At 62.1% G+C, this 57671-nt stretch carries 47 protein-coding genes and 3 pseudogenes (1 of these 50 running past the window's edge); 32 read left to right on the top strand and 18 right to left on the bottom strand.

Annotated elements, in window-relative coordinates:
• Nucleotides 1-1743, bottom strand: partial view of an AMP-binding protein gene (locus tag OPU71_RS18305; protein WP_267729507.1) — the 5' portion only. Its footprint begins 1035 nt before the window's first position; the window shows 1743 of its 2778 coding nt (coding positions 1-1743); the start codon lies at nucleotides 1741-1743; its stop codon lies off the left edge, out of view.
• A gap of 286 nt (nucleotides 1744-2029) precedes the next feature.
• Between OPU71_RS18305 and OPU71_RS18300 the strand changes: the two genes are divergently transcribed.
• Entirely contained in the window at nucleotides 2030-2686 is a 657-nt protein-coding gene (locus OPU71_RS18300) for a hypothetical protein (RefSeq protein WP_267729506.1), read from the top strand.
• A gap of 23 nt (nucleotides 2687-2709) precedes the next feature.
• On the opposite strand, the gene OPU71_RS18295 is transcribed toward OPU71_RS18300, so the two are convergent.
• Nucleotides 2710-3795 carry an Lrp/AsnC family transcriptional regulator gene (locus OPU71_RS18295; RefSeq protein WP_267729505.1) on the bottom strand — a complete coding sequence of 362 codons (1086 nt, stop codon included), beginning with the start codon at nucleotides 3793-3795 and terminating at the stop codon, nucleotides 2710-2712.
• 398 nt (nucleotides 3796-4193) lie between these two features.
• Between OPU71_RS18295 and OPU71_RS18290 the strand changes: the two genes are divergently transcribed.
• The 5 genes from OPU71_RS18290 (at nucleotide 4194) to OPU71_RS18270 (ending at nucleotide 7988) form a co-directional block, all read left to right on the top strand.
• On the top strand, nucleotides 4194-4343 hold the full coding sequence (locus OPU71_RS18290; protein WP_267729504.1) for a hypothetical protein: 150 nt from the start codon (nucleotides 4194-4196) through the stop codon (nucleotides 4341-4343).
• Nucleotides 4340-5422 carry a hypothetical protein gene (locus tag OPU71_RS18285; protein WP_267729503.1) on the top strand — a complete coding sequence of 361 codons (1083 nt, stop codon included), beginning with the start codon at nucleotides 4340-4342 and terminating at the stop codon, nucleotides 5420-5422. Before OPU71_RS18290 ends, OPU71_RS18285 begins: the two co-directional genes overlap by 4 nt.
• 43 nt (nucleotides 5423-5465) lie before the next feature.
• Entirely contained in the window at nucleotides 5466-5756 is a 291-nt protein-coding gene (locus tag OPU71_RS18280) for a hypothetical protein (RefSeq protein ID WP_267729502.1), read from the top strand.
• A gap of 54 nt (nucleotides 5757-5810) precedes the next feature.
• Complete coding sequence (cysK, locus tag OPU71_RS18275; protein ID WP_267729501.1) at nucleotides 5811-6743, top strand: cysteine synthase A; 933 nt, start codon at nucleotides 5811-5813, stop codon at nucleotides 6741-6743.
• Nucleotides 6744-6851: 108 nt separating this feature from the next.
• A complete protein-coding gene (locus OPU71_RS18270) occupies nucleotides 6852-7988 on the top strand; it encodes a MalY/PatB family protein (protein ID WP_267729500.1) in 1137 nt (378 codons plus the stop codon).
• A gap of 536 nt (nucleotides 7989-8524) precedes the next feature.
• Here OPU71_RS18270 and OPU71_RS18265 read toward each other — a convergent pair.
• From OPU71_RS18265 to OPU71_RS18255, 3 genes are all read right to left on the bottom strand, one after another.
• Nucleotides 8525-9388 carry a GNAT family N-acetyltransferase gene (locus OPU71_RS18265; RefSeq protein WP_267729499.1) on the bottom strand — a complete coding sequence of 288 codons (864 nt, stop codon included), beginning with the start codon at nucleotides 9386-9388 and terminating at the stop codon, nucleotides 8525-8527.
• A gap of 266 nt (nucleotides 9389-9654) precedes the next feature.
• Nucleotides 9655-9864, bottom strand: a complete 210-nt coding sequence (locus OPU71_RS18260) for an MAPEG family protein (RefSeq protein WP_267729498.1) — start codon at nucleotides 9862-9864, stop codon at nucleotides 9655-9657.
• On the bottom strand, nucleotides 9827-10039 hold the full coding sequence (locus OPU71_RS18255) for a hypothetical protein (protein WP_267729515.1): 213 nt from the start codon (nucleotides 10037-10039) through the stop codon (nucleotides 9827-9829). The genes OPU71_RS18260 and OPU71_RS18255 overlap by 38 nt, the downstream gene beginning before the upstream one ends.
• Nucleotides 10040-10140: 101 nt before the next feature.
• Here OPU71_RS18255 and OPU71_RS18250 point away from each other — a divergent pair, with 101 nt between their 5' ends.
• From OPU71_RS18250 to OPU71_RS18240, 3 genes are all read left to right on the top strand, one after another.
• Entirely contained in the window at nucleotides 10141-11331 is a 1191-nt protein-coding gene (locus OPU71_RS18250) for a class I SAM-dependent rRNA methyltransferase (RefSeq protein WP_267729497.1), read from the top strand.
• A 359-nt stretch (nucleotides 11332-11690) separates the two neighbouring features.
• Nucleotides 11691-13859, top strand: a complete 2169-nt coding sequence (locus tag OPU71_RS18245; protein WP_267729496.1) for a primosomal protein N' — start codon at nucleotides 11691-11693, stop codon at nucleotides 13857-13859.
• Complete coding sequence (locus tag OPU71_RS18240) at nucleotides 13831-14403, top strand: thermonuclease family protein (protein WP_267729495.1); 573 nt, start codon at nucleotides 13831-13833, stop codon at nucleotides 14401-14403. Before OPU71_RS18245 ends, OPU71_RS18240 begins: the two co-directional genes overlap by 29 nt.
• Nucleotides 14404-14501: 98 nt before the next feature.
• Here the strand turns inward: OPU71_RS18240 and OPU71_RS18235 are convergent, their stop codons facing one another.
• Both OPU71_RS18235 and OPU71_RS18230 read right to left on the bottom strand, forming a co-directional pair.
• On the bottom strand, nucleotides 14502-15533 hold the full coding sequence (locus OPU71_RS18235; RefSeq protein ID WP_267729494.1) for a threonine aldolase family protein: 1032 nt from the start codon (nucleotides 15531-15533) through the stop codon (nucleotides 14502-14504).
• A 148-nt stretch (nucleotides 15534-15681) separates the two neighbouring features.
• Nucleotides 15682-16659: a DMT family transporter gene (locus tag OPU71_RS18230; protein WP_267729493.1), complete on the bottom strand. Its 978-nt coding sequence runs from the start codon at nucleotides 16657-16659 to the stop codon at nucleotides 15682-15684.
• Between the two features lie 75 nt (nucleotides 16660-16734).
• Between OPU71_RS18230 and OPU71_RS18225 the strand changes: the two genes are divergently transcribed.
• Complete coding sequence (locus tag OPU71_RS18225; protein ID WP_267729492.1) at nucleotides 16735-17643, top strand: LysR family transcriptional regulator; 909 nt, start codon at nucleotides 16735-16737, stop codon at nucleotides 17641-17643.
• 5 nt (nucleotides 17644-17648) lie between these two features.
• Here the strand turns inward: OPU71_RS18225 and OPU71_RS18220 are convergent, their stop codons facing one another.
• Nucleotides 17649-18659, bottom strand: a complete 1011-nt coding sequence (locus OPU71_RS18220; protein WP_267729491.1) for an AraC family transcriptional regulator — start codon at nucleotides 18657-18659, stop codon at nucleotides 17649-17651.
• Nucleotides 18660-18959: 300 nt separating this feature from the next.
• Entirely contained in the window at nucleotides 18960-19505 is a 546-nt protein-coding gene (locus OPU71_RS18215) for an outer membrane beta-barrel protein (protein WP_267729490.1), read from the bottom strand.
• A gap of 358 nt (nucleotides 19506-19863) precedes the next feature.
• Between OPU71_RS18215 and OPU71_RS18210 the strand changes: the two genes are divergently transcribed.
• From OPU71_RS18210 to OPU71_RS18145, 15 genes are all read left to right on the top strand, one after another.
• A complete protein-coding gene (locus OPU71_RS18210) occupies nucleotides 19864-20556 on the top strand; it encodes a TnsA endonuclease N-terminal domain-containing protein (RefSeq protein WP_267729489.1) in 693 nt (230 codons plus the stop codon).
• Nucleotides 20553-22463 (top strand): helix-turn-helix domain-containing protein, encoded by a 1911-nt coding sequence (locus tag OPU71_RS18205; protein ID WP_267729488.1) that lies wholly within the window; start codon nucleotides 20553-20555, stop codon nucleotides 22461-22463. The genes OPU71_RS18210 and OPU71_RS18205 overlap by 4 nt, the downstream gene beginning before the upstream one ends.
• Nucleotides 22450-23361, top strand: a complete 912-nt coding sequence (locus tag OPU71_RS18200; protein WP_267729487.1) for a TniB family NTP-binding protein — start codon at nucleotides 22450-22452, stop codon at nucleotides 23359-23361. The genes OPU71_RS18205 and OPU71_RS18200 overlap by 14 nt, the downstream gene beginning before the upstream one ends.
• Nucleotides 23306-24379: a TniQ family protein gene (locus OPU71_RS21395; protein ID WP_420712400.1), complete on the top strand. Its 1074-nt coding sequence runs from the start codon at nucleotides 23306-23308 to the stop codon at nucleotides 24377-24379. Before OPU71_RS18200 ends, OPU71_RS21395 begins: the two co-directional genes overlap by 56 nt.
• Before the next feature lie 825 nt (nucleotides 24380-25204).
• Nucleotides 25205-26434 carry a glycosyltransferase gene (locus tag OPU71_RS18195; protein WP_267729486.1) on the top strand — a complete coding sequence of 410 codons (1230 nt, stop codon included), beginning with the start codon at nucleotides 25205-25207 and terminating at the stop codon, nucleotides 26432-26434.
• A 164-nt stretch (nucleotides 26435-26598) separates the two neighbouring features.
• A complete protein-coding gene (locus OPU71_RS18190) occupies nucleotides 26599-28788 on the top strand; it encodes a peptidase domain-containing ABC transporter (RefSeq protein WP_267729485.1) in 2190 nt (729 codons plus the stop codon).
• Complete coding sequence (locus OPU71_RS18185) at nucleotides 28785-29228, top strand: DUF2846 domain-containing protein (RefSeq protein ID WP_267729484.1); 444 nt, start codon at nucleotides 28785-28787, stop codon at nucleotides 29226-29228. Before OPU71_RS18190 ends, OPU71_RS18185 begins: the two co-directional genes overlap by 4 nt.
• Before the next feature lie 6 nt (nucleotides 29229-29234).
• Nucleotides 29235-29756, top strand: coding sequence for a GNAT family N-acetyltransferase (locus tag OPU71_RS18180; protein WP_267729483.1), 522 nt, complete (start codon nucleotides 29235-29237; stop codon nucleotides 29754-29756).
• Nucleotides 29728-31011, top strand: coding sequence for a hypothetical protein (locus OPU71_RS18175; RefSeq protein ID WP_267729482.1), 1284 nt, complete (start codon nucleotides 29728-29730; stop codon nucleotides 31009-31011). Before OPU71_RS18180 ends, OPU71_RS18175 begins: the two co-directional genes overlap by 29 nt.
• A gap of 471 nt (nucleotides 31012-31482) precedes the next feature.
• Entirely contained in the window at nucleotides 31483-31680 is a 198-nt protein-coding gene (locus OPU71_RS18170) for a hypothetical protein (protein WP_267729481.1), read from the top strand.
• Nucleotides 31677-32153, top strand: coding sequence for a hypothetical protein (locus OPU71_RS18165; protein ID WP_267729480.1), 477 nt, complete (start codon nucleotides 31677-31679; stop codon nucleotides 32151-32153). Before OPU71_RS18170 ends, OPU71_RS18165 begins: the two co-directional genes overlap by 4 nt.
• A 172-nt stretch (nucleotides 32154-32325) precedes the next feature.
• Nucleotides 32326-42006: a beta strand repeat-containing protein gene (locus tag OPU71_RS18160; protein WP_267729479.1), complete on the top strand. Its 9681-nt coding sequence runs from the start codon at nucleotides 32326-32328 to the stop codon at nucleotides 42004-42006.
• 21 nt (nucleotides 42007-42027) lie between these two features.
• A complete protein-coding gene (locus OPU71_RS18155; RefSeq protein ID WP_267729478.1) occupies nucleotides 42028-42495 on the top strand; it encodes a toxin-activating lysine-acyltransferase in 468 nt (155 codons plus the stop codon).
• Complete coding sequence (locus OPU71_RS18150) at nucleotides 42488-43849, top strand: HlyD family type I secretion periplasmic adaptor subunit (RefSeq protein ID WP_267729477.1); 1362 nt, start codon at nucleotides 42488-42490, stop codon at nucleotides 43847-43849. The genes OPU71_RS18155 and OPU71_RS18150 overlap by 8 nt, the downstream gene beginning before the upstream one ends.
• A complete protein-coding gene (locus tag OPU71_RS18145) occupies nucleotides 43839-45308 on the top strand; it encodes a glycosyltransferase family 32 protein (protein WP_267729476.1) in 1470 nt (489 codons plus the stop codon). Before OPU71_RS18150 ends, OPU71_RS18145 begins: the two co-directional genes overlap by 11 nt.
• Before the next feature lie 331 nt (nucleotides 45309-45639).
• Here the strand turns inward: OPU71_RS18145 and OPU71_RS18140 are convergent, their stop codons facing one another.
• Together OPU71_RS18140 and OPU71_RS18135 are read right to left on the bottom strand one after the other, a co-directional pair.
• Entirely contained in the window at nucleotides 45640-46068 is a 429-nt protein-coding gene (locus OPU71_RS18140) for a thermonuclease family protein (protein WP_267729475.1), read from the bottom strand.
• On the bottom strand, nucleotides 46065-46721 hold the full coding sequence (locus OPU71_RS18135; protein ID WP_267729474.1) for an SOS response-associated peptidase: 657 nt from the start codon (nucleotides 46719-46721) through the stop codon (nucleotides 46065-46067). The genes OPU71_RS18140 and OPU71_RS18135 overlap by 4 nt, the downstream gene beginning before the upstream one ends.
• Before the next feature lie 59 nt (nucleotides 46722-46780).
• Between OPU71_RS18135 and OPU71_RS18130 the strand changes: the two genes are divergently transcribed.
• Nucleotides 46781-47149: a hypothetical protein gene (locus OPU71_RS18130; RefSeq protein ID WP_267729473.1), complete on the top strand. Its 369-nt coding sequence runs from the start codon at nucleotides 46781-46783 to the stop codon at nucleotides 47147-47149.
• A gap of 102 nt (nucleotides 47150-47251) precedes the next feature.
• On the opposite strand, the gene OPU71_RS18125 is transcribed toward OPU71_RS18130, so the two are convergent.
• Entirely contained in the window at nucleotides 47252-47710 is a 459-nt protein-coding gene (locus tag OPU71_RS18125) for a hypothetical protein (protein ID WP_267729472.1), read from the bottom strand.
• A gap of 397 nt (nucleotides 47711-48107) precedes the next feature.
• A complete protein-coding gene (locus OPU71_RS18120; RefSeq protein WP_267729471.1) occupies nucleotides 48108-48338 on the bottom strand; it encodes a hypothetical protein in 231 nt (76 codons plus the stop codon).
• 865 nt (nucleotides 48339-49203) lie between these two features.
• Between OPU71_RS18120 and OPU71_RS18115 the strand changes: the two genes are divergently transcribed.
• Complete coding sequence (locus tag OPU71_RS18115; RefSeq protein WP_267729470.1) at nucleotides 49204-49554, top strand: H-NS histone family protein; 351 nt, start codon at nucleotides 49204-49206, stop codon at nucleotides 49552-49554.
• Between the two features lie 18 nt (nucleotides 49555-49572).
• On the opposite strand, the gene OPU71_RS18110 is transcribed toward OPU71_RS18115, so the two are convergent.
• On the bottom strand, nucleotides 49573-49884 hold the full coding sequence (locus OPU71_RS18110) for a helix-turn-helix transcriptional regulator (RefSeq protein WP_267729469.1): 312 nt from the start codon (nucleotides 49882-49884) through the stop codon (nucleotides 49573-49575).
• 115 nt (nucleotides 49885-49999) lie between these two features.
• Between OPU71_RS18110 and OPU71_RS18105 the strand changes: the two genes are divergently transcribed.
• The 4 genes from OPU71_RS18105 (at nucleotide 50000) to OPU71_RS18090 (ending at nucleotide 52820) form a co-directional block, all read left to right on the top strand.
• Complete coding sequence (locus tag OPU71_RS18105) at nucleotides 50000-50461, top strand: hypothetical protein (protein WP_267729468.1); 462 nt, start codon at nucleotides 50000-50002, stop codon at nucleotides 50459-50461.
• A gap of 62 nt (nucleotides 50462-50523) precedes the next feature.
• A complete protein-coding gene (locus OPU71_RS18100; protein WP_267729467.1) occupies nucleotides 50524-51729 on the top strand; it encodes a Fic family protein in 1206 nt (401 codons plus the stop codon).
• A gap of 30 nt (nucleotides 51730-51759) precedes the next feature.
• Nucleotides 51760-52230: a hypothetical protein gene (locus tag OPU71_RS18095; protein WP_267729466.1), complete on the top strand. Its 471-nt coding sequence runs from the start codon at nucleotides 51760-51762 to the stop codon at nucleotides 52228-52230.
• Between the two features lie 98 nt (nucleotides 52231-52328).
• A complete protein-coding gene (locus OPU71_RS18090) occupies nucleotides 52329-52820 on the top strand; it encodes an HAD domain-containing protein (protein WP_267729465.1) in 492 nt (163 codons plus the stop codon).
• Between the two features lie 165 nt (nucleotides 52821-52985).
• Here OPU71_RS18090 and tnpC (OPU71_RS18085) read toward each other — a convergent pair.
• The 3 genes and pseudogenes from tnpC (OPU71_RS18085) to OPU71_RS18075 form a co-directional block, all read right to left on the bottom strand.
• Nucleotides 52986-54095 (bottom strand): annotated as a pseudogene (tnpC, locus tag OPU71_RS18085) (IS66 family transposase); the annotation flags it as partial.
• A 76-nt stretch (nucleotides 54096-54171) separates the two neighbouring features.
• Nucleotides 54172-54426: an IS66 family insertion sequence element accessory protein TnpB gene (tnpB, locus tag OPU71_RS18080; RefSeq protein ID WP_267729464.1), complete on the bottom strand. Its 255-nt coding sequence runs from the start codon at nucleotides 54424-54426 to the stop codon at nucleotides 54172-54174.
• A gap of 59 nt (nucleotides 54427-54485) precedes the next feature.
• Nucleotides 54486-54722 (bottom strand): annotated as a pseudogene (locus OPU71_RS18075) (transposase domain-containing protein); the annotation flags it as partial.
• Nucleotides 54723-55156: 434 nt separating this feature from the next.
• Here OPU71_RS18075 and ltrA point away from each other — a divergent pair.
• Nucleotides 55157-56554 (top strand): group II intron reverse transcriptase/maturase, encoded by a 1398-nt coding sequence (gene ltrA / locus OPU71_RS18070; RefSeq protein WP_267729463.1) that lies wholly within the window; start codon nucleotides 55157-55159, stop codon nucleotides 56552-56554.
• Between the two features lie 160 nt (nucleotides 56555-56714).
• On the opposite strand, the pseudogene tnpC (OPU71_RS18065) reads toward ltrA, so the two are convergent.
• Nucleotides 56715-57671 (bottom strand): annotated as a pseudogene (gene tnpC / locus OPU71_RS18065) (IS66 family transposase); the annotation flags it as partial.

Here is a 57671-nt window from a genome sequence, read left to right as displayed (position 1 = left end):
AAACACCGCCACACAACCGCGCCGTATGCCGGGCAGCGCGCCGACGGCCTCTTCCAGATCGTAGGGGTAGAGGTTGCGGCCGGCGCGGATGATCATGTCCTTGATGCGGCCGGTGAGGTGGATTTCGCCGTCGGCCAGGTAGGCCATGTCGCCGGTTTCGAGCCAGCCGTCGCGGATCAGGTGCGCGCTTGCGTCCGGGTTGCGGTAGTACGCGGCGGTGGCCGAAGGGCCGCGAAACTGCAGCCGCCCGGCGTGGCGCTCGGGCAATTCGTCGCCGGCGCGGTCGATCACCCTTACCTCGTGCCCCGGCAGGGGGCGCCCGCAGGCGGGAATCTCCAGCGCCGGCTCGCCGGGTGCGGCCGGCACGGCGGTTTCGTCGCGCGCGAGCAGATCGGCACGGACGCGGTCGATGCGCGGGCCGCGGCCGGGAGGCGGAAAGGCGAGTCCGACCGAGCATTCGGCCAGGCCATACACCGGTGTCAGCGCTTCGCGGCGAAAGCCGGCCGGGGCAAAGCGGGTGGCAAACGCGGCCAGCGTGGTCGGGCTGACCGGCTCGGCGCCGTTGAAGGCCAGCCGCCAGTGCGACAGATCGAGCTGAGCCAGCGCCGCATCCGGCACCTTGCGTACGCACAGTTCATAGGCAAAGTTGGGCGCTGCCGAGAGGGTGCCGCGGTGCTGCGAGATCGCCTCAAGCCAGCGCAGCGGCTGCGCCAGGAAGGAGAGCGGCGACATCAGCACCAGCGGGAAGCCGTGGTACAGCGCCCCCAGCCAGGCGCCGATCAAGCCCATGTCGTGATACAGCGGCAGCCAGGACACGAACACGTCGTTCGCATCGACACGGCAGGCTTGCCCCATCGCGCGCAGGTTGGCGAGCAGGTTGGCATGGCTGAGCGCCACGCCCTTGGGGTCGCCAGTGCTGCCGGAGGTGTACTGCAGCATTGCCAGGGCCTCGCCCGCCGGGTGGTGGGCGCTGGTGGCGCTGCCGGCCAGGTCTTCCGGCGCCAGCACGCGGACGATGCTGGGCGCGGCGGCGCACAGTTGCAGCGCCACCGCTCGCGCCTGCGGCACCGTGATCAGCAGGCTGGCCTGCGCATTGGCAAGGATCTTCGCGTGCCGCCGCACATGCTCGCCAATCTGAGCCAGCCGTGCCGGCGGGTAGATCGGCACCGGCACAGCGCCCGCCAGCAAGACGCCGAAGTAGCCGACGAGGTAATCGAAGCCGGTGGGCAGCATCAGCGCCACGGTTTGCTGCGGCCGCACGCCCAGCGCAAGCAGCGCGGCCGCTGCCTGTGCCGCGCCTTGCCATAGCGCGCCATACGTCATGCGCCGGGCCTCGCCGTCTTCAGCCAGCCACAGCACATGAAGCCGGGCCGCATCGCGTGTGGCGCGCCAGGCCAGCACATCCACCAGGCTTTGCGCTGCCACCGGGGTGCCGGTGTCGCGCGTGCCGCCGAGCGCCTCGGGTGCCGCAGGCGCTTGCGGCAGCGGCGCGCCGGCAAAGCGCAGCAGTTCGCGCAGGGTGTCGGCTTCGGCAATCGCGCGCTCGGGGAAACTGCAAGCGAGCGCACTGCCAAGGCGGCTGATCAGCTCGACACGCGCAAGGCTGTCCAGATCGAGGTCGCGGCCAAACGCGCTGTCCAGCTCCGGCAGCGCGGTGCGGGCCGGGTGGGTTTCCTGCAGCAGCCTGGTGGTGATGTCGAGCGCCCGCGCAACGGTGGCGTCGCGTGCCTCGTGGCCGTCCATTGCGGTCTCCTTGCCGCGGGAGCGCCTTCCGCAAAGGAACAATGGCGCCTCCCCTTCAGCATAGACAGGGGGACGCTGCCTTGCGGAAGATGCGGCCGCCCGGTGGCGCGCTTCCGGTGCCAGCAGGCTTTACGGCGCGGCAGCGGGCGGCAACAATCCTGTTGCGCGCGATGAACGTGTTTGCCCCGTTTCCTTGGCGCGATCCGGGCCCGCTGGTGTGGCGGGCGCCGGGCAGGCCCGGGGTGACCCGGCGTTCAACCCGAAGCAGGCGCAGGAGCCGATACGGATGCTATTTCTGAACAGCAATGACTACGGATTCGATAGCCAGACCCTGGGCTTTCCGAGTGTGATGGGCTGCCAGGCGCTGGTGCTCCTCACCTCACACGGGCTTTACGGCCTGCATGATCTGAAGGCGGGCACCGCTGAGGCTGCGCGGCACAAGATCGAGTTCTTTGCCGACTGGGTCAAGGGCGCGCTCGCCGCGAAAGGCGGCGGTGACAAGCTGCGCCTGTACGGCGTGATCAACCATACCCAGCAGTACACCAACAATACGTTCGGCAACGGCGAGTGGGACGCCATGCTGCTCCATCTTGCCGGGGCGCTGGAATTTGATGGCCCGATCAGCAAGTACCGGGTCAGCAAGCACATTGATCGCGATGGCTCGATCTATATCCGCTTCGACAATGCACACGATGGCAACTGCGTGATCCGGTACAAGCGCTGGTCAAAAATGGAATCGAACGACAGCCATGTGTTCGCCGCACCCGCGGACTACGGATTCCTGCGCGGACACCGGGAGCTCAACGCCGCCGGCACCGACGTGACGACGCACTTCACGTCGCAGATGCCCGGCATCCTGACGAACAGCGTCAATCGCCGCGGGCAGGCTGGTGAAGGCGTGCTTCATGCCGTCAGCGCAAGGAAGATCGTTGCGGTGCGTTAGCGCCCCGTGCGGGCAAGCCCGGTTCAGCGCGCTTCGGCGTAGCGCGCGCCGTGCTGTTTGTAACGGCGCGTCGAGAACAGCACCGCCGAGGGGGCCGCGGCAAGGCCGGCTTCGGCGATGACGCGCTCGCGGATCGCCTGCACGGCGTCGCGCTCGCGGCCATGGATCATGCAGTACAGGTTGTAAGGCCAGCGATCGGAGACGCGCGCGCGGCGATAGCAGCGATTGATGCCCGGCAGTTCGGCAATGCGGTGGCCGATGCCGGCGGCCTGCGCGTCCGGTACATCCCACACGCACATTGCGTTGGCGCGCATGCCCGGTTCATGGTGATGCATGACCACGCCGATGCGGCGGATCGCGCCGATCTCGAGCCAGTGGCGCAATTGCTCGATGACTTCGAGCTCGTGCATGTCGGCGCGCATGCCGATCCGCGCAAACGGGCGCGGCACCAGCGGCAGGCCCTGTTCGAGCGCACCGACCAGGCGCCACTGCCGGCTGTCGAGGCTGACGCGGGCGCGGTCAAGATCCACCGAGCGCGAGGCGCGCGATTCGGGCCCGCGCAGGTCGAAGCCCCGATCAAGGTGGTAGCCCTCAAGCATCGGCAGGTCGAGCGGGACCGAGCCGGTGGCCTCTTCGATCCGTTGCAGCGCCGCGCCGATCTGGCGCCGCTCGGCCGCGGTGAGGACGAACCACAGGTTGTACTCGTGGTCGCGCGCGTAGTTATGGTTGACCTCGGGCATCAGGGATATGTAGCCCGCCACCGACTCCACCCGCTCGGGCGCGACGCTGATTGCGCAGAGGGTGGATGCGCCGAAAGCGGCGGGCGTCAGCACCGGCCCGATGCGCGCCAGACTGCCTTCGCGCTGCAAGCGGCGAAACGCGTTGAGCACCTCGCGGGTGCTGCGGCCGTAGGCTTCGGCAATGCGGGTGAAGGGCTCGGCGTCGAGCGGCAAGTCGCGCTGCCAGCGGTTGAGCAGCTCGAATTCGAAGGCTTCATCGCGCGGGCGCTCGCCCGACTGGCCACCGAGCAGCGCAAGGATGTCGACCGGGCTGCCGGACGAGGGCACTGACTGGGGTGGCAAGCGGCCGGTGAGCGGAATGGGTTTCATCACTTATCTGCGTTCGCCGCACTGGTGGTCATCTGGAAGCCGGGCGTTGCGGCAATCGCAGCGCGGGCGGGCCCGTCAGACCGTTTGTTATTGATGCGCCTGCCGCCACGGCGTGGTGCCATCCGGCGTGCGCGGGCGCCGAGCCGGATGCCGAAAATGCCGTGTGACTGCAGGTCAATGAGGCGCACTTTGCCGCCATCGGTGGCGGCGAAGTTGACCCATGTCTGCTTTCGCGCAGGTCGCGCACCGCGCGCCGCACCGGTCTTGATGCAAACCCCTGCGGGGGCGATTCCGTTGCGGTTACTGCGCAGGCAGCCCGCCGCCGGCGGCGCTGGCGGCGGCCGCGCGGCGCATCCTGGCGGCCGTGGGGGCTATCATCTGCTGCAAGGAGACCCGCGATGCCCCCAACCCTCGTGCCTGACCGATCAATGATTCTGGATGCGCGCCGGGTCCGCTTTCCCGTTTTTGAATGCCGCGTCACGCTGAGCTTCGATTCGCCCTGGCAGCCCGATCGCATGAGCCCCGCCGCGCGGGCCGCAATGCAATGAGCGCCGCACGCTGGTTGCCGGTGGGCGGTGTGGTGCTGGCGCTGATCGCCGCCTTGTGGGCGGGCCTCTTGCGCCTGGGCCTGCTCTTGCCCAGCCCCGCCGGGCAGTTGCCGCTGATGCATGGCGCCTTGTTCGGCTGCGGCTTCTTCGGCACGGTGATTTCGCTTGAGCGCGCCATCGCCTACGGGCGCGAGGCGGGCTTCGCGGTGCCGCTGGCCAGCGCCACGGGCACAGTGATCGCGCTGGCCGGCGCCTGGGAACTGGCGCTGTTCATCTGGGCGGGGGCGGGGATCGGCCTGGTGGTGATCGCCTTCCTGCAGGCACGCGAGATTCGCGAACCCTACGCCGACATTCTTACGCTCGCGGCGAGCTTCCTGCCGCTGGCGGCGGTGCGGGTGATCGGCGGCCATGCGGCGCCGGCGGCGCTGGCCTGGATCGCCTTTCTGGTGCTGACGATCGCCGCCGAGCGGCTGGAGCTTTCGCGGGTGATGCCGCGGCCGCGCTGGGCGATTGCGCTACCGCCGGTGCTGGCTTTGGCGCTTGCCGTGGCGGCGTGGCTGGCCGTGAGTCACCCGCTGGTGGCGCAGCGAGGCATGGCACTGGCGCTGATCGGCTGGGTGCTGTGGCTGCTGCGCTTTGATGTGATCCGGGTCACCTTGCGGCGGCCCGGCCAGCCCCGCTTCACCGCGGTGTGCCTGCTGGGCGGCTATCTGTGGCTGGCTGCGGGGGCACTCGTGCTGGCCTGGTCGCCGACCCCGCTGGGGCCGGGCGATGCCGCTTACGACGCGGCGCTGCACGCGGTGTTCGTCGGCTTTGTCATGTCGATGCTCTTCGGCCATGCCCCGATCATCCTGCCGGCGATCACCGGCTGGCGCCCACGGGTGCGGCCGCAGCTCTACCTCGCGCTGGCCTTGCTGCACGCATCCCTGCTGGTCCGGCTGGGCGGCGATGCGCTGGGCGAGGCCGCGCTGCGGCAGATTGGCGGGGGGCTGCATGCACTGGCGCTGGTGGCCTATGGCGTCTTACTCGCGCAGGGCGGTGGCAAGCGGATTGCTCTCTCGCGGCCGCCCAGGCCCTGAGCGGCCGCGGCCTGCCGGCCGTGGGCGTTTGCACGGCCGGCAGGTGGTTTCCGCTCAAGTTGCGGCGGTTCGCGCCGAGCTGCTGGATGGGGCGTTCAAACAGGCGAATGCGGAACTGGGTCACCACCTTGGCGACCGCGTGCTGCAGGTGAGTTGCGAGCGCTTGCGCAGCGTCATCGGCGTTGCAATCCACCCCGACGCTGCTGGCAGCGCAGAGGCGCTGACCCGGCTGGCCGACCGCCGCATCGATGTCGTCAAGCGCGCCAGGGCGTCTGAGCAAAACCCATATACATATGCCCTCGCGGCGGTTTCGGGGCGGCGACCAAGCGCCTAGAATCCGCCGTCTGCCCAAACGGCGCTAATACCCCACCTAACGGAGAGGCTTCATATGCGTATTGCCAACGACGTTACCCAACTGATCGGCCGCACGCCGCTGGTGCGCCTGAACCGACTGACCGAGGGCGCCGGCGCCACCGTCGCCGCCAAGCTCGAATTTTTCAACCCGGCCCACAGCGTTAAGGACCGGATTGCGATCTCGATGATCGAAGCGGCCGAACGCGACGGCAAGATCAAGCCGGACACCATCATTCTTGAACCGACTTCGGGCAACACCGGCATTGGCCTGGCCATGGTCTGCGCCGCGCGCGGCTACAAGCTGACGATCGTGATGCCCGAAACCATGAGCCGTGAGCGTCGCCTGCTGCTCAAGGCCTACGGTGCCGAGCTGATCCTGACCCCGGGGCCGGAAGGCATGCCCGGCGCGATCAAGCGCGCCGAGGAGATGGCCGCCGCTGACGCGCGCTACCTGATCCCGCAGCAGTTCGAAAACCCCGCCAACCCGGCCGTCCACCGCAGCACCACCGCCGAGGAAATCTGGGCGGATACCGACGGGCAGGTGGACATCTTTGTTGCCGGCATTGGCACCGGCGGCACCATCACCGGCGTGGGCGAAGTGCTCAAGGCGCGCAAGCCCGGCGTGCAGATCGTGGCGGTGGAGCCTGACGCAAGCCCGGTCTTGTCCGGCGGTGCGCGTGGCCCGCACCCGATCCAGGGGATTGGCGCCGGCTTCGTTCCGGGAATCCTGAACACCTCGGTTTACGACGAGATCATCCGCGTCAAGAACCCGGACGCCTTCAGCTACGCACGCCGGGCCGCAACCGAAGAGGGCCTGCTGGTCGGCATATCGTCGGGCGCGGCACTGTGTGCTGCGATCGAACTGGCAAAGCGGCCGGAAAACGCCGGCAAGTTGATCGTGGTGGTCATCCCCTCGTTCGGCGAGCGTTACCTTTCCACCGCCTTGTACGAGCATCTGGCCGTTTGATGCCGGGCGCCCGGATGGCGCTTCGCTCGACGACAAACGCGACGCCGGTCGCGTTTGTCGTTTTCACACTCAGTCGGCATGCTGAACCCGCACGGAGACCACGCCGCCATGTTTGATTTCGATACGCCACTCGCGCTCGCCAACCGTTCGCATTCGATGAAGTGGGCGCGCTATGCCGGGCGCGATGTGTTGCCGATGTGGGTCGCGGACATGGACTTCGCTGCGCCGCCAGCCGTTACCGCGGCCTTGCACGAAGCCGTCTCGTTCGGGCTCTTCACCTACAGCGTGTCGCCCGACTCGCTCACCGAAGCCGTGCTGGATCACCTTGCCCGCTCTTATCGCTGGCAGGTGGAGCCTGACTGGCTGGTGTGGCTGCCGGGTCTGGTGTGCGGCATCAACCTTGCCGTCCGCGCCGCGACTGAGCCGGGCGATGGCGTGTTTGCCGCCACGCCGGTGTATCCGCCCTTCCTGTCTGCGCCGGGTCTGGCGGAGCGGCGGCTCGAGCGGGCTGATCTGGTGCGCGGCGCCACGCGCTGGGAGTGGGACTTCGATGCCGTCAATGCGGCACTGGCGCGCAGCCGCCTGTGGCTGCTATGTCACCCGCACAATCCGGTTGGTCGAGCATGGGACGCCGACGAACTGGCACGGATCGCCGATCTGGTGGTGCGGCATGATGTGCTGGTCTGCTCCGACGAGATCCACTGCGGCCTTGTGCTGGATCCGGCAAAGCGCCACGTCCCGCTGGCCGCACTCAACCCGGACATTGCTCGGCGCAGCATCACGCTGATGGCGCCGTCCAAAACCTTCAACATCCCCGGCCTCGGCGCGGCATTTGCGGTGATCCCGGACGCTGGCCTGCGCCGCCGCTTTGCGCGGGTGATGGCGGGCATCGTGCCGCATGTGAACATGCTGGGCCTGATCGCGATGGAGGCGGCATTTCGCGAGGGCGAGCCATGGCGCCTGGCCCTGATCGATTACCTCGCGCAGAACGCGCGCCAGGTGGCGCAAACCATCGCAGCCCTGCCGGGGGTGAAGATGACGCCGGTGGAGGCCACCTACCTTGCCTGGATCGACTGCCGTGAGCATGGCCTTGCGCATCCGGCGCCGCACTTCGAGGCGGCTGGCCTGGGCCTGTCGGATGGGCGGGACTTCGGCGCCCCCGGCTTCGTGCGGCTCAACTTCGGCTGCCCGCGCAGCACGCTGGACGAAGGCCTCGCCCGCTTCGCGCGGGCCTTGTCGGCCTGACGCACCGCACGGCGGCGCAAAAACACAACGGGCCGAAACCCCTGGGGGGTCCGGCCCGCAATTTCGGTCAGCGTTGCCGCTTACCCGTCGCCGTTGTCTCTGACGGCGTCATTCTTATGGTTTATCTCCATCCTCTGGCTCGATTCTCGGACTGGCGCGATCGCTAGCGGAACCTGCATCGTATTGTTCTTCGCCTTGTTGCCTGCCTGACGAAGTGCGCGGAGTGTAACCACAAGTCATGCCAGGGTCGACCACTGCCCAATCAGCAAATAGCGTCAAGTGTGGCGTTTGTTGCAATTGAGTCATAAACGGCTGCGGCAGTCGTGCTTGCGGTAAGCCGACGGCGAACTTGATGACCGGCTCGCCTCTTCGATGTCGCCCTTGATCTGTTCGGTCATCCGGGCCCCGCTGGCAGCCAGGTGAGGATGCCCTGTCTGTGCCGGATCTCGCCAGGCCTGCACACTGCGTCCAGCGTGACGGTACCCGCCAGTGGCAGCGCCTTATTTCTCGGCATCGGCGGCGAGCAGAGGGGCGCCTCAGGCTTGTCGCAGACGCCTTGCGAGATCTGGCACGCGGATGATGAAGCGCACTTGTCCGGTGCCATCCGCCTCGCGAGCGAAGCCGAGTTTCTCGTGCATCTTTATCGCAAGCTCGTGACCGGGTAACACGACGCTATGCAAGGTGTCCGCGCCATGCGAGATCAGGTGGGCGAGGGTGCGGGTCAGCAGGCGGCGGTGCAGGCCGGTGCTGCGGTACCAAGGGTGGATGTTGATGGCGAGGATTTCCCAGCAGTGCTCGGCCCTTGGGCGCAGCAGCACGTAGCCGGCGAGGCGCTGCTGCAGGTGTTCAGCGATGACGCGGCCGCCGCAGGCCAGCGCAGCAGCGTGGTGTTCACGCTGAATGTCCTGCGAGAACTGGCCGTGCTGCGCGGCAATCAGATCACCCAGCGTGAGCTGATCGAGCCGCGCCATTTCGTCGAGCAGATGCGCTTCATGGCTGCGCCCGCTTTCGCCCAGCGGCTGCAGGCCGTGGCGGAGGCGTTGCAGTGTCAGCTGCAGCACCCGCGCATCGTTGCTGGCGCGGTGGCGCTCGATGTGCAGCTCCGCCTCGACCTGCGCCTTGGTGTCGTGCCAGCGGTTGGCCTGCTCTTCGCTCAGCAGGGTGCGCAGGCTATCGAGCCGGAATGCCGGCACCCGCTCGGCGGCGTCGAACAGCAGCGCGATCCAGCTGTAGTCGTTGGCCCAGCCGTCGGAATACACCACTTTGCCGGCCAGTTCCCGGTTCAGGGCTTCGGCGATCTGTTGGGGTGAGCGGCCGTGCTGCAGCAGGCTGTGGCGTGAAATGTGGTGCACCGCCTCGGCCGATGCATCCCAGTGCGTCCACTCCGGCTCCGGGCGCACCAGACTGCAGAACGCGCGGTTCTCGGGCAGGGCGACGCCGATCTCGATCGGATAGCTGCGCGGGCCAAAGCCCGAGGCTTCGACATCGATGACGATGGGTGCCGCATCACCGGCGGCGTTCTGTTTTGCGCTCAGGGCGTCTGCTCCTCTGGAACCCGCAGGCGCACGCGCGTGGCGTGTGGCCGAGTTAGACCGGCCCGGCTGTGCCGATCATGCAAGCGATTCTGGGGCGGCTGCCCGCCGCAATGCAAGCGCGGCACGGCGCATCAGACGGCTGCCCACATCAAGCGCACGCAGGCGCTGATGCCGATAAGCCAGACCGGGCTGCGCAGGGTCGCCAGATCGGCGAAATAGCAGCCCGGGTAGGCAAAGCGCGCGACAACGAAGCGCACTACGCACGGGTTGATCAGTGCTGCGGGAACTCGGCGAGGTGGGCCATCAGTACCGCAGCCGCGAAGATCGGGAAGGCTTCCCAACTGTTCTGCTGGCCAAGTTGGCGCGCTGCGCCCAGCCGTTGAGGCGCGATAGCGTTTCGCGCGGCGCATGCTTGTTGTGCCCCACGCTGCTGCGGGCCGCGCCGAACGTGGCCAGGCCCACGCAAAGATAGGGTTGGAGCCCGGCGATGATCACGCGCTGAAAGCTGATCTTCATGCCCGACTTCGCACAAGGGGGGCGCAGCGTAATCGCTTTCCATCCGCCGGAAAGTCGCGGCGGGCGTGCGAAAATCGCGTTTTGCCTGCAGGAATGCCGCCATGGCCCAACTCATTCTCAACCCCGGCCGCGAACGCTCGGTGATGCGTCGCCACCCATGGGTGTTTGCCGGCTCGGTCGCCACGCTGAGCGGCCGTGCTCGCCCGGGCGATACGGTGGAAGTGGTGTCCGATCGCGGCGTCGTACTCGGTCGTGCGGCCTTTTCGCCCGAATCGCAGATCCGCGCGCGGATGTGGACTTTTGACGCCGATACCCCGATCGACCACGCTTTCTTCAAGCGCCGCATCGCGGCCTCGGTGGCGCGCCGCAACGCGCACCCGATGCTGGCCGGCCAGGACGGTGTGCGCCTGATCCACGGCGAATCCGACGGCCTGCCCGGCGTGATTGCCGACCGCTATCGCGACACCATGGTGCTGCAACTGACCAGCGCCGGCGCCGACCGCTGGCGCGACGCCATCGTTGCCGGCCTGCTGCAGGCCACCGGCTGTGCCAACATCTACGAGCGCTCGGATTCCGAGGTGCGTGGCCTCGAAGGCCTCGGCCCGGTGGTCGGGGTGCTTGCCGGCCAGGCGCCCGACCCGGATCTGGCGATTGAAGAGCACGGCGTGCTGCTGGGTGTGGATGCGGTGGCGGGGCACAAAACCGGCTTCTACCTCGATCAACGCGAGAACCGGCGCCTCACCCGCGATCTGGCCAAGGGCCGCAGCGTGCTCAACTGCTTCTGCTACACCGGCGGCTTTTCGCTTCAGGCGCTGGCAGGTGGGGCGAGCGAGGTGCTTTCGATTGATTCGTCCGGCCATGCGCTCGCCAGCGCGCGCCGTAACCTTGAACGCAATCCGCAACTCGACGCGAGCCGGGCGACCTGGCTGGAGGCCGATGTCTTCGAAGCCCTGCGCAAGCTGCGTACCGAAGGCCGCCGCTTCGACCTCATCATTCTCGATCCGCCCAAGTTTGCGCCCAGCGCCGCGCACGCCAAGCGGGCTTCACGCGCGTACAAGGACATCAACCTGCTCGGTTTCCGCCTGCTCAACCCCGGCGGCATCCTGATGAGCTACTCGTGTTCCGGCGGCATCGGGCAGGAGCTGTTCCAGAGCATCATCGCCAACGCAGCCTGCGACGCCGAGCGCGACGCCCAGATCATCCATCGCCTGTCTGCTGCGCCAGATCATCCGATTGGCCTCGCCTTCCCCGAGGGGGAATACCTGAAAGGGCTGGTTTCCCATGCGGCGTAAGGCATTGGCGGCCATCTCGCCGGCTTGCGAAAAATACTTGCGCGGCGCTTGACTTATTCACACCGAGCCGCTCTCACGCCAAAAAACGCTGCCGCGTGGTGCTTGACAATGCGCTTTATACGTAAGTGCTTGTTTTGCAACGATTTGACAAACTCGAAATGTTGCGACGCAGGATTGCAGTTGAACAAAAATGGTGCATCGGCGGCGCATTTCACCGCAATCACCCACAAAGTTATCCACAGGCTATCAAAACGCCCTTTGTTACAAGGGGGTTAAACGGAATTGTGTGTGTGCAATCTGATGTTTGATTCGTAAGTGTCTGGATTGAAAGTGAAAAGTTGTCTGATCGAAGCGGTCGTTTGAATTGCGTGGTCCGGCTTGCCTTGCCGGTGCCATTGCCTCGCAGCTTTGACTATCTGGCGCCGGTGGATATCTCTGCCGCCGACATCGGCCGCCTCGCGCGTGTGCCCTTCGGCAAGGGCGAAAAGATCGGCGTGATCCTCGCCTTGCCCGAGCTGGCGGCGGTCGACCCGGCCAAGCTCAAGCCACTCGGTCCAATCCTTCGAGAAGTGCCGGCACTGCCGGCCGACTGGCTGGCGATGGTGCAGTTCGCCGCGCGCTACTACCACCACCCGCTTGGCGAAGCGGTTGCGGTGGCGCTGCCGCCTGGCCTGCGCGGCGCCGAGCTGATGGACGATCGCAGCGCCGACCCCTGGCTGATCCTCACCGACGCCGGCCGCGACGCGATCGCCCAGGCCGGCCGCGCCTCGCGTCTGCGCGCCGTTGCGGAACACCTGGCGCAGGGCGAAGCGCAGCGCTCGGCACTGGTGGCCCAGTTCGGCAGCCCGGCGCTGCGCGAGGCACGCCAGCGCGGCTGGGTCACCGAGGCCCATACCCGCCGCGAAGCGGATCTGAGTGCGGCCCCGACGCTGAACGATGAACAGCACAGCGCAGTGGAGGCGGTGTGGGCGCAAGCCGGCCGTTTCAGCCCCTTCCTTCTGCATGGCATCACCGGCAGCGGCAAGACCGAGGTCTACCTGCGCCTGATCGAACGCGCCCTCGCGGCCGGCCAGCAAGCCTTGCTGCTGGTGCCCGAAATCGGCCTCACGCCGCAGCTCGAAGCCCGCGTGGCAGCGCGATTCCCGCGTGCCAAGCGGGTGGCGCTGCACAGCGGCGCGACGGATGGCGCGCGCTGCCGCGGCTTTCTCGCGGCGCTCGATGGCTCGGCCGACATCATCATCGGCACCCGGCTTTCGGTGTTCAGCCCGCTGCCGCGCCTGGGCCTGATCCTGATCGACGAAGAGCACGACGCCTCGTACAAGCAGCAGGACGGCCTGCGTTATTCGGCGCGTGATCTGGCGGTGTGGCGCGCGCAACAGGCGGCGGTGCCGGTGGTGCTCGGTTCGGCCACGCCTTCGCTCGAAACCTGGCAGGCCGCGCAGAACGGCCGCTACCGCTTGCTGCGCCTTGAGCGCCGCGCCGCAGCGGCCGCGCCGCCGGTGGTGCGGCTGGTGGATACGCGCCGCATCAAGCTCAAGGACGGCCTCTCGCCGCCGCTTGAAAACGCAATTGCCGCGCGGCTCGAACGCGGCGAGCAGAGCCTCGTCTTCCTCAACCGCCGTGGCTATGCGCCGGTGCTCGCCTGCCCCGCCTGCAACTGGGTCAGCGATTGCGATCACTGCTCGGCCCACCGAGTGTTCCACCTTTCCGAACGCATCTTGCGCTGCCACCACTGCGGCACCGAAGCGCCGGTGCCGCGTGCCTGCCCGCAGTGCGGTAACCAGGATCTGCACGGCTTCGGCCGCGGCACGCAGCGGGTCGAGGAATACCTCGCCGCGCGTTTTCCGCAGGCGCGCATCCTGCGGGCCGACCGCGACAGCATCAAGACCCCGGCGCACTGGGCGGCGCTGCGCCACGCGATCGAGGCGGGCGAGGCGAACATCCTGGTCGGCACCCAGATGCTGGCGAAGGGGCACGACTTCCCCAAGCTCACGCTGGTTGGCGTGATCGGCGCGGATGCTTCGTTGTTTGCGGCTGACTACCGCGCGCCCGAACGCCTGTTTCAGCAGTTGATGCAGGTGGGCGGCCGCGCCGGCCGGGCCGGGCTGGCGGGCGAAGTCTTCATCCAGACTGAATTCCCCGAGCACCCGCTGTTCGACGCGCTACGTCGGCAAGACTTCGACGGCTTCGCCAACTCGCAGCTCGAAGAGCGCGCGCAAGCCCACTTCCCGCCCTGCGGCGCGCAAGCGGTGCTGCGGGCCGAAGCGCCAGAAGTGGCGCAGGCGCTCGAATTCCTTTCCCACGCGCGCGCAGCGGCCGACCCGTTTGCCGATGCGGTGCGCCTGTACGACGCCGTGCCGATGCGCCTGGTGCGCCGCGCGCGGCTGGAACGCGCGCAACTTGTGATCGAAGCCGATACCCGCGGCGCGCTGCAGAACCTCCTCGCGCAGTGGGTGCCGCTGCTGCACACCCTGAAGGCGCCGCGCACCGTGCGCTGGCATGTCGATGTTGATCCGATCGATATCTAGGCGGCGGGGCTTCGCCCTGCTGCTGGCGTTTCTCGGCGCGCTGGCCTGCGCCAATGCCGATGCGCGCGGTGGCCGTTTCAAGGGCGAAATCCGCTCGGTGGATGACGGTGACTCGCTGCGTGTACGCGACCGCAGCGGCAACATCCGCCAGGTGCGCCTTGCCTTCATCGATGCCCCCGAGCACGACCAGCCCTGGGGCGCCGAAGCGCGTGAAAACCTCAAACGCCTTGTGGTGGGCGGCGCGGTCACGGTGGACTGGCGCGAGCGCGACCGCTACGGCCGCTACGTCGGCGTGGCCTGGGTCAGCTCCCCCGACATGCCCTGCCTCGGTCGCGCCGACTGCCCCCACAACCTCGACCTCGGCCACGCCCAGGTCGCCAGCGGCTTCGCCTGGCGCTACCGTGCCTACGCCAAGCACCAGGACCCGCAAGCCCAGGGCCAGTACGAGTTCTCCGAACAAGAAGCCCGCCGCCGTCGCATCGGCCTCTGGCGCGACCCCTCACCGATCCCACCCTGGGTCTGGCGGAGTGGGTGGCGGGGGTAGCAGCGCGGGCGCCCGCTGTTGTCTGCCTTAGCAATGGCTGCGGAATGCGCCTGCCGTGCGTTCAGTGCATCACACCGGTTTGCCTTGGATGTCAGGCCTCAACCCAGACACGCCCTCACATCCGCCACCAGCGCATCCACCTGTTCCGGCTGCGTTGCCCATGAGCAGACGAAGCGGGCGCCGCCGGCGCCGATGAAGCTGTAGAAGGCCCAGCCTTTGTCCTTGAGTGCGTCGGCGGCGTGCTGCGGCATGCTGACGAACACGGCGTTCGATTGCACCGGGAAGAGCGGGGCGATGCCGGGCAGGCGGGCGAGCGCATTACCGAGGCGCCGCGCCATCGCGTTGGCGTGGGCGGCGCGTTTGAGCCAGGCGCCTTCGTTGAGCATGCCGGCCCAGGGCGCGGCGAGGAAGCGCATCTTCGAGGCGAGCTGGCCCGCCTGCTTGCAGCGGTAGGCGAAGTCGCGGGCGAGATCGTGGTCGAAGAACACCACCGCCTCGCCGATCGGCATGCCCATCTTGGTGCCGCCAAAGGAGAGCACATCGACGCCGGCGCGCCAGGTGATGTCGGCCGGGCTGACTTCAAGGCTGGCCACGGCGTTGGCAAAGCGCGCGCCGTCCATGTGCAGCGAGAGGTTCATTTCCTTGCAGGCGGCGCCGATTGCGCGCACTTCGTCGAGCGAATACACGGTGCCGACTTCGGTGGATTGCGTGATCGTCACCGCGCGCGGCTTGGGGTAGTGGATGTCGGTACGCGCGGCGACCAGCTTTTCGATGCCGCGGGCGTCGAGCTTGCCGTCGGCGCCGCCGGCGAGCAGCAGTTTGGTGCCGTTGGAGAAAAACTCCGGCCCGCCGCATTCGTCGGTTTCGACGTGGGCGAGCTTGTGGCAGACGATGCTGTGGTAGCTCTGACACAGCGAGGCGAGCGCGAGCGAGTTGGCCGCGGTGCCGTTGAAGACGAAGAAGACTTCGCAGTCCGTTTCGAAAGTGGCGCGGATCGCGTCGCAGGCGCGGCGCGTCCATTCGTCGTTGCCGTAGGAAGCGAGCGTGCCGCTGTTGGCGGCAATCAGGGCCTCCATCGCCTCGGGGCAGATCCCGGCGGTGTTGTCGCTGGCGAATTCGGTGTGTTGCATGGCGGGGTGTCCGCGTAATTGAAAAGGTGAGCGGCGAGTCTAGCACCGGCCCTGCGGCCTCACTTTGTCTGGCGCGGCCAAAAAAAACGCGACGGGTTAGCGTCGCGCCGAACTCAAGGTACGAGACCTGAGGGAGGAAACATCGGTACTAGACCCTGAGGCGTTTGAGCGGCGCCAAAGGTGCAGGTTTGGGGGCGGCCGGCTTGCTGGCGAAGGACACGCCCAGCACCACCAGCACGGTGCCGGCGAGCTGCGCCGCCGACAGGGGTTCGTCAAGAAACACGGCGCCAAGGCAGATCGTGATGATCGGGCCGACACTGCCGAGCATGGCGGTGCGGGTGGCGCCCAGCTCACGGATCGCGGCGCTGAGCATGAATACCGGCAAAACCGTGGAGAACACTGCCATCGCTGCCGCGAGCGCCAGCACCGGCATCGGTTGCACCAAATCCTGAAGCGGGCTGGTGGCGCCAAAGTGCGCGAAGGTCGCCACGGTGGAAACGCACATCGCCAGCGCGGTGAAGCGGCGGCTGCCCAGGCGCAGGACCATCTCGCCGCATCCGGTGAGGTAGAGCGCGTAGCAGACCGCCGAACCGAACACCAAGGCGCCGCCCAGCACCACGGCGGTGAGGTCGCCGCGCAACTGCAGATCGTGCGCGAAGGCCAGCGCGATACCGAGCCAAGTGAGGCCGAGCGCGGCGAAGTCGCGCGCCGAGAAGCTGCGGTTGAACACGAACACCGCGATCAGCAAGGTGAGCGTGGGGTAGGTAAATAGGATCAGGCGTTCGAGGCCGGCCGAGATGTACTGCAAGCCCATGAAATCGAGCAGCGAGGCACCGTAGTAGCCCAGCAGGCCCAGCAGCGTGAGCGCCACCCAGTCGCCCACCTTGAGCGGTGCTGCATTGCGCGAGGCGCGTAGCGCGATGAAGGCGAACACCGGCGCGGCAAAAGCCATGCGCAGCGCCAGTAGCGCGAGCGGGCTGACGCCGTAGGGGTAGGCCAGCTTCACGAAGATCGCTTTGGCGGAAAAGCCCAGCGCAGCGAGGATCGCGAACCAGAAGCCGGTGATTTCGGAATCGCGGAACACAGGTATCCAATCGAATGCCGAGAGGATCGGCAGAGTCGCCATTGGATTCGATTCGGCGCAGTATGGACAAACGGTATTTTCCGAAGTAATCATTCGGTTTTAACGAACGCTAAGCCGATGCGCTACGACCTGACCGATCTGCAGCTTTTTGCCGCCATCGCGGCCAGCGGCAACCTCACGCAGGGGGCCGAGCGGGTGCATTTGGCGCCGGCCAGTGCATCGGCCCGTGTTCGGCGGCTCGAAGAGGCGGCCGGGGCGCCGCTGTTTGAGCGCCTGCCGCGCGGCGTGGCGCTGACGCCTGCGGGTGAAGCGATGCTGCGGCACGCGCGGCGGGTGCTGTCGGAAGTCGCGCTGCTCGATGCGGAGCTCGGCACCTTCGCGCGCGGCGTGGCCGGCGTGGTGCGATTGTTTGCCAATACCAACGCGATCGGCGGCAACTTGCCGCGCGATCTGGCCGGGTTTCTTGCTGCGCATCCGCAGGTGGACGTGCTGCTTGAAGAGCATCCGAGTCCGGCGATTGTGAGCGCGGTGGTGGCAGGCGCGGCGGATGTGGGCATCGTGGCGGGCGAAGTCGGCGGGCCGGAGCTCGCCTTCCTGCCTTACCGTGCCGATCGCCTGGTGCTGGTGTGCGCGATCGGGCATCCGTTTGCCTCACGCGGCCGGATGAGGTTTGCCGAAACGCTGAGCGAGAACCATGTCGGCCTGTCTGCCGACAGCGCGATCCATGGTTTCTTGCTCGACCGCGCGCGTGAAGCCGGGCGGCGGCCGAGGATCCGCGCCCAGGTGCGATCCTTCGAGGCGGTCTGCCGCATGGTCAGTGCCGGCGTGGGGGTTGCGGTGGTGCCGCATTCGTCGGCCGCGGCGGCCAGCGCGACCATGCCGCTGGCGATGGTGGAGCTCAACGACGCCTGGGGCAGCCGTGAAATGAAGCTCTGCTTTCGGCGCGAGCAAACGCTCTCGCCCTATCAGCGCGAGTTGATCACCCACCTCACGCTGATCGGCCCGGCCGGCGCACGCGCCGTTTGACGCGCTCAGGCGGTGGCGAACTGCGCGTCGCGCCAGGTGGAAGGTGCCTGGCCCGTCCAGCGGCGGAAGGCGCGGGTGAAGCTCGCGATTTCGGCAAATCCCAACAGGTAGGCGATCTCGTTGATTGAATGGGTGCCGGTGCGCAGGTAGTCGAAGGCGAGTTCCTGCCGCAGCCCTTCGAGCAGGTTTGCGAAGGTATAGCCGTGCTCGCCAAGGCGGCGCTGCAAGGTGCGTTCGGACATCAGCAGCTTCTGCGCGACCGTGGCGCGGTGCGTGTTGCCGGAGGGCAGCATCTCGATCAGGGCGCGTCGCGTCAGCGCGGCGATGTCGTCCTTGGCGTGGCGGGCCAGATAGTCGGTCGCGATCTGTTCGGCAGACAGGGCCAGTTCCGAATTGCCGCTGGGCAGCGGGCGGTCGAGGTCTTCGGCGGTGACGGCGAAGGCGTATTCCCGAGCCCCGAATTCCGGCTCGACGCCGAAGAACTCGCGCAGGCGCTTGGCTGATGCAGCCGGCCACTGGTGGCGAAGGCGTACCGCGGCGGGTTTGAAGTCCGGCCCCGCAATCGCGCGGCAAAGGCGCACCAGCGATGCGATGCGGGCATCGTAGCTGCGCGGCAGGGTGTAGCCATCTTCGGTGTTGAAGATCAGCCAGGTCAGCGCGCCTTCGTCGCGGATCTCGACTTCATCGACAGAGCTGACGACCCTGAAGTAGCGCACCAGGCGACGGCCGGCTTCGCGCAGTGTGGCGCTGGCGAGCCAGGCAAAACCCACCGCATGCAGGGTGGTCGGGTTCAGCTTGGTCGCTACATCGAGGCCGAAGCAGGGGTCCGCCTCGACCGCCCGCACAGCGGCCTCCCAGAAGCGGCCGGCGGGGCCAACCGGGATGCGCGCGTTCGGGTCGCGCAGCAAGGCCGGGTCGACGCCCGCTTGCGCTGCGATGAGGTCTGCGTCGAGGCCGCGCTCGGCGAGCGTCGTGTGAACCAGCAGCATCACGCTGCTCAGCCAGGATTCCTGCATGGTGATCGGTCCGATCGGGGAGATGCCGCATTCTAGGTTCAGAACAGGCTTGCCGGATCGTGCCGTGCAAATGCTGACAGACGTAACAACGGCGACCCGAAGGCCGCCGCTGTCTTGAGGCTGGGGTAGAGGCCGGAATCCGGCCCCGCGGGCTTAGGGAAGGCCTGAATAGGTGGCTGCGACGGCGCACCGCTGTGTTGCGGCGTGCTCGCTCCCGCGCATATCTTTTTGATATGTCTTGGTCGCTGTGCGCGCCGCGCCTCGCGCTGCATCCCTCTCGCTCACATATTCAGACCTTCCTTAGAACTTGTAGTTCATGCCCACGGTGAACAGCGTGGTGTTCTTGTCGAAGCTGCCCTGGGCCGACTCGTAGGTCGGCGCACCGGTCAGGTAGGCCACTTCGGTGCGAATGCCGATGTTCTGCGTCGCCTTGAACTCTGCGCCCACCGCGAACTTGGCGGCGGTGCCCGAGAGCCCTTCATCCACGCCGGCGCCGCTGATGTCGCGATCAATGTAGGCGAGGCCTGCCTTGCCGTACACGCCGATGCTGTCGGTCACCGGCAGCTTGCCGACTACGTCTAGCGTGAGCGCCTGGTTCTTGGCCTCAAGGCCGCCCGCCTTGCTGGTGCCCAGATCCTGGTAGCCCGCCTCGAGGGCAAAGTTCTTGTTGAAATCGTAGCCGCCGTAGAGGCCCCAGGTGGTGGGGTTTTCCTTCAGCTCGCCGTTGCCGGAGACGTCGTGGCTCGATGCGCCGACGTTTGCGCCCATGTAGAAACCTTGGTCGGCTGCGAGGGCGGCGCCCGCAAAGGTGGCAGCTGCTGCGGCGATGATCAGTTTGGTCTTCATGTGGTGAATCCTTTCGTCTCTCACGAACCCTGCGCGGTAGGGGGTTCTTGAATCGTTGAAACCGCGCTGCGTTTCAGTGAGGGGCATCGTACGGACTCGGGGGGCGATCGGCCTTGTCGCGCGGAGCCGCGGACTTGGCTTTGGCGGCCAAGGCAGCGACACAGGTGTAAGGGCCTGTAAACGCAGCGCGGCCCGCACTGGGCGGGCCGCTGCTAACGGAGGAACGGGGGTGTCAGGCGTTCATCAGTGTGGGCATCTACAAGTATCTGAGAAAAATGGCCAAAAATCGGCCCTATATGACAGAAGTCAATGCAACTTATGCCATAAGTCCATGATAGTGATTGTCAAAGCTACATAAGTGGCTGCAAGCGATTTGCAGGCGATCATGCCGGTACGACGGATTCCCAAAAACTACGTGTCCGTGACTGGACGTTTTGCCAGTTGCAAGAACGGCAGGGCGCTCGGTTTTGAGTCGCTACTTGAGCGCGATTACATGCTGCTCCTTGAGTTTGACGACGAGGTTGTGAGTTTTGAGGAGCAGCCAGTGCAGATCGCCGTTCCGAAGGGCGACCGACGCGCTGGCACGCAGTACGTGCCGGACGTCTTGGTCCACTACAAACCGTCGCCAGACGGTACAGCCAAGCCGTCGGTACTCGCTGAAGTAAAAAAAACGTCGGATCTGAAAGTGAATGCGGCGAAGTACGCGGCCAAGTTTGCCGCAGCCACATCGTTTGCTGAAGGGCGCGGTTGGGTCTTTAGAACCGTATCAGAGTTGGAGATCCGGACGCCGCGCTTGGAAAACCTCAAGTTCCTACGGGAGTTTCGGCTGGCTGAGCGCGACCCCAAATTGGCGGGCCTGATTCTCAGCGGACTGTCGGCAGTCGGCATCATGCTGCCCATCAGCGTAATGATTGATGAGCTCTTCCCGACAGAATCTGAGCGTTTGAACGGATTACCAGTGCTTTGGCAGATGATCGCATCCAATGAAATTGGGGCGGATCTGGATCAGCCCCTGAACAACGAATCGATGATTTGGAGTCTGCGCTCATGACTCCGAAGGTCACAGCCCTTGCCTGCCCGCAACTGGTTCTGACGAAGGGCGCATCCGTCGACTATCTCGGTCAGGAATACGTGATCACGAGCGTTTCGACACTAGAAAGCGTCATTGCGAGGAATCTGTCGACCGGAATGCTGGAAGCGCTCCAGGTTGGTCGCGTTCGACCATGGCTCGGTGGCGAGAAACAGGCCGCAGCCCAAGATCGCGACCTTGACGCGGTATCGAAGGACGCATGGGATGAGGCGAAGCGGCGGCTCAGTATCATTCAGCCGCTGGTGGGTCGCTACGAACATGGCGCCCGCTTGGCCGATGCGCTAGCGCGTGAACATGGTTTGTCGGTTCCGACCCTGTATCGTTGGCGGAACCTCTATCTGGGGTCTGGGCTGTTGTCGTCGTTGTTGCCGACAAAACGCAGCGGCGGGCGCGGCAAATCAAGAATTAGCGATCCGAGGATCGAAGAGGCGCTGCGCCACACCGTCGAGGACTATTACATGACCGATGAGTGCAATAGCCTCGTCGCGGCTTGGGAGCATCTCGATGAACTGTGTCGACAACAAGAAATCGAAACACCTCACCTCAATACGCTTCGGACGCGCGTGGCGTGGCGGTCGGCGCGAAGTGTATTTGCTGCTCGCAAGGGCAATCGGGCTGCGAGCATGAGGTTCGATCCGATAGAGGGGTCCGTGCCAGATGCCGAATGGCCGCTTGCAATGGTGCAGGTCGATCACACGGAACTACCCGTCATCATCGTCGATGACACAACTCGCCGTCCCATCAATCGCCCCTGGGTGACCTTCGGCATTGATGTCTATAGCCGCATGGTCCTGGGGATGTACCTATCGCTGGATCCCCCTTCTGCGATGTCGGCTGGGATCTGCATTTCGCATGCAATTCTCGATAAGGATCAGTGGCTGGCGGATCGGCACATCGATGCGCAGTGGCCGTGTTGGGGGGTGATGGGCACCCTCCACATGGACAATGCACGGGAATTTCGGGGCAATATGCTGCTAGCCGCCTGCGAGGAGTACTCCATCGATCTGATGCTGAGGCCAGTCAAAACACCGCACTACGGTGGTCACATCGAACGGCTAATGGGCACCGTGTCGGAGGGCCTCAAAACGATCCCGGGAAAAACCTTTTCGGGACCGACGCAAAAAGGGGAGTACGACTCCGAAGGCAAGGCAGTAATGACGCTGGCTGAGCTTGAACGGTGGTTGGCATTCTTCCTTGCCAAGTACCACAACGAACTGCACCGGGGTATCGGCACGTCGCCAATTCAAAAGTACCGGGAGGGGTTGCTCGGTACCAAGGGGCGCCCGGGCAGAGGCCTGCCCGCCCGGCGTCTTGACGCCGAGAAAGTGCGGATCGACTTCATGCCGTTCGACTATCGTGTCATCCACGGATTTGGCGTGGTTTGGGATGACATCGTCTATTTCCACGACGTCCTGCGTCCATGGGTTCACGTAACCAACCCCAGCGATCCTCAGCGGACTCAGAAGTACCGCTTCCGTCGTGATCCACGCGACATTAGCGAGTTGTATTTCTTCGATCCTGATGCGAAGCGCTACTTTGCGATCCCATACCGAAACCTTGCGCAGCCCGCCATCAGCCTGTGGGAGGCGAGGGAGGCCAAAAAACAAGCACGTGTCGACGGTATCAAGCACATCGACGAAGAAACGATATTCCGTTACGCAAGGAAGATGCGGGAGCAGGTCGCAGTATCGGCTGAGTTGACCAAGGCGGCGCGCAAGAAGAACCAGCGAGCGATTGAACACGCGAAGGCGAAGCTTCGCAAAGCCAAGGAATTGCCGCGCGTCGCATCAAAGACGCCCATACCGACGCTCCCTCCGGCAGTTCGGGGCTACGACCCGTCTGAAATCACGCCGTATGACGATGACTGACAGGCGGACGACCTCCCCGCGCGAGCCCGTTGACATCGCTGCCGTAACGGCCGCCGATGCGGCCGCCCGTATTCTGCATGTGCGGCAAGGGGTGTGGGTTGGGTACGAGCGGGCCAAACAGATTTTGGCCCGCATGGACGAACTATTGGACCACCCACCGATCGATCGCATGCCCAATATGCTGATCGTTGGGCCAAGCAACAACGGCAAGACCCAGATCTTGCGGCGCTTTCTTTCCAAGCACCCTGTCGATCCTAACCCGAAAGGGGACGCAGCAATCATCCCCGCGGTAATGGTGGGCGCACCGCCAACACCAGACATTGGCGACCTGTGTGTCCGAATCCTCGAAGCTATCCACGCGCCTTACAAGGCTGTTGCGACGGCCGTTGAACGGATTCGAACGGTGAAGAAGATCCTCGGGCAGACCGAAACCCGAATGCTGCTGATAGACGACATTCAGCACATGCTCACCGGTGGGGCGATGAAACAACGCGAATTCCGAAATGCCATCAAGGATCTAGCGAACGAACTGAAGATATCGATCGTCGGTGCCGGTATCGACGAGGCTCACATCGTCTTTGCGACCGACCCTCAGTTATCCAATCGATTCCATCCCGAGCCTTTGCCGCTTTGGCGCCCAGGTACTGAACTGGGCAGGCTTCTCGACACGATTGAGCGCAAGTTGCCACTGCGCGCGCCCTCCGGCTTAAAGACGCCAGAGTTAATGCAGCGAATCGCGTTCATGACCGAGGGGCCAATCGGAGAAATCTACGCAGTGGTCAGTTTGGCTGCGATTAGTGCCATCCGTGACGGGTCGGAACGGATCACGCTGGAGTCGCTCGATGCGATCAACTGGACTCGACCATCCGAACGCAAGGCTCGGCCCTCGCTCAAGTAGTGGGCGGAAGGCCGCCCTCGACCTGCTGTGGCCAATACACCTTAAGCCGCAGCCGGACGAGCTCATGACCAGTTGGTTCGTCAGATTGGCCCATGCTCATGATCTGAAGCTCCACACGCTTGGACTACTACTATATGGCGCTGAGGTTCAACTCTGGAGCCGGGACCTCGACGCCCTTGCGCCCGATTGGCTGCTCGCAGGTCTGAGTGCGCATACTGGGTTGTCCGACGTAGCAGTGCGCGCGACCACACTAAAACCGTACGCGGGTAGGCTATTTCCGGTGACCCACAACGGGCCGATCGCGCCATGGATTCTCCCTCTCAGAATGGCGAAGGAGCGGCGTCAAGGCCATGGGGTTCAGTTTTGTCCCAAGTGTCTTTCCGAAGATTCTGTGCCTTATTTCAGACGACGTTGGCGGCTGGCGCTCTGCACTTACTGCACACGGCATGAATGCTTGCTTCTTGATCGCTGCCAAGAATGCGGGTCGCCGGTCGAGTATCACCGTGGCGACGTTGGTATCGAGACCGGCAATGCGTTTAAGGGGATGACTACCTGCTGCAGTTGTGGCGCCGATTTGCGCCAGGCACTTGTTCGACCGCCGTCCTTCTACGCCCCCGACGCGAGCGAACTATCTTCTTCCGTTGTGCTTCGCTTGGAGGGGCGCGGCGCACGTTGCCGACCGCGTAGTGCAGGGTACTTCTCCGTTCTTCATCAACTCTGCCGCCTGATGATGAGCCGCTATCGCAATGTGCGGTTAGGCGACTTCGCTGCTGAGCGATTGGGTGTCCACGGCTCCCCGAAGCTGGCGCCAGTGAGGTTGTTTGAGCTGCTTGACGTGGCAGATCGTCACCATTTGCTACAGCTTGCATTCTGGGTGATGTCCGACTTGCGGACGCGCCTTCGTGACGCGCGGCTCGATGGTGCGATTACCTACAGCGGGTTGCTCAGAGATTTTTCGGAGGCGCCGCGGTGGTACCGAAATGCCGTTGTCGGTCTGCGCAGAACCTGGGTTGCGTAACGCGGCCCTTGTGGGCAGGCCAGCGGACGGACTGGCACGAATGAAGTCCGCGAAGAAGTATCTCAGATGATATTGGTCACTCCTCAATACGCTGCCTGATTGCCTGGGGCAGCGCGGCTAGCAACCGCTTTCGACCCAGATGTGCATACGCGATCAGCGGGGGTAGCCCATTTGCGCACCTGCTTAGTTGGTGCGTGCGCGCGCAACAAACAGGATCTCTCGTGTCCCTAGCTGGCTTGCGCCTTCTAGCCAAAAGGCATTGCTTGAGCGCGGCTTCATGTGCGCGACGGGTAGCAAGCAGACGCAAAGATCCACTAGTCTGCAATAACTGGACGCATCACGTCGCCGCCGATGTTTCGTCTTGTGCCGGGAGCGCGGCCGATACTTCCGCTCAGCCCTTCCGATCTGGGCGGTAGGGGATGTAGGCTAGTGGATCTCGTATCAAGCGGGATTTAGCGATTGCAAGCATCCGAAGAGGCGCACCGTGGCAACCAATATAGTCGTAACGTTCATGAAGTGATTGTGTCGGCGCTAAAACAGCGCGCTCCGCAAATGGGCGAAGCGCCGAGGCGGAACACCTCGAGATTTTGAATTCAGCGCTTCAGAAGCCGGCGCGTCGTTCATTTGCCGCAGTCCTCGCTAGCATGCCGAACGTGGGTGAAGACGCTGATTTCTCGCGTGCTGGGTAACCCTTGTTCCTGATTGACACCAACGTGATCCGCGAGGTGCGAAATGGCACTCACGGGCCCTTGAACCCTTCAGAGCGACGTTCTTGCTCGAAAGGTGTTTGACTTGAGTATTCAATGACAACGAGGATCCAAAACGATGGCTCGCTTTCTGATTGCATGGGAATGTGGCGAGGGGCTTGGCCACATCATTCCAATTGCGCAAGTGGCGACCCACCTGATCTCGCGCGGACATCGGGTTGATGTCGTCCTCGCTGACATGAGTTCGGGCCGAATCGCCTTCGGGGCGTTGCTCGATAGCCCTGCACTTAGCCTTTGGCAAGCGCCAACGTGGCGCCTAGCGCTGGTGGGATCCCGCGCGCCCCTGTCATTGGTGGAATTGCTGTTTCAAGTGGGCTTTTTAGATGCGCAACGGTTGTCGATGCTGGTTCGCGGATGGTTGTCGATCATTAGAGCGGTTGGGCCCGACGCGATCCTTGTGGAGCATGCGCCAACGGCCCTTTTGGCGGCACGTGTAGCCCGCGTACCGACGCTCGTATTCGGCCCCGGCTTTTTCATTCCGCCAAAGACACAACCAATTCCGTCCTTTGCAGAGTGGCTGCCGTTGGATGTAGCGCGGATCAATGAAGGCGAGCGCGTATTCGTTGCAACTTGCAATGCGGTGTTACAGGAGCTTGATGGGCAACCAATAAAAAGCGCGTCCGAGCTTTGGTCAACGAGTCAGTGCTTGCTGACAACCCTTCCAGAACTCGATCACTACGGAAAGTTCCGCGACGGCGATGCCAGATACATCGGCTTTCCGGCCCTGCCACTGGGAGGTGGCCATCCTGCTTGGCCAAGAGGGGACGCATTTCACGTGGCCGTGTATCTGAAGGCCGGGTACGCCCAAGCGCTGGAGGTGCTCAAATCGCTGGTCACAATGAAGCTTGCAACGGTTGCTTTTGTTCCTGGCATTCTGCCGGGGGACCAGCGAGCCCTTGCCTGCGAGACGCTGTGCATTAGCGAACAACCGTTGGATATGGCGGCAGTGATGCAGGAGTCTAATCTGTTCATTACGAATGGCGGCGCAGGCGTGACGGGCGCGGCAGTCCGAGCCGGCGTACCGCTCCTAGTTCTACCCACGCAAGCTGAACAGTTCATCACCGCCCGCCGTGTTGTTGCACTCAAGGTGGGGCTGGCGCTGCTCGAGGAAGAGGTCGCTGATCAGATCAAGGCGGCTGTGCAGCGGATCCAGTCTGAGCCGCAATTTCGTGACAACGCCCGCAAGCTCATGCGTCATGCCCTGCTCAACAACGGTGAGCAAGCATGCCATCGCATTGCCGACGCGGCGGTGGCGCTGGTCGGCGGCCCGTCCGTTACTTCGTGTTAAATACTGCTCAGGCAGTTGCAAAGATGGCTAAACTAGCAATTCAGATCCAGTCACAATTGTTTCTGGCGATTATTGTATTTATGCTGACTTAGGCCGACGTTCCTTGTTCGGGTCGTAGTCGCGTTGAAGAACACGCTGAACTCCACAACTCGAACTTTGCTACCGTGCCAACCACGCCAGCGCGCTTTCTGCGCGAAGACTTTCTCTGGGCCCTAGGGTCGCTCTGCGCACTGCACCGGCGCCCGTTTTCTGCCGAATTGGTTGAGCGGGAGTTTCCCCCTCCGCTAGACGCCACGTCGATCGTTCAGGCCGGGCGAACGCTCAACCTCAAGGTTCGGCAGGTATCGCTCAAGCCGGGCAAGTTGAGTGCAATGACATTCCCCTTGCTCGTGACCCTCGTTGCGGAAGCCCCCGATAACGAGTTCGACACAGGGGCGACGACCTTGGCGATCGTCACGATGGCGACCGAAGAGCAAGTCGTGTTCTTTCGCGCGGGCACCAATGCGCCGACAACCACAACACTTGAAGCGTTTGCCAAGCAGTTCTCCGGCACCGCATGGCTGACCACAACGGAGTCCGAAGCCCTGTCGGACGAGGACGGCGCGGCTGCCATCGGAGTCAAGCGTTTCGGATTCAAGTGGTTCGTCCCCGAGCTCATGAAGCATCGGCGCGTCTGGCGTGATGTGCTCCTCGCCTCAGCCGCACTCCAAGTTGTCGCGCTGGCAACCCCGCTGTTCACACAGGCGATCATCGACAAGGTCGTTGTGCACCGAACGCAAAGCACACTGATTGCGATTGCGATCGCGATGGCGATCTTCACCGTGTTCTCGGCGATCCTGACATGGGTGCGCCAGTACCTGGTGCTTCACACGGGCAATCGTGTTGACGCGGTCTTGGCCGCTGCGGTTTGGGATCACCTTCTAAAGCTGCCGACTCGGTATTTTGAACATCGTCCGACAGGGGTCGTAGCGGCCCGGCTGCACGCGGTGGAGAACATCCGCGAGTTTGTGTCAGGCGCTGCGGTCACATTGGTGCTGGATCTGCCTTTCCTGCTCATCTGCTTGGGTGTAATGCTCTGGTATAGCGTGCCACTGACGGCCGTCTCTCTCGGCGGTCTTGCGTTGATCGCGGTGGTCAGCTTTCTCGTCGCGCCAGTGTTCCAAGCTCGGCTCAACGAGCAGTTTCTGTTGGGCGCGCGCAATCAGGCCTTCCTGACCGAACACATTGCCGGTTTCGAAACCGTCAAATCGCTCCAGATGGAACCCCAGTTGCGCAAACGCTACGCGGACTACTTGGCGAGCTATTTACGTTCCGGATTCCAGACCAAGCAGATCGGCAATACCTACAACGTATTCGCGACGACGATGGATCAGCTCATGACCTTGGGCATCCTGATGTTCGGGGCCTGGATTGTGATGACGGAGCCGAGCTTTACGATCGGGATGCTGGTCGCGTTTCAGATGTTCGCCGGAAAGCTCTCCCAACCGATTCTCAGGGTTGTCGGGCTGTGGACGCAGTTTCAGCAGGCAAGCCTATCGGTGCAACGCTTGGGCGACGTGATGAATGTCCCGGCCGAACCCTACGGAGTAACGCCGCAACGGCCACTCGATGGCAAGGGTCGGATCGAACTCGTCGACGTAGCTTTCCGCTATCGCGACGACACGCCGCTGCTGTACCAAAACATCAGTCTGACGATCGAGCCGGGTCGAGCCGTTGCCATCATGGGTCCGTCAGGGGCCGGTAAGAGCACCCTCGCCAAGTTGCTACTGGGTTTCTATCAACCTACCTCGGGGCAACTCCGGGTGGATGGTGTCGATGCACGCCATATGAGCGCAAACGAACTGCGCGCGTATTTCGGTGTGGTGCCGCAAGAAACGATTCTGTTTTCAGGCACGGTATTGGCAAATCTGCTTGCGGCCAACCCCAATGCCACCTTTGAGCAAGCAGTTCAGGCCTGCCGCATGGCTGGCATTCATGACGTGATCGACGCCCTGGCGAAGGGCTATCAGACAGAGCTCGGTGAGCGTGGCGTGGGACTCTCTGGTGGCCAGAAACAGCGGCTTGCGATCGCCCGCGCGCTGCTCAAGGGACCCAAAGTACTCATCTTCGATGAGGCGACATCGGCGCTGGATGGCGAAACGGCGGAGTCCTTTGCTCGGACGATTAACGGACTCAAGGGCAAAGTGACGATGTTGTTCATCACCCACGCGATGCCACGCAGCCTAAAGATCGACGAAGTGCTGCAGCTATCCAAAGACGGTATTCAGCAGTTGAAAGTAATGCCGACCACGGGCGGTGACCTCCATGCACAAGGACGGGTCGCAGAGGTCCGTGCGCCCGAGGGCGGACTGTGATCCTGCGACTCGTATTTCTATTGTTTGCGTCCTGCACGCTCGCGGCTTGTGCGACGGGCGCTGCGTTCACGGCTGTTGAGCCTGCGCCGGCGGAGCACGCTCAAGTGGTTTTCTACCGTAAGTTCAACATCGTTGGCGCCGTCAGGACCCACGAGTTGCGCAGCGACGGCAAGGTACTTGGCGCAGCGATAAATGGAGGGTTCTTCTCCGCTATGCTGCCGCCGGGGCGGCGTACTGTGTTCGGTGAAGGTTGTGCGCCGGCACCGCTCAATGTCAATGTCGAAGCCGGCAGAACCTACTTTGTCGAAGCGATGGTCGGGGGAACGTACTTGGGCGATGGCACCACGCTGCACACGTGGCAGTTCGCCTGCGGCCTGGCACTTCGTGATTCGAACGTCGCGCTCGAGGCCCTCAAGAGCCTGCGCTTGTCCGGAAGCTGAGCCCCAATGCATATCCGTTTTGCTCACCCTGATGACGCTGACGCATTCGTCGAACTAGGCCGTCGTTACCACCAGATCACACGCTTCAGTGCCTTCGACTACAACGCCGAGAAGGTCCGCCGTTCGCTCACCGAATTGATTGCCCACAAAGGCGGAAAGTACTGCTTCTTTGTGGCTGAGGACGCTCAAGGCACGCCAGTTGGCGGACTCATAGGCTGCATTGAGTCTCACGTATTCTCGGATCAACTCGTGGCCAGCGTTATCCACTATGACGTGCTGCCGGAGCGGCGAATGAGCGGGGCGGCCGTGAGGTTGCTCACCGCTTTTCGCAAGTGGGCCGAAAACCGTGGAGCGGTTGAACTTTGCGCGGGTGTTAACAGTGGCGTGCAGACGGCACGCACCGACAGATTCCTGCGCAAGCTCGGATTCTCCCCAACCGGTGGCAACTACGTCCTGCGCTTAGCCACTGGCGGGGCTACTCCGTTCGGGCAGTCCACGCTTGCCGCCTGCCCGAAGTCTACCCAGTAACCCCTTTCTCTATCGATCACGCACCATGAAAACGTCCCGCACTTTCAATACCGCAATCAGTGTGCTGCTACTGTCCGTGCTTGCCGCCTGCGGCGGCGGTGGCGGTGGCGCAGACGGCAGTGACCCGATCCAAGAAGGTACGGCCAGCCTGAGCGTTGGTGCCAGCGGGCAAGTTGAAGTCCACACCACCGGCGGCGCCCTGGTACAGGAGAAAACCCGGCCCCCCATGCAGGCCTTGCTGGCGAATCTGCAGCAGCGAATTGCCGACGCAGACGTCACTGCTGGTCTTGGTGCCGCCCCACACGCGATGATCGTGCAGCGCATGCCGCGTCTGACGTGGCGTGAATCGCGGGCAGGTGACCCAGGTTTCGCAATCGAGTCAATTGAGGTGCGCACCGCCCAGACACGCTATCCCTACCTGCGCTACGACGATGTCGGGCTTGCCTTCAGTGCCAACAAAAACCAATTTACGGTTGATCTGAGCAATCCGGATCTGGCTCAAACCATGGCGCAGTACCTGCTCCAGTCAGCCACCCTGCGTGGTGCCGTGGGCTTGGCATGGGAAGCCGATACGGCGCGGATTCAATTCGCATCGGGCGATGTGCTCGCTGGACTCACGGAAGAAGAGCGCGCTGCACGCCGTGGTTTGATCGGCACCGGTGGCAGCTTCAAGCCGATCGTGATTGACCTGAACGGCGATGGTGCCGCCACTACCCTTAGTGCAGCAGATAGCAAGGTCTTCTTTGACTGGAATGAGGATGGCTTTCTGCGCCATTCGGGCTGGATCGCTGCGGGTGATGGCCTGCTGGTGATCGACCTCAACGCTGACGCTACCGTTACCAACAGCCGCGAGCTGTTTTCCAACGTAAACGTCGACAACAGTATCAAGGGTGTCCCCGCGCTTGACTGGTTGGACGCCAACCGGGATGGCCGGCTCGATGCGAGCGATCCGGCGTTTGCGTGGCTGCGGGTCTGGATCGACAACGGCAACGGTGAAGTCGATCTTGGCGAAGTCACAACACTCGCTGAACAGGGAGTTACTGAAATCGGCATCGCCGCCTCGAGTGCCGTGCGCAATGGCAGGACCAGCATGATGCTGTCGCCGACGCTTGACACGAGCGATGCGCGCGGCTTTCGCCTGACGCGCACCAACTTGGGCTACAAGGTCGCATGCACCTCTGGTGCGCAGGCGTTCGTAACCGGACTAGACAGCGACGTCGCTGTGACGCAGGCGGTGAAGTACTGCGGGTTGTAGGTGCCTAGGGCGAAAGGCGCTTCGTCCTAGCTGTGTGTGCACGTTCGACTCGTGTGCAAGTGTGACAGGGCTGTGGGAAGCGGGCTTTCACCGAACGGGAACGAAAACCAGAAGGGCATCGATCTAGTTGCTGCGATTCTCAGCCCTGCCGGGGGGGCTTTGCGGGGTGCCATATCTCAGTTTGCCAATAACGACGCTCACTGCTCAATTGTCAGCTCTGAGAGACCCGCCTAAGTTGCGCCCCTACGTGATTGGGTGGCCGCTCTAGTGCCACAGATTGACCTCGTCACTATTCAAGGTGGGTTCACTGGCGACACCAATAGATTCGTGTATTCGGTTATGTGGGCGTTGATGCCTGCATTCTGAACAGTTTACGGCAAGTGGTTGATCAATGACGTTCGAAAAGATGGCTGGAAAACTATGACGAAGTAAGTTTTTAGTTTGGTTCTGGGCTCTGCCGCTGCGCTCCGTATGGCAGTGCTTGCCATGCTGCTGCCTGGTAAAGAGTCCTTTGCAGTTACGAAGGCAATGATGAAAACTGGATTGTTAAGGGGTGTTGCCGCTCCAGTTTTGGAATTTGAGCCAACCCCATTACCTGTGCATCCATTTTTTGCTCTTCTTGAACCACGGCGTAATGGTTTGAAAAATTCGTTTTGGAGTAAGAAATGACTGCAGTATCTCGTACGGACTTTGCGCGGCGGGCACTACTTCGTCTCTTGTTCGTAATTGCGGCCGCTCTTGCATCTGGGTGCTCCATTGCTCCAAAGAGAGGGCATGACTTCTCTAGTTTGGGGGATGATGCATTTTCCAAGCCGATAAAGATCTGGGTGCGATCATGGAATTCTGATATCCCCATTTCAATATTGAGATCGGATACTTATCGCCTTTTGTCCTCAATGGAGAGGGCGCAGATTGGAGATCTGGCGAAATCCATCGGTGGGCGATGTGTGCTCCTTGCTCAAGAAGTCGATACGTGCGTAGTGACTTACCGATGGAAGTACTGGCGTTCTTCTGGGGTGTCAAATCTCTGGAGGGACGATCATGCGGTCATTGCTTACAAACTGGAATACAAGGGCGATAAGCTGGAATCCGTCTCGGTCGCCGTAGTTCAGTTTACTGGGAAAGATGAGATTTTTGACTAGTTATAATTCGTTGGCGAGCGTGTTCTGTTATGTGGCGTCGTTTCTTGCGTCTCGGCTAAATCGGCGCACACGCGTTTGTGTGCATGTGGAGTCTCGCTACGCCATATTGATGACGCCATTTTAATCGAGTTGCTAGAGATTCTCTGCTACATATAGAGATAGGGGGTTTGACGTGGGTGATGGGAAGTGGAAGATTGAAGCTAGGTCGCTGGATATTGCTGGTACCAAACTCAGCCGAATTAGTCACGATTTCTGGGTGCTCCGAAATCCAGAGGGCAAAATCGTTGCTGAACTGCATGGGCTTGCTACGGATAGAGCCACTAATGAGCCGGTCCCTATCGGATATTCAGATGATCACTCGCTTAGGATCTGGCACTTTGCACTGGATCCGAACGTAGCTATTGCGACTGGATCTCGCCCATATGGATCCGCTTACTCAAATACGGATCAAGACGGAGTCGTAAAGTTCGAAGGGTCGTACGACGATGTCTTTCAAAGGTGGAAAGCGGCGGTTGATTCCGCAGCCGCACTAAATGCACTTGATATTGATTATCCAGTGGGCGGCGTCAATATATTCTCGCCGACCGTCAACAGCAACTCGGCGTATAGAACGCTGGGTGAGGTAATGGGGCTTTCTCCGCATGACTTTAGCGGAAAAATTGAGCCAGGGCTAGATAACGAGATGGCGCCGGCTGCCCTTATTGATTCGCTGAAGTTTGTGGATCCTGGATTGCCTTCGGGGCCCGGGAGCGCCTATTTCGACGCAGAGCACCCGTATATATTTCCTCAAGGAACCGATGGTGTAGGAACGTTCTTTGATTCCGAACATCCATATATATTTCAGCAAACGGCAGCTGAGTTCATTGAATTTGGCGGTGCCAAGTATACGCGTGGCGATGATGGTTCGTATTGGCGCAGCTTGGGTATGGGGCAGTACGACGTAATTGACCCGAACTCTGGTCGTAGGTTTCTCGTTGGCGAAGATGCCATGGTTGAGGTTCGGCGCGGGGAAACGGTGGCAGTCTCCGACGATGGGTCCGCAGCGGTCATTAGAGACGCGTTCTCAACGCCGAGCACAGGCGACCTTGGGTGGTTAGGAAGTGGTTCTGTTGCTGATTTCACTGACCGTACTGAGCGGCTTCTGGTCGATGTGACGGCCCTTGTTAACGCGATAAAGTCCGGTGATCCGCTCCCAAGTGTGGTCAGTGGTATCAAGGTAATCAACGACATTTCTCAACTGGACGGCACTAATCCCCTTCCCGGGCTGAATCTGAACAGCAGTGCCGCGATCGCAAACGGTATATTGAGCATATATAACTTAGCGAACGCGTTTGAGAATGGTGACGCGCTTTCTCAAGTTTCTTCCACGCTCAATTCAGTCAATGCGATAAACAACGCATATCTTGCGTATGTAGGGACTGATGTCGCGAGTGAAGTGAGCACGGAGCTTGCGACTGTTCTCAACGGCTCGGGCTCTGGGGCGCTAGGTGGCGTGGGCGTCGTCCCAGTAGTCGGCATCGTTGTCAGCATTGCCAACGGTGACTACGCTGGTGCCGCAGTGGGCGCGTTGTCCATGATCGGCGTGCCCTACATCGGCTGGATCTATGCCGCCTATATGTTGGTGAAGGCGGTTACCGAGGAGGCTCCCGAGTCGTGGGGTACTGCTCGCGTGAGTTTTGACGAGAACGGCAATCTTGCCGTCGACGCCGTCGGCGAAGCGATGGGGCCCGATCGCGTCAAAGGCCAGCTGGGCGTTGTTGTTGATTACCTGAAGAGCCTCGCTGCGCAGTCCGGCACCGGTGACAACGCACTGGCACTCATCCCGCAACGCATGCCCTCGCTCACGTGGCGTGAATCGCGCCAGGACGACAAGGGCTATGCGATCGTCGATGTTGATCCGGCTACGGGTGCGCAGCGTTACCCATTCCTCCGGTACGACGATAACGGGCTGGCGTTCAGCTCAGACGAGTCGCGTTTCAAGGTGGACTACTCAGACGCGAACCTGCGTCTGCCGATGGTTGAGTACATGCTCAATGCCGCGCTCTCACGTGGCGCATTGGGTCTGAAGTGGGAAGCGGATACCGCGAAGATCCAGCAACAACATGGCGACCCGAACGCGGGCTTGACCGAGGAGGAGCGCGCTGCGAAGGCGGGTCTCGGTGCCAAGGTGGACGCTAATGGTAAGGCGATCGGCCACTTCCGGCCGATCGTGCTGGACATGAACGGCAACAACACGATCGACACCAAGAAGAACGCCGACGTCGATGTCACGTTCGACTGGGACGATTCCGGTGGCTATGAGAAGCAAGTCGGTTGGGTTGCCAAGGGCGACGGACTCTTGGTGTTGGATCGTAACCCCAACGGCGATATTGAGTCCGGCCGCGAAATGTTCTCCAACGGCAAGGTTGGTGACGACGCCCGCGGACTTAAGTCGCTTGACTGGGTCGATGCGAATCGGGACGGACGCATTACGAGCGATGACCCGGTGTTCAAGCAACTGCGTGTCTGGCTCGACGACGAAGACGGCGTCGAGGAAACCGGCGAAATCAAGACCCTCGCCGAACTCGGGATTACCGAAATTGACTACACGCAGGGGCGCTTCACCCGCGACGGCCACCTGCAAGCGATCGCGTCGCCCGACCTGGAGACCTCGGACAGCGGGACGCGCTTCACGCAAACCGAGCTAGGCATCAAAATTGAACGGACGGACGGAAAGACCCAGTTCGTCGTTACAAGCTACGCACTGATTGGCAACCCGGTTTCGGGCGGCACCGGCGGTGGCGGTACAAGTGGCGGCACAGGCACAGGCACAGGCACGGGCACGGGCACGGGCACGGGCACGGGCACGGGCGGAGGCACAGGTACGGGCGGTGGTACTGGAACAGGCGGTGGTACTGGAACAGGCGGTGGCACTGGAACAGGCGGTGGTACCGGCACAGGTGGCGATAACGGCGGTGGAACCGGATCCGGGAGTGGCTCCGGTACCGGCGGTGGGACAGGAGGCAGCCCCAGCTCGGGTTTCGTAGTGCAGGCTGTTGAGGCACACCTATACGAAGATGGCGATCAGTCTGGGCGCAACCCGCTTCGTGGGGCCGATCAAGCCGGAATCGAATCCATGCTCACTGCTCCTTTACTGCTCGCCGGGACGACCTACAACGGTTCGCACGACGGGCTCGTACTGACCGACGTCACCGTGTCAGGGCACGGCGTTTTGCGCTTGGACCGCGATGCCAATGGGGTGGTGACGGCAGCGTATTTCACCCCGGACGCGAACTTCAACGGTGTCATTCCGCTGCAACTCACCGTCCGTGCCGCAGACGGCTCGACAACACTGGCGCCGGCACAAATCAATGTGGTGCCGGTGGATGATGCTGCCGTCGTCACGCCTGATATTCCCAATCGGGATATCTACGGTTGGGGAACTTACCGCGAGGTAGTTCTGGTTCCGTCCTATGGGACCAATCCACCAATCGAACAACTGGGCGAACCTCGCGTCAATCAGGGGGTCCCGTTCTATACGCCATACCAGACCGTGATTGGTCAGAAGCTCAAGGTTGGTACGGTTAAGGAGTTTTCTCCCTATTACGGCGAGATTACCAAATACACGTTGACGCCTACAGGTGAGTTCGCCGACACAGACATAGCGGTCGGGGAACTCGGAAAATATCCTGACTCCAAGCCCGGCGATCTGGTTTCGGGCTCCCAGCTCTATTCCGGAAACCGCATCATCGAACTCAACGGTCAGTACTATGCAATTAGCAAGACTGCACCGGGTACCAGTAACCACAACGTCGTAGTCGGAAGCGAAGCTGGCGTATCCGGCAAGATCCAGGTGGACGACGTCGATAACCCGAATGGGCACTACCGCTATGAGGTGGTGGCCATGCCAACGGGTTTGGGCGAATTTGCGATGGATCCGACCGCAGGTACCTTTGAATACAAGGGCCGGCGGTTCGTGAAGGCAGACATTGCCAACGACCAGATCGTCAATACCAACGTTGATACGCAAACCCATGCACGGAATGAGACGTCCGAGAAAATTCCGGTCACCGTTCGGGTGACCAACAGCGACACCGGAACGTCCGTCGACCAAATCATCGAGGTCACACGCTACGGACCCCGTCCAAACCCTGACGTGCAGTCCGGCGCCAAGAAACCGATCGCGATTGATCTCAATGGCGACGGTTTCCACTTCACTGACGTCGACGATTCGAACGTTTTCTTTGACGTCAATAGTGACGGATGGCGGCGTCGCGTGGCGTGGACCGCGCCTGGCGATGGCTTGCTCGCCTACGACATTGACGGTGACGGGAAAATCGACAAGGGCAACGAGATTTCCTTCGTTGGCTACAAGTCGGGCTCGCAGACTGACCTTGAGGGGCTGCGAGCATTCGACACGAACGGGGATGGCGTCTTCTCCGCGGCAGACGACAAGTGGGCCAAGTTCGGTGTGTGGCAAGACGCCAACTCGAATGGTGTCACCGACGCTGGCGAGTTCCGCTCGTTGTCCGATCTCGGGATTGCGCAAATCGGCCTGACGAGCGACGGCAAGTTCGACGTCATCAATGGTCAGTCAGTGCACGGACTTGGCACGATTACGAAGACCGACGGTTCGACGCTGTCGATGGCCGACTTTTCGTTGCGTTACAAGAACGAGACCCAGGTTAAGCGCGCCGATGGATCAACCGAAGTGGTCCAGATTCCGACGGGCACCAAGGGTCTCTCGCTGACCGGCACGGATGGAAAAGATCTCGCCTTGGGTACCGCCAGCAACGACGAGTACCGCCTTGGCGCTGGAGACGACGTCGTCACTGATGACGGCGGAAATGACATGGTCGACGCAGGTGATGGCAACGATCTTATCTACACCGGACGCGACAATGATCTCGTGCTCGCTGGCGATGGTGAGAACACCGTCTATGCCGGCGCTGGCAACGATATGGTGATCGGTGGCAAAGATGCCGATTTCATCATGGCGGAGGACGGCAACGACGTCGTGTTCGGGATGGCTGGCGATGATTTCATTGCCGGTGGTGACGGTAACGACGTCTTGTCCGGCAACGATGGTAACGACAAGTTGTTCGGCGAAAAGGGTTGGGACGCATTGTTCGGTGAGGCTGGCGACGACGAACTGTGGGGCTTGGACGGCAATGACCAGCTCAGCGGCAGCGACGGCAAGGACATCCTGAACGGCGGCGCGGGTGAAGACGAAATGCGTGGCGGCGACGGGGATGATCTTTACGTCATCGACTCGACTGGCGACCGGATCATCGAAGACGCCGATGGCGGCACAGACACCGTTCGGTCGTCGATTTCCTACGCCCTCTACGCCGACTCAGAACATCCGAACCGCAGCGCAAATGTTGAAAACCTTACGCTGACCGGCACCGGTGCCATATCCGGCACCGGCAACGCCGAGGACAACGTTCTGATCGGTAACGACGCGAACAACGCACTGTATGGCCTGAACGGCAATGACACGCTGGACGGCGGAGCTGGCGCCGACGAACTGGTCGGTGGTGCTGGTGATGACACCTACATCGTCGACACGAACCTCGATGTGGTTCGCGAGAACGCGTACGAAGGCACCGATACGGTTCGCAGCCGTGTTTCCTATGTGTTGGACGACAACGTCGAGAACCTGACGCTGATCGGGTTGGATGCGATCAACGCGACGGGCAACCAATATGGCAATCGCCTGATTGGCAACGCTGCGGCAAACGTTCTCGATGGCGGCGCAGGCGCTGACTACATGGAGGGCGGCCGCGGCAACGACACTTACGTCGTCGATCATGTGGAAGACACCGTCGTTGAAGCGGCCTTGGAGGGCATTGACGCGGTCATCTCGAAGCTGGGCACGTACCAGCTTGGCGCCAACCTTGAGATGCTGGTTCTCGGTGAGGGCGCAGTTAACGGTACAGGCAATGATCTAAGCAACGTGATTCGTGGCAATGATGGCGATAACTACCTGGGTGGCGCGGCTGGCGACGATGTGATTTACGCCGGTGACGGCAGCGACGAGTTGGACGGCGGAGAAGGCGCTGATCGGCTTGTGGGTGGTCGCGGTGATGACATCTACTATGTCGATTCCGCTTCGGACGTCGTTGTTGAAGCGCTGGGCGAGGGCGTCGATACCGTTCGTACCTCTGTGTCCTTCTCCGCGCCGGACAACATTGAGAATGTGGAGCTGCTCGGTGATGCCAGTATCGATGCCACAGGCAATGACCAAGGCAACTATTTGATTGGTAACGCCGGGGCGAACGTGCTCAATGGTGGCCGGAGCGCTGACTACATGGAGGGCGGTGCCGGTGATGACACTTATGTCGTCGACTACGGAGAGGACACTGTCGTTGAGGTGGCCAATGGCGGCATCGACGCGGTGAGGTCCTATGTCGACTATCAACTCAATGAACACGTAGAGAACCTCATCTTGTTGGGCGAGGCGGTGTCCGGCTTCGGCAACAACCTTCAAAACACGATCCAGGGCAATACCGTCGACAGCGGCCTGTTTGGCGAAGGCGGCGACGATCGTTTGTTGGGCCAAGCGGGCAACGATCTGCTCGACGGCGGAAGCGGCGCTGACGAGATGGCCGGTGGTCGCGGTGATGACACCTACTACGTCGACAACGCCAATGATCGGGTGATTGAAGCCGCTGACGCCGGTATTGATACCGTGTATTCGACGGTGAGTTACGCCGCACCGTCGAACGTTGAGCATGTCATCCTGGTGGGCGACGCAGCCTTGGACGCTAGCGGTAATGGCCTGAACAACGTGTTGGTCGGAAACAACTCGACCAATACGCTGGACGGGCAAGCCGGTGCCGATCGTATGGAAGGCCTGGATGGCGACGACACCTACATCGTCGATGATTCCGCTGATCAAACGATTGAGGCAGAGAACGGCGGTAACGATACCGTGGTCTCAAGTGTCAGCCTCCACCTTGCGGACAACATCGAGACCCTACGTCTGTCTGGTATCGCGGCGATTGACGGGTCAGGCAATACGCTCGACAACCTGATCGTCGGTAACGACGCTGCCAACCGTCTCGACGGCGGTTCCGGGGCCGACACGATGGTGGGTGGTCGCGGTGACGACGTGTATGTCGTCGACAGCGTGTTTGACAAGACGATCGAGCGTGAAGGTGAGGGCCGCGACACGGTCATCTCTTCCGTCAGTTGGACGTTGGGCGACAACCTTGAGCGACTTGAACTCGTGGGCGCCGCTGCGATTGACGCCACGGGCAATGCCCTGGATAACGATTTGGTCGGAAACTCCGCAGGCAATGTGCTCGATGGCGGAGTGGGCGCGGACCGCATGCTCGGTGGTGCTGGTGACGACATCTACTACGTCGACAACCTTGGCGATCAGGTGATTGAAGCGGCGGGCAACGGCCTGGATACGGTGATTGCCAGCGTTAGCTATGTAGCGCCCGACGCGGTCGAGAACGTGGTCTTGACGGGGCTGGCGCCGATCGATGCGACGGGTAACGTCCTCGATAACGAGTTGGTCGGGAACAATGCGGCGAACCGACTGGATGGTGGCCTGGGCGCAGATCGGATGGTGGGCCAAGGCGGTGATGACACGTACATCGTCGACAACGCAGGCGATACGACCGTTGAAGTGCCCGATGGTGGTACTGACACCGTCGTTGCCTCGATCTCGTTCGCGCTGACGGACAACGTGGAAAACCTGACGCTCACGGGCACAAACGCCATTGATGGTACCGGCAACACGCTCGACAACCGGATCGTCGGTAATGACGCAGCGAACGTGCTTGACGGCGGTGCTGGTGCGGACTTGTTGATCGGCGGCGCGGGCGATGACGCCTACATTGTTGATCGCGCTAACGACCAAACCATTGAGCTTGCCGGCGCCGGCGTTGACACGGTGAAGTCCTCGGTCGATTGGACGCTAGCAGAGAATATCGAGCGTTTGGTCCTGACCGGCTCGAACGCAATCAACGGCCTCGGTAATACGCTAGACAACGTGTTGCTCGGGAACGCCGCGGCAAACGTGCTGAACGGTGGCGTTGGTGCGGATTCGATGTCTGGCGGTGAAGGGGACGACACGTACTTCGTCGACAACGCTGGCGATCAGATCATCGAATTGCTGGGTTCCGGCAAGGATAGCGTTCGGAGTACCGTGAGCTATGTATTGCCGGAGAACGTTGAAAACTTGCTATTGCTGGGCATGGGAGACATCAGTGCTACCGGCAACGGGCTCGACAACACGCTGACCGGTAACGGTGGACGTAACAGTTTGTTTGGCGGTGCTGGCAATGATTTGCTTTACGGCGGCCAGGGCAATGACGAACTCGACGGCGGTGTCGGAAACGACACCTACGTATTCGGGCGCGGTGATGGTCGTGACCTCGTTCGGGACGCGTCTGGCGATGACACGGTGACGCTCGGTGCTGGGCTGGATCTGTCCACGCTTGCTGGACGGTCTTTCGCCGTGGGCAACGAACGGCATGTCTTCGTCTCAGTCCTTGACGCCCAAGGTAACGAGCAGGCCGGCCAGGGGTTGGATATCGTGCTCAATGCCGATGGCTCCTCGCCGATCGAGCGCTTTGTCACCGCCACGGGACAAGCGCTAACGCTCGATTCTCTGCTGGTTCGTGCCACGACGTTGAATGGCGGTAATGGCAACGACCTGTTGTACGGTGATCGGAACGACAACACCATTTACGCTGGAAACGGTCGCGATACGGTATTTGCCCGTTCAGGGAATGACGTGGTTTACGGCAGCAACCAGGAGGATCGACTCTTCGGTGAAGGCGGTAACGACTGGATCGATGGCGGAAATGACAGCGACGAACTCTGGGGCGGTGGCGGTAAAGACACGCTGATCGGAAGCAACGGTCGTGACCGCCTGTTCGGTGGTGATGGTGATGATTCGCTCGATGGCGGTAACGACAGTGATTTGCTCGCCAGTGGAGACGGGGATGACCGGCTTGTCGGCGACAACGGCGTTGATATTCTCGTTGCCGGTGCTGGCAATGATTTAATCGACGCGGGCAACGATAGTGATTTCATCGATGCCGGCGATGGTGCAGACACTATTTCGGCGGGCTATGGCTCTGACTTCATTGCCGCAGGTCGCGGTAACGATGTGATCGACGCCGGCGGCGATCAGAACATCATCGCGTTCAACCGTGGTGATGGCGCTGATGTCCTGAAAATGGGCACCTGGCAAGCGGACACATTGTCGTTGGGTGGGGGCGTCCGATACGCCGATTTGGCTTTGCAGAAAGCGGGCAACGACTTGATCCTGTCCGTGGGTGGTACCGATAGGATCACGTTGAAAGACTGGTATGTGGGATACAGCGGTAAGGGCGTGTCGCGTCTTCAGATCGTGACGAGCGCGAACGGTGGCGACTATCAGGCGACTTCAAATGAGCGATTGGTGAATCGCGAAGTGGTGGCGTTTGACTTCCAACGGATCGTTGCAGACTTTGATGCCGCGCGAGTCAAAAATCCCTCGCTGTCCAGTTGGAACGTGACGACTGCGTCGCTCTTGTCGGCGTACCAGATGGGTACAAACCGTCGGTCGGACGACTATGATGCGGCGTACGATTACGCCACCACAGGTTCCTTCAAAATGACGGACGCCGGAGCCATTTCCGGCTGGGGTGACGGTTGCGGTCGTCGCGGTACTGCGACGCCGGTACCTGAGGTGCTTGATGCTTGGACCGCGTTGCGGGCTGGGTTCGATATGGCGATTGCCGTGGGTAATGCCGGTCTGCCCAGCTCCGAAACGTCACACCTTGAGAGCATCGCTGGATCGCAGCTCTTCAGTAGCTTGCTCGCCAGCGGTAAGTTGCCCATCGGTCAGCCGAGCCAAAAGCTGTAAGCACAATTGAATGGATCAACCATGACCAACTTGACGACAGACCCGATTTCGGCGGCGCAGCAGTTTGATACGGCGCGCAAAGAGCTTGGCAAACTGCCCTTGCTTGGGCCAGTGCTGTGGCTCTATGCAAGAGATCCGCAGCGGAAGTACTCGTTCATCGCCGATCTCGATTGGCGTTTGATGCCGCCGCTGATTCACGATCAGTGCCACTTCTATTCGAAGCAGGAATTTCCGTGGGCGTTCTTCACGTGGGCATTAGTGAGCGACGAGGTCGATGCGCGCTTGCGCTCGACCAGCCCGATTCTCGCGCCGCATGAATGGAAGAGCGGCACGAACCCGTGGCTTGTCGATATCGTGACGCCTTTCGGCGATCCCGACGGATTGCTACAGCAAACGATCGACCGATTTGCCCCTGGACGCATCGTGCGGGCGTGGGTAACTGATACAGGTGGCACGACGACCCTGCGCGAATTCAAAGGCAATGGCTGAAGACTCCATCAATGCCAAGCCTCGGGTGCTCGCGCCCGAGGCGCTTGATTTCGCACCGGACCTGCTAGCTATCCAGGAACGCCCGCCCGAGCGTCTCCCTCGCGTCATCCTCATCACAGTCCTCGTATTGATCGGCCTGCTCTTGGTTTGGGCGATTTTTGCGCGCCTGGATGTCATTGCCAGCGCGGAAGGGCGGTTGGTACCCGTCTCGTTTACCAAGGTCGTCCAACCGGCCGAGGCAGGGGTCGTCACTGAAATCCTCGTAAAGGAAGGCGACGCAGTAAAGACTGGTCAACTTCTGATGCGTCTGGATGCGCGGCTCAATGAGTCTGATATCGGCGCGTTGAAGACCGATTCGAGTCTCAAGCGTTTGTCGCTGCGTCGGATCGAAGCTGAACTGGCGGACCGTCCGTTTGTGCGACAGCACGATGACGCTACGGAGTTGTTCAGCCGCGTTGAGACCCAATACCGGGCACATCGTCAGGCGTACCTCGACTCGCTGGCGCAAGAGCAAGAAACTCAGAACAAGCTGCGCGCGGATCTGCAATCGGCGGAGCAAGTGCTTCAGAAGCTTACCGCGACCCTGCCGACCTATCGGCGGACGGCCGAGGCCTACGAAAAACTCCATCAGCAAGGCTTTGTCGGCGAGCTAGCGGCGGCAGAGAAGTCCCGCGAAGCGATCGAGCATGAGCAGGATCTGAAGGCGCAGCATTCGAACGTCGAGAGTATTCGCGCTGTGATTGCACAGTCTCAGCAGAAACTCGCCGGAATTCGTTCGAGTTACCGTGCGCAACTTGAGAACGAACGCGTGGAGCTCACCACGGACCTCAACAAGGTGTCCAACGAACTGGACAAATCAACGATCCGATCCGGAATGCTCGACATTCGGGCGCCGCATGATGGCATCGTCAAAGACATGGCAACCACGACCCAAGGCTCAGTCGTTGCCGCAGGCTCCGTGTTGATGAACATCGTGCCGCGCAACGAACCGGTGCAGGCGGAGGTATTGCTCAAGAATGAGGATGTTGGCTTTGTCGCTGTAGGGCAGCCCGTTAAGGTCAAAATCGCAGCGTACCAGTTTCAGAAGTACGGGTTACTGGATGGCAGAGTCACCATGGTGAGCGCCGATTCTTCCGACCCACGTCAGCAACAGCAGGGCGCTCCGGCCATGCTCTCTTACAAGGCGCTGGTGAGCCTGAACACGCCGGCGTTGATTACTGCGAGCGGAGAACGATTGGAGTTGAGTCCGGGCATGTTGGTGACTGCTGAAATCCATCAGGGCGACCGGTCGGTGATCGAATATCTGCTTTCTCCGGTAAAAAAGGTCGGGATGGAGGCTGCACGTGAGCGATAGCCGCGAACGTTTGGGGCGTGGGGCGATTCCTAAGCTCATCCACCAGATTTGGCATCCCTTCTCTCCTGAGTCGGTTATGCCACGCGAGTGGGCGCGGTTTGCCAAGAGTTGGCAGCGCCACAATCCCGACTACCGATACGAGTTCTGGTCCCCCGCCCGTAGTAGCGCCTTCGTTCGCGAACGATTTCCTGAGCTGCTGTCACTTTACGAGGGCTACCAGCTCGAAATCGAACGGGTTGATGCGTTGCGGTACATGTTGTTGTCCGCATTCGGCGGGATCTACGTTGATCTCGATGTGGAATGCCTCAAGCCGATAGACGGTTTGCTAGCTGGGCACAGCGCCGTGACTCCGGTCGAGCCAAGTTCGCACGGTAGTGCGCCGGGCGCCCAGCACTTCAGGCAAGTGCTCTCCACTGCGTTCATGGCTTCGGTGCCCATGCATCCGCTATGGGGGGATGTGTTCGCGGAATTGCTTCGATCGGCCGGCAAGGACGGGTCGATGGAGACGACCGGCCCGTACATGCTAACGAGAGCTTTTGAACGGTCGAACCACCAGCGTTCAGTGTTCCTGGCACCGGCCGAGAGTGTCTACCCATTGGATGAGCCGGAGTGTCGGACTGGCGAGGGCTATGACCTGCAGGTGTGGTGCGAGCGGACCGCTAACGCCTATGCGGTACACCATTGGGCCGGTACGTGGGTAAGCAGAGAGGGCGTCGGACAGGCATTCCAACGTAGCTATCCGGCAGGCCTGCCGGTAACACGGTACCAAGAAGGCTGCGGTGAGGGCGAGGCGGGGGTGATCCACAACGGATTGCTTGAGGAAGGTCCAACAGTCCTTTGCGTGGTGCCGCCTGGTGCCAATGACGATGATCTCAAGAATGCCATCGCCAGCTTTCGGAACCAAACCTATCGCTCGTCGAAACTCGTGATCGCCCTGCAGCCAGGCGAACCTGTGGCCAAGGTCCTGACGAGCGTGCGCGACCCTCGCGTACAGACGATCGAGTTTTGCGAAACGATGCCCTCGCTCTGGGAGGGACTTCAAGCAATCACGACAGCAATACCGACCGACTTTATAGCCGTGTGGAGAGCGACGGACCTATCGGAGCCGCAGCGCTTGGCGATCGCGATGACGGCCGCGTGGGCTACTCAGGCCGCTTTGGTCTGGTTTAGGCGGTCGTTGGTCTGGTCTCCTGACTCGGAACAACTTGGTATCAGCGAGTCGTCTTTCAATATTGCGACCGCTCTCATCTCGCGAGATGCTGTAGCCAGCATGGCTTTGAGCCTCGGTCAGCGAACCGGCTTGGGGACCAGCGCGACTGCCGTTGAAGTCGATGCACCTAATGCGATATGTCAATTGCATGATCAGGCGGTTTTTCCTACATTGGAATGGCAGGTGCCGGGCGCGTCTTACCAAAACGCATTGGCGTGCCTCGTCAGTAACTTGAGACTCGCTGAGTGATGGGCCTTTCCGTGGCGGGCGACTAGACTAGAGAACGCAAATCAAGGAAACAACCACATTGCCCCCAGCGAATTACCGAAGTGGTCTAGAACGATTGCAACTGCTTCCTATTGCTCAGCACGGCATTGATTGCGACGTCAATCGCCGCAACGGCGCATGTCGATGAGAACCGACACACAGGAAATAACGCTCCCATCCGCGACGGAAGTGTAGGGCAGATGTTTTCCGGTCAAACCAGATCCGCGATGCAACTTGACTGAATCGCCCCGGGTTTTGAGGAGGCTCCCACTCTTGAGAAGATGGAGCCATGAAGAAATCGAACCAATCGCTTTCAGTTTGACCTAGTACGACGCTTGTGCCGCCACTCCCATGGCGGAGAGGGTGAGTCGTCAGCCCACAGCCCTGAGCGGGCGGAGCGTGCAGAGTCTTCTGCCTGGCGTATCGCCGGGTCGGTCAGGTACTTGGTGTATGCCCACGCAAGGCCCATTTGCACCTGCCGAAGGTTCGCATCTACGCCAGCACAATGCACGCGGCCAATTTTGCGTTGGTAGCGGTCTTGGCCCTTGTCCTCAATTGTCGCGTTGTGCTGAAAGCACAGATCCGACAGCGCCTGCTTGGACCGCTCGCCGTATGGCTGGGCCTTCTCGGGTGCGTCAATTTCTGAGAGCCGCACCTTGATGGTTTCGGCGCTGCAGCGTGCGGTGACGGTATCGCCATCCGACACGCCGACGATTAGGCACAGCAGGAGCGCGCCCGTCATGCGGGCGGCTTGCGGCGTGGAGGCAGTGGCGCTGGGCCGGCGGTCATTAGCTCGGGTTCAAAGAGCCTGAGATAGCTGCGCGCTTCAGGCTCGGTACGCGCATTGAGCCATCCTTCGTGATCATCAGGATCGAGCACGACCACGCTGCGCTTCTCGTCGCCCGGTTTGTGGAATCGGTGCATCAGCGGGTGATCGTCGGCGTTGATCGTCAGCATCGAGAATGACCAGTGCGCCGGCCCCTCGTCGTGCATGCGGCGTTCCCATATGCCAGCCAGCATGAACGGCTCGCCGTCAGCGCGTCCAATGCGCCAGCGCACGGCCTTACCGCTCTCGTAGTTCGGCTCGAAGAAGCACTCGGCAGGGATTAGGCCGAACTGTTTGTTTTTCCACGCGGCCCGGAAGCTTGGTTTTTCCGCGACCGTCTCTGCCCTCGCGTTGTACGTCATGCGTGAGAGCTTCGCCGGATCCCCCCAATGAGGGACCATGCCGAACATGCCGGGCAACCATTCGGCGCTCAGGATGTTGGCGAGGAAGGGGGCTACGCCGCCGGGAAAGGTTTCGCTGAAAGCAAACGCCGGCGGCGCGATCGTGTGAGAACCAAGGTGCAATCGTTCTAGGTGCTGGATTCTGGCGGGGTTGTAGTCAGCGCACATTGCGGCATTTTGCACCGGCGCCGCGAATGCGGGATACTGAATGCACATACAGGCAATCTATGTTCCTGCAAGCCCGCATCCTTCTCAACGCCGGCAAGCGCATCCCCGCCGATGTGCTGCGGCAAGTCACGCCCAAGACGGGTCTGCTCGAAATCAAACGTGCCGGGTCCTCCGGGGTCGCGCAGCCGCCCAGCGCCTTTGACCCACACACCGTTGCCCGCTTCTGGGACCCGGTTCCAAGTGGTGCTAAGGTGCAGCGGCAAGTATTCCCACCCCTTTACGACCCAACCATCATCACGATCGACATCCGCGGGATGCTCATCGCGGGCTTTGAGTGGGTAGATTTCGACGACCGACTGCGCGGCATGGTTCGGCAAGCCTGGTGGCTTCAGGCGACATCAACGATCGGCGGAACACCCGCCCCGTAGCCGGGCGTTCGGCCGTATTGGTTTGCTGGTGAACGTTAAGGATTCTGCGGGTTCGGCGCGCTGCCTTGACGACGCTGAGTTGTGCACCACGTCGATGCGGCTTCAACCGCGCATTGGCAGGAATTGCACCGCCAGTTGAACTTTGTCGTCGCCAAAGACCCACTTCAGCGCGGCGCATGTCTCTAAACCGGGCACCCGAATTGGCCGCCGAGCAGACTGCCGGAACGACACGCCGACCCGCCGCTTCTGGAATGAAATCATTGTTGGCGACTCCGTGGTGCAGCGATTGGCACAAGCGCCGCGTCGAGTCATTGACCCTGGCGGTGTCGCGCGGAACCCGAAGAGCAATGTGTGGGCCACACGATTCTCTGTTTCGACGAACGCGGCGATGGCCAACTTCGGTTCTTCGGAATCAAACGGCGCGCCAGCCGAGTCCCGGCTTTGAATCGGAACGGGGCCAGAGCTAATCCGCCAAGGTGGCCAGAATAGAGGCGTCGGCGATCCATTGATCGCCATGCTTGCATCGACGTGCGCACCACTCGAAACCGGCTCGGTGTCCATGCAGCCTAATCGTTCGGCGCGGTCGCGGCCGAGAAGATCAAATCCGACGCACGTGTGACGCCTCGAGGCGATTCAATTCATCTCACTGCGTCAGATTCGTGCCGGTAATCCGGTAGCGAGCTGTATCGCTATATCAAGAATGCATTCCGCTTAATCGGCAGCAACCCTAAGGAACGCACAGTTTTTGGGAACCCTCATGAAGCCGGCCAAACATCAGGTGCGCGCCGCGCGCCTCCCGCTTACTCACGAACAGAATGTCGCTCTAGCACGAAGGATCGTGGCTAGGCACATGGCCGCAGCTGAGGGCTTGCGCTGCCGCCCGCGGTGCTTGTACTTGTCGGGCGCACACGTTAGCCGACCGAACCTTTGCACCATGACGGCATGACGCCATTGCAGTTCAGTCCTCGGTCATCGGCGGCGTGCTGTCGTCTGGCCCTTTAGGCGCATCGCCCGCAACCACCGAATTGCCCAGAACATCCCACGCCGGCCAGATCTCGCCACCGACCTCCGGCATAGCAAGCCACGCCCGATCCTCGCGAGTGAGCGGAATCCGTTTTCTCGGCCAGTTCGCACGGGCGGACCCGATCGCTCCAGCCGAAGCGCCTGCACGGGCGATGGCTTCGTTCATTGCAGCGAGCGAGACCGCGGCGCGCCCCGGGCGCTTCACGACACCAGCCAACTGAGCAAGGCCGCCGATGCGCGCGTCCGTTGCACGCCGAGCATTGCCTCTCGATAGTCTGAGCTGCGTTGGGAGCTCGCGCTGCGGTGCGATTGATCGGCGTGGCATCAGCGGCCGATAGCGCCGCGCGCGGCTAAACCAGCGCGATTTGCCCCGTGCAGGGATTAATGCGCGAGGGGGCGCGCACCAGCGCATATCCTAGTCCCTGAGACGACCTCGTCCGTTACGTCGACGAAGGACGTCACGCTATTCACGCGGCACCAAGTGTGCCACACGTAGTCTGCATCTCTGTCCGCCCCCGGGTACCCCAATAGCTGATAGACGCGCCCCGATACGGTGATGCCCTTGCCAGTGGCCGGATCAAACGAAACAATCGCCGTGCTAACCCGGCCCTCCTGATTCTCTGGGCAGTAGCCCATGAAGTGTCGCGTGCCCGCCTCAATCTCGACGACACGCCAGCTAAGCAGCGTAAGTGAGGGTTGCTCCTCGACGCTCGCGACTTCCCAGACTGCCATCTTCGCTCCCTCCTGAACCGTTACACCGTACTTGACTGTATGTAATGCCATCATAGGAAGTCTTAGTGTTTTGGCAAGCGCCCCATTCTGCGAGCAGCGATGTAGGTGCCATCCGACATGAGTAACGCGTCATCTGCAACTAACCGGATTGCCAAGCTCGGGAGCGCCGTGGCCCACCCGCAAGTCATCGATTCCGACGGCGTGGTGTCGTGTCGCGAAGGACGCGCCCAGCACCGAACTGGCTTAGAACGCGTCACAGGGAAGTGCTATCGTTGCCCTTTAACCAGGGATAGCGGAACGTGAGCCACGCCGTTCGTTTGTCTGACTTGTCGATGCAGGATCTCAAGCGCCTGGCCTTGCGTCTGCAACGTGAAATCACGCTGCGCCAATCGGGCACCGTCAAAACCGTACGACGTCAGGTCGAAGCCGCGTTGCGTGCTGCGGGCCTCGATTGGGAAGATGTCATGGGTTTGTCAGGGCTTGGCGCCCCGAGCAAACCACGCCGCCAGCCCAGCGGGCCTGTGGCGATCAAATACCGCAACCCCAACAACGTGCATCAGACTTGGACCGGACGCGGCCGTCAGCCGGCGTGGGTTCAGGCGCACCTGGCAAGCGGGCGATCCTTGGACGCGCTGCTGATCAACAAGTAGCCGTCGCAGCCTCCGACACTAGCCCGCGTTGCCGCCGAGCGTGGTGATCAAGGCACGCAAGCGGTCTTTGGAGAGCGGGCCTACGAGGCGCAGCAGGGTCGCCAGATCGTCGTCCGGCTCAAAGAGAAAAGACACCGGGACGCCCAGTTCGTGGGCGAGTCGCTGGGCCGTGAGCAGGTCAGGCAGATGCTTGCCGCGTTCGTACTGATTGATCCGAGCGCTCGCGGTGAATTCATCAATCCCGGCACGGATGCCCAACTGCTTCTGAGAGATGCCAAGCGCTTCCCGGGCTGCCCTCAGTCGCACCGCGATGATTGCCTTCCCCTCCATTCCAGTCCCCTTTGACGAGGACTAAGAGAGTCTTAGGAATCCAATTGACGGCATACTAAGGAATACTTAGCATCGAGCGCCGTTATCACTGCCTCCGTCAGGGGAGAAACCACCAATGAAGTGCGCTCAACACGTCGAACTGGATGCCGTCGGCACCTGCAATAGCTGCGGAAGGGGGCTGTGTTCGGACTGCGCGGCGGTATTTACACCACCGCTGTGTGGCGCCTGCGCGAGCGCCCACAACAAGGGCATTGCCAAGACACTTTGGGTGCAGTTGTTCCTGATGCTTGGCCTGTTCATCACGGCACTCATCCTGCTGCTTGGCAAGACGCCATGGCTTGATGCGGTCGGTTTCGCGTGTGTGGCCGCCTTCTTTCCGTCGGGCTGGCGTTTTCTTGGACGCTACTTTGCGCCAAGCGGCGGCTACTTCTCCCCCTTGGCGCGTTGGATGAGCCTTGCCGTGCAGGCGTTTGCCGCCGCTTGCATCGGTGTGGTGGTGGGGCCAATCTTCCTGTTTCGTGCCTGGCGCGAGTTTCGCGTCGTGCGCGGCACGAAGGACTTGCTCGACAAGTCGTAACCGGACCGGCGTGCGGCGTGGCTCGGTGCGGCAAGGCCCACGCGCCATGTTCAAGGAGCTTCATGCGTACGACGCCGATCGCTCAATACACCCAGGCCCATCAGTTCGAACCCTTGCTGCCCCAGAAGAAGCTCGATGCGCTGCGTGAGCGTGCCGCCTCGCTCATCGGCGCGTCGAACGCCCTCAAGCAAACGCTGCGTCCGCAACCACAGGCGCTGGTGCACAGCCTGGTGCGGGAGATGAACGCCCACTACTCGAACGCCATCGAAGGCGAAGCCGCGAGCCCTGGCGAGATCCGCGATGCGCTGCGCGACGACTACTCGAATGACACCAATACTGCGAGACGACAGCGTTTAGCGGTCGCCCATATCGCGGCCGAGTTCGCGCTGGAGCGGCGCGTGGCGCCGAGCGCTTCGGCGCTGAGCGCCGCGGTGGTCCAGCATGCGCACGAATCCATCTACATGCGTCTGCCACCTGAAGAACGCAGAACAACCGAAGGCCACTGCTTTGTCCCCGGCTGCTTGCGCGATGTTCGCGTTCTGATCGGAGAGCACGAGCCACCACCACCGGAGGCGCTTGCCACCTTTCTCGCGCGTTTCGATCAGGTCTACAAGAAGGCGCCCACTGCCGAAGATGCGATCATTTACGCTGCTGCGGCACACCAGCGTATGTGCTGGATTCATCCCTTCGCTGACGGGAACGGTCGGGCTTGCCGCATGCAGACCCAGTTTGCCTTGGACAGGCTCACGAGCGGGCTGTGGTCGCTTAGTCGCGGCTTGGCACGCCATCAAAAGGCCTACTTCTCCCGCCTGGCCGCAGCGGACGAGGGACGGCGTTCCGATCTGGATGGCCGTGGCAACCTCAGTGAGGCTGCCCTGTCCGACTGGTGCAACTGGTTCATCGACATCTGCGAGGAAGAAGTCGCCTGCATGGCACGGCACTTTGAGCGCACCGCGCTGGGGCCACGATTGGAAGCGCTTGTCGCAGCACGACTCGCGCAGAGCCAATCGATGACGCCAGAGGCCGCCGCCGTGCTCCTGCATTTGCTGATCGACGGCCCGGTTTCACGCGGATCGGTGCAACAGCTGACGGGGCGCGATGAACAGGGTGCCAGTGCGCTGCTCTCATGCCTTGCCCTGACCGGGTTGATTTCAAGGTCCGACAATCTGGACCATGCCTACATGGCGATTCCGGTCGACGCGTTGGATGTCCTGCTCCCCGGCTTGTACCCGGCAGCACCGACGTCCACGTGCTGCGGCCAGCCATGACAAGTGCGGCCCACTCGAGCGAGGTCCGCCATGAAGCGCGAACGCCCCCACCCTAAGCCGAGTCTGACGTCGGTGAACACGGACGCCGTAATCCAATGGCACCACGAGGCGAACGTGCAGTTGCGCACCACGTTTCTTGCCAGATGCGGTGGCCTGCTCACCACTGAAGAGGTCGCCCGATTGTTGCCTTCGGGTGAGGACGGTCTGCCGCCAGATCCGGAAGCACTCGAACGTGCTCTTGCCCTCTTCTCCGTTGCATTCGATGGCGCCAAGGGCTATCCGGCCATGCAGTTCGACGCCGAGACGGGCGCGCCCCATGCCGCGCTGCGGCCGATCATTGCCGCATTGTCGCGCGACTACGCTGGTTGGGCCCTGGCCGTCTGGTGGGTATCGGCCAACGCCTGGTTAGACGGAAGGTGTCCCTTGGACTATTGGCCGAATGCGAGCGCTCAGGTCGTTCGGGCGGCGGAGGCTGAGCGTGCAACGATGGCGGACGACTAGGTGCGCAGTCGGTGACCTCACACGAGCACCCGCGCGTTCTCCGATCACGCATTTGCTGTGCGTCGATGGCATGCAATACGCAATGAGAAGGTGGGGCGATGATCCTGTTCCTCGACTTCGATGGTGTTCTGCATCCCGGTAACGTCGTGCTCAGACGCAACCGCCCCCACCTGGACGCGCCCGGCGAGCTCTTCATGTGGACACCCGCCCTCGTTGAGGTCCTCGCGGACGCCCCACATGTGCAACTGGTGCTCTCGACAAGCTGGGTGCGCCACCTCGGGTTCTCGCGTGCTCGCGAAGCCTTGCCCGCCGCACTCGCCTCACGAGTAATTGGCGCCACGTGGCATACCGAGTTGCTCGAAGGTCGATCCAAGCGTGACATGTGTGGCTGGGACCTGCTCAGTCGTTACGCCCAGATCGAGCGCTATGTATTGCGCGCGAAGCTCGATAGCTGGATTGCCGTCGACGATGACGTTGAAGGTTGGCCAGATACCCAGTCGGAGCAACTCATTCAGACAGACTCGGACTGCGGCTTGGGCGACCCTATCGTGATTGAACGGCTACGGCGTCGCCTTGTGCCGTCAGGCTGAGATACGAACTAGGGCGGTCGTCATTGAAATGCCTCTTGGGCCGAAACCTCTCGCTGAGCCAGTCACCGCCGGAGATCGCTGTAGTGGCCGGGATCGTGCCCTTGCCGTCGCCCTCGCGCTGACCGGCATATTGCACCCCTTGGTGCCGCCAACAACGTACCACGCACGCAGCCTTTGCTGCGTGTCCAGCGCCGCAAGTTCCGTTTCAACCGCGTAAAGCGCGCCGAAGTGGCGCAAGGCCTCTTCGGCAATCAGGCTCTTGCCGGAGGCAAACAATTCGTGGAACTTGCGCCGCGCATGTGCCATGCAGCCGGCCTCGGTCACGCCTTCAGCGTAGAGCGCCTTGTAGCCGCTGTAGTCGTCGGTCACCAGGGTGCCGCGCCAGTCACCCAGGAAGTCGCGTGCATGAACGCCGGCGCGGCTCTCGGTGAAGTCATAGATCACCGCTGGCAGCGGCGCGAAGGTGGTGCTGGTGTAGCCCCACAGATAGGCCCGGTGGGTCTTGCCACTGCCAGGCTTGAGCATCGCCACCGGCGTCTCATCGGCGTGCAGCACCGGCTGCGTAAAAAGTTCGACCTTGAGCGCGGCGACCAGCGGCATGAGCTGCACGCCACACACGCCCACCCACTGCGCGAGCGTGGAACGTGCAATCGCGAAACCGGCGCGCTCAAAAATCTTCTCCTGCCGGTAGAGCGGCAGGTGATCTGCGAACTTGGCGATCAGCACATGGGCGAGCAACCCTGCCGTGGGCAGGCCCTTGTCGATGATCTGTGCTGGAACCGCCGCCTACGTGAGCGTTTCGCAGCTCGCACACACCCATTTGCCGCGGACGTGCCGTTCCACGGTGAAGACGCCGGGGGTGTAGTCGAGCTTCTCGCTGATGTCCTCGCCGATGCGGCGGAGCGCGCAGCCGCAGCGGCACTGCGTGCTATCGGGCTCATGGCGGATCTCGCGGCGCGGCAGGTGCGCGGGCAGTGGTGCGCGCTTGGGCGCCTGGCGCTCGGTCTTGGGCTCACCCGCAGCGGCAGGGCTTGCCGCAAGCATTTCCTGTTTGAGCGCGGCCAGGTCGGCATCGAGCGTTTCTTCGAACAGCTGGCGTTGCTCGGCCGAGTAAGACTCGGTGCGCGCACCGAACTTCAGGCGCTTGAGTAGCGCGTTCTCGTGCGTGAGTTTCTCGATCGTGGTTTGCTTGAGCGTCACCTCGGTGAGCAGCTCGCGCGCCAGCGTGCGCAGTTGATCTTCGGTGAGGGTGTCGAGCAAAGCAGTCGATGCCATGGCGACCATCGTGCCCCATGGCGAGGGCGCCTGCCATTAGCGCAATCGGCAATTGCCACGCCAGCGGCGAGGCGGATCAAAGCGTGCGGATCACGCCCGCTTCCCCCAAGCGATGCCAAGGCAGGCCCACGACCAGGGCATTGAATTGTTCGCGCGACAGTTGCGCAATCGCAGCCGTATCCCTGGGCCAGGCAAAGCGCCCCTGGTGCAGGCGCCGGGCAGCGAGCCACACGCCAAAGCCGTCGTGCACCAACACCTTGATCCGGTCGGCACGGCGATTGGCAAACAGGTAAGCATGGTGCGGCGTGATTTGCCCGAATACCCGGACCACGCGCGCACTCGCCGTAAGCGTTCGCCCAACCCATCTTGACGCGGCTGGAATCGGCGCGATCAGCCTTCAGGCTGCCAACGATGCGGTAGGAGTTCGCCGATGCGGCTGGCCGGTTGGGTCGGCAGTCGCGTCAGCACATCCTTGAGGTAGGCGTAGGGGTCATGGCCGTTGAGGCGGGCAGATTGCACCAGGCTCATCACGGCCGCTGCACGCTGGCCCGCGCGCAGGCTGCCGGCAAAGAGCCAGTTCTTACGACCGAGCGCGATCGGCCGGTTCGCGTTTTCGACCCGGTTGTTGTGTGCGCCTTGCAAAGGCACGTTCGACTCGTCGGTGTGAATCCGACCCGGCCAACTCTCGCTCCGGCCGGAAGCACAAGGGGCGGTCCAGGAGGCAACAAATGGGCTGAAGCACTCCTTGAAACGGCCTCGAAGGAGGTCAGCGGGCTCTGCGGGCCGCAATGCGAATGAACACCGAGCAGGCCTCGAAATGTCGTCGTGGAAGCCGACTCGCCATAACAACGAGGAAGGCCGATGTCGTCGGAGAAGCGAGCGTGAAATGCATCCGGCGATTCCACCGGGGTAGTGGTGGCAGCACGCAGAGACTGGTCAATCGTGCAACAAGGGAAGTCCGCGGTGGTGCCCGGAGGGCAGCCGGGCAACGACGATTTCGTGAGAAATGGGGCCGGCCCCGCGGATGACGGATGGGGGTGTAGTAGTGATGAAGCCGGGTAATGCTGGTGGAGCGAAGGCCCCCTGTTTCAGGACGTATGCTGGAAAGTGGCAAGAACCCGAGGATTGACGTGAGTCTACCAACCTTGCTTGTTTCGGTTCGGACGCTACAGACCACATTGCAAACGAAAGCCAAGAACGAACCGGCCGCACGTTTCTACAGCCTGTGGGACAAGGTCTGTCGAGAGGACGTTCTCTTTGAAGCTTACCGACGCTGTCGCGCAAATCGCGGCGCGCCTGGGGTGGATGGAGAATGCTTCGAGCGGATCGAAGAACAGGGGCGTGACGGGTGGCTGGGAAGATTGCGGCAGGAGTTAAAGGCAAAGACATATCAGCCAAGGCCCCTGCTGCGCGTATGGATTCCCAAAGCCAACGGTGGCGAACGCCCGCTCGGCATCCCCTGCATTCGGGACCGGGTGGCGCAGATGGCGGTATTACTGGTGATTGGTCCAGTGTTTGAAACGGACCTGTTTCCTTGGCAATACGGCTTTCGGGCTGGAATGGATGCGAAGATGGCCTTGCGACGTACCCATTTCGGCATTGCCGATCGTGGCGCGCGAGAAGTCGTCGACGCTGATCTCTCCGACTACTTCAATACCATCCCCCACGGTGACCTGATGCGTTGTGTTGCGCGGCGAATTGCTGACGGCACAGTGCTGGAGGCGATCCGGAACTGGCTCAACGCAGCGGTCGTGGAACGCAAACCCCAAGGCGAGCGCCGATCGACCGAAGCAAAGGACCGACATCGCGGCACCCCGCAGGGCGGCATCATTTCACCAATGCTGGCCAACCTGTACTTCCGTCGTTTCATGCTGGCATGGTATGGGCACGGTTATGCGAGGAAGTTTCAGGCGGAAGTTGTGAATTACGCCGACGACTTCGTGATTCTGTGTCCGCCGGGTCAAGGGGCGGCAGCGATGGAGGCCATGAGAGCGCTCATGGCCAGACTGGGCCTGACGGTCAACGAGAAGAAGACACGGTTGGTGAAATTGCCAGACGACACGTTCGACTTTCTCGGTTACACCGTCGGTCGCTTCTATGGCCGGAACGGCCGCCCGTACTGGGGCACGCGACCATCCAAGAAGTCAGTCAAACGGCTCCTTCGGGAAATCCACGACGCCACGACGTCGCGCTGGAACGCTCTGGACGTCCAGAGCCGAATCGATCATCTGAATCCCGTGCTGCGAGGCTGGGCTGGCTATTTCAGCCAAGGTCCCGTAGGACGGATCTACCGACTGATCGACCGCTATGCTGCGCGCCGGCTACGAATCTGGTTGATGCGAAAACGCGGCAAACAGGGAACGGGGTACCGCCAATACTCCGATCAGTTTCTGTACGAAACCTTGGGACTGATACGCCTGCTGCCGACGAGCGCCGACCCTTTGAACGCGAAGGTTTGATGTTCTGAAAGAGAGCCGGATGCGGGAAATCCGCACGTCCGGTTCGACGAGCGGGATGTGGAAACGGAGTCACGGTCAGGTTAATTAGGCACCGCCAGACGAAAGGGGCGGAAACAGACAAACCAGACCTACAACCACTGCGCCACATCTCGACTCTACCGATCGGAAGCGCCCCGTCAGACAGATAGCGCGTGAGCGCGGCCCAACGTTTGAGGCTGTAGTCGATGGCTTTTGCGGTGGCCGAGCCATCACTGACCTTTTGCCGGTGCACGGTGAGCCAACGGTGTAGCGCCTCGGCGGCCGGCTGCGCGTGTTGTTGACGCCCTTGCCTTCGTGCCTGAGGGTCCAGTTGTGCGAGCTTGCTTTCAATCGCGTAGAGCGCGCCGAAGTGCTGCAACGCCTGTTCGGCAATCAGGCTCTTGCCGGTGGCGAACAGTTCATGAAACTTGCGCCGCGCATGCGCCATGCAGCCGGCCTCCGTTACGCCATCCGCGTAAAGCGCCTTGTAGCCGCTGTAGTCGTCCGTCACCAGGGTGCCGCGCCAGTCGCCGAGGAAGTCGCGCGCATGAACCCCGGCACGGCTCTCGGTGAAGTCGTAGATCACGGCCGAGAGCGGTGCGAAGGCGGTGCTGGTGTAGCCCCACAGATAGGCGCGATGGGTCTTGCCGGTGCCCGGCTTGAGCATCGCCACCGGCGTTTCATCGGCATGCAGCACCGACTGCGTGAAGAGTTCGGCCTTGAGAGCGGCAACCAGGGGCGCGAGTTGCACGCCACACACGCCGACCCACTGCGCGAGCGTGGAACGGGCAATGGCAAAACCTGCGCGTTCAAAGATCTTCTCCTGCCGGTAGAGCGGCAGGTGATCGGCGAACTTGGCGATCAGCACATGGGCCAAGAGCCCAGCGGTGGGCAGGCCCTTGTCGATGACCTGCGCGGGAACCGGCGCCTGAATCAAGGTTTCGCACGCGCCGCACACCCATTTTCCGCGAACGTGGCGTTCTACGGTGAAGACGCCGGGGGTGTAGTCGAGTTTCTCGCTGATGTCTTCGCCGATGCGTTTGAGCTGACAGCCGCAGCGGCACTGCGTGCTGTCCGGTTCATGGCGGATCTCGCGGCG

This window comes from Niveibacterium sp. 24ML, from assembly GCF_026586805.1.
In the GTDB taxonomy this organism is placed as follows: domain Bacteria; phylum Pseudomonadota; class Gammaproteobacteria; order Burkholderiales; family Rhodocyclaceae; genus Niveibacterium.
Note: the sequence above shows the minus strand (reverse complement) of the source record. Positions and strands in the feature narration are given on the sequence as shown.

What these genes read in the sequence shown, in the direction of transcription:
- OPU71_RS18270 (WP_267729500.1), top strand. Translation starts at nt 6,852, where the DNA reads ATGTTTGATTTCGATACGCCACTCGCGCTCGCCAACCGTTCGCATTCG.
- OPU71_RS18170 (WP_267729481.1), top strand. Translation starts at nt 31,483, where the DNA reads ATGGCAGTGCTTGCCATGCTGCTGCCTGGTAAAGAGTCCTTTGCAGTT.
- OPU71_RS18250 (WP_267729497.1), top strand. Translation starts at nt 10,141, where the DNA reads ATGGCCCAACTCATTCTCAACCCCGGCCGCGAACGCTCGGTGATGCGT.
- OPU71_RS18220 (WP_267729491.1), bottom strand. Translation starts at nt 18,659, where the DNA reads ATGCAGGAATCCTGGCTGAGCAGCGTGATGCTGCTGGTTCACACGACG.
- OPU71_RS18205 (WP_267729488.1), top strand. Translation starts at nt 20,553, where the DNA reads ATGACTCCGAAGGTCACAGCCCTTGCCTGCCCGCAACTGGTTCTGACG.
- cysK (WP_267729501.1), top strand. Translation starts at nt 5,811, where the DNA reads ATGCGTATTGCCAACGACGTTACCCAACTGATCGGCCGCACGCCGCTG.
- ltrA (WP_267729463.1), top strand. Translation starts at nt 55,157, where the DNA reads ATGCTGGTGGAGCGAAGGCCCCCTGTTTCAGGACGTATGCTGGAAAGT.
- OPU71_RS18155 (WP_267729478.1), top strand. Translation starts at nt 42,028, where the DNA reads ATGACCAACTTGACGACAGACCCGATTTCGGCGGCGCAGCAGTTTGAT.
- OPU71_RS18105 (WP_267729468.1), top strand. Translation starts at nt 50,000, where the DNA reads ATGAAGTGCGCTCAACACGTCGAACTGGATGCCGTCGGCACCTGCAAT.
- OPU71_RS18140 (WP_267729475.1), bottom strand. Translation starts at nt 46,068, where the DNA reads ATGACGGGCGCGCTCCTGCTGTGCCTAATCGTCGGCGTGTCGGATGGC.
- OPU71_RS18100 (WP_267729467.1), top strand. Translation starts at nt 50,524, where the DNA reads ATGCGTACGACGCCGATCGCTCAATACACCCAGGCCCATCAGTTCGAA.
- OPU71_RS18135 (WP_267729474.1), bottom strand. Translation starts at nt 46,721, where the DNA reads ATGTGCGCTGACTACAACCCCGCCAGAATCCAGCACCTAGAACGATTG.
- OPU71_RS18195 (WP_267729486.1), top strand. Translation starts at nt 25,205, where the DNA reads ATGGCTCGCTTTCTGATTGCATGGGAATGTGGCGAGGGGCTTGGCCAC.
- OPU71_RS18165 (WP_267729480.1), top strand. Translation starts at nt 31,677, where the DNA reads ATGACTGCAGTATCTCGTACGGACTTTGCGCGGCGGGCACTACTTCGT.
- OPU71_RS21395 (WP_420712400.1), top strand. Translation starts at nt 23,306, where the DNA reads ATGCGATCAACTGGACTCGACCATCCGAACGCAAGGCTCGGCCCTCGC.
- OPU71_RS18300 (WP_267729506.1), top strand. Translation starts at nt 2,030, where the DNA reads ATGCTATTTCTGAACAGCAATGACTACGGATTCGATAGCCAGACCCTG.
- OPU71_RS18225 (WP_267729492.1), top strand. Translation starts at nt 16,735, where the DNA reads ATGCGCTACGACCTGACCGATCTGCAGCTTTTTGCCGCCATCGCGGCC.
- OPU71_RS18240 (WP_267729495.1), top strand. Translation starts at nt 13,831, where the DNA reads ATGTCGATGTTGATCCGATCGATATCTAGGCGGCGGGGCTTCGCCCTG.
- OPU71_RS18200 (WP_267729487.1), top strand. Translation starts at nt 22,450, where the DNA reads ATGACGATGACTGACAGGCGGACGACCTCCCCGCGCGAGCCCGTTGAC.
- OPU71_RS18150 (WP_267729477.1), top strand. Translation starts at nt 42,488, where the DNA reads ATGGCTGAAGACTCCATCAATGCCAAGCCTCGGGTGCTCGCGCCCGAG.
- OPU71_RS18110 (WP_267729469.1), bottom strand. Translation starts at nt 49,884, where the DNA reads ATGGAGGGGAAGGCAATCATCGCGGTGCGACTGAGGGCAGCCCGGGAA.
- OPU71_RS18090 (WP_267729465.1), top strand. Translation starts at nt 52,329, where the DNA reads ATGATCCTGTTCCTCGACTTCGATGGTGTTCTGCATCCCGGTAACGTC.
- OPU71_RS18180 (WP_267729483.1), top strand. Translation starts at nt 29,235, where the DNA reads ATGCATATCCGTTTTGCTCACCCTGATGACGCTGACGCATTCGTCGAA.
- OPU71_RS18120 (WP_267729471.1), bottom strand. Translation starts at nt 48,338, where the DNA reads ATGAACGAAGCCATCGCCCGTGCAGGCGCTTCGGCTGGAGCGATCGGG.
- OPU71_RS18215 (WP_267729490.1), bottom strand. Translation starts at nt 19,505, where the DNA reads ATGAAGACCAAACTGATCATCGCCGCAGCAGCTGCCACCTTTGCGGGC.
- OPU71_RS18125 (WP_267729472.1), bottom strand. Translation starts at nt 47,710, where the DNA reads ATGGACACCGAGCCGGTTTCGAGTGGTGCGCACGTCGATGCAAGCATG.
- OPU71_RS18290 (WP_267729504.1), top strand. Translation starts at nt 4,194, where the DNA reads ATGCCCCCAACCCTCGTGCCTGACCGATCAATGATTCTGGATGCGCGC.
- OPU71_RS18230 (WP_267729493.1), bottom strand. Translation starts at nt 16,659, where the DNA reads ATGGCGACTCTGCCGATCCTCTCGGCATTCGATTGGATACCTGTGTTC.
- OPU71_RS18095 (WP_267729466.1), top strand. Translation starts at nt 51,760, where the DNA reads ATGAAGCGCGAACGCCCCCACCCTAAGCCGAGTCTGACGTCGGTGAAC.
- OPU71_RS18235 (WP_267729494.1), bottom strand. Translation starts at nt 15,533, where the DNA reads ATGCAACACACCGAATTCGCCAGCGACAACACCGCCGGGATCTGCCCC.
- OPU71_RS18285 (WP_267729503.1), top strand. Translation starts at nt 4,340, where the DNA reads ATGAGCGCCGCACGCTGGTTGCCGGTGGGCGGTGTGGTGCTGGCGCTG.
- OPU71_RS18295 (WP_267729505.1), bottom strand. Translation starts at nt 3,795, where the DNA reads ATGAAACCCATTCCGCTCACCGGCCGCTTGCCACCCCAGTCAGTGCCC.
- OPU71_RS18130 (WP_267729473.1), top strand. Translation starts at nt 46,781, where the DNA reads ATGTTCCTGCAAGCCCGCATCCTTCTCAACGCCGGCAAGCGCATCCCC.
- OPU71_RS18255 (WP_267729515.1), bottom strand. Translation starts at nt 10,039, where the DNA reads ATGAAGATCAGCTTTCAGCGCGTGATCATCGCCGGGCTCCAACCCTAT.